Here is a 57,671-nt window from a genome sequence, read left to right on the forward strand (position 1 = left end):
CCATCACCGCAATGGCTATATCCCGGGTATCCGTATATCCCTTTACCCTGAGATGGGAAAGAAGCTCTGTCATCGGCATACGTACCTTTTTCAAGCCTTTCCGGTCTATATCCCCGTTGCGGATCAACACGGTTGGACTTTCATATAAAATCCACCGCAATTTATTATGAAGCGACAAACGGACAAAAATCATATATAAAACTACCATAATACCGGCGTAAATAATGGTTTTTCCGGTCTTTTCAACTTCCGCCGGAGCACTGATGATATTGGTCAGCAGCAGGATATATAGTAAATCGAAGGTATGCATCTGTGCCACAGCCTTCTTTCCGGTGATCCTCAAAAATAGGTATCCTACAATAAAAATGGTAATCGCCCTAAAGATAAAATCCATTCTCCTATACCTCCATTAGTTATCGTTAGTATTAGAAGTTCATGCCCAGTCTAATCTCTAAAACCAGGAAGTTTAACAGGCAATTTAGTGTAAACCTCTAAATAAAATGTTAGAATAATTTTTATATTCAAACACTTTGAAAAGGTGGTCTTACTATGTCAGCACAAGCTGTTTTGCAATCCTTATATCAATCCTATAAAAACATGGAACCACTTAAAAAAGATATTTTCCCGGCAGATATTGATTTACAAGAAGCCTATCAAATACAGCACGCCTTCACAGAAGCCAAAAAAGAAAACAACGAGTACCTCAACGGATATAAAATCAGTATGACAAGCCCCGAAACTCTAGCCCTCTTTAATGCTAAGGAACCTTTGTACGGCCAGCTCACCAACAGACAGGTCACCAATGATATCTCGTTAAGTGCCCAGATGCTGAGTCCTTTAATAGAACTTGAATTGGTCTTTGTAGCAAAAGAACGGTTAACGGCTGATGCTACTGAAGAAGAAATTGCGAAAAAAACACAAGTTGCTCCCGGATTAGAAATTCCCGATTCCCGCTTTGAGGACTGGTTCCCAAAAATGCCGAAAGAGCAGGTCTGTGCAGATGGAGCCGTCGGAGGAAAAGTTGCCTACGGCAGCGCAAAAGACTATACATACGAAGACCTGGATCGCATCCGTGGAGAATTGCTCCTTAATGGACAAATGATTGCAGAAGGAAACTCCTCAGTGGTCATGGGACACCCCATCAAAGCAGTCAAATGGCTTCTAAAAAAATTGGGAGAACATAATCTGACACTTGAGCCGGGGATGTTTGTCTCTTCCGGGACTTTTGTCTTACCCAAAAGCTTAGAGACCGGCATTTATATAGGAAGATTTGAAGGGGTTGGAGAGGTTACCTTGACGGTTTCAAATTGATATCTGGGCAGAAATAAATGAGAATCCCTTTAATTATTAAAGGGATTTTTTACTTATACACTTTAAAAAGCTTTTCCGTTTACCTTCAAACCTGAACAATTTTACCTCATCATATTAATGTGATATAGTATATCAGTACGTTAAACGTCGGATGTTTGGAGGTTTACCTAATGGATTTAAAAAAAACCAGGCGTTTATCGCTTGTAGAGCAAGTCACGCGTCAGATTGAATCGTTAATCCAAGACAGACATTGGCCGGTCGGCTACCGGCTGCCTGCAGAACCCAAGCTGGTGGAGGAGCTTGGCGTAAGCAGGAATACACTGAGGGAAGCAATCAGAGCACTTGTCCACTCCGGCCTTTTAATAACCAGACCCGGTGATGGCACCTACGTGGTTTCAGCCAGCGCTCTGGGGGCAGCACTTGACCGGCGGCTAAGGCAATCCAATTTACTGGAAACGTTGGAAGTAAGGCATGCACTCGAACGTGAAACAGCTGCGCTGGCAGCGGCAAGGCGTACAGATTCGGAGCTCGTACAGATACAAATGCATTTTGCTGAATGTCAAGAAGCCGTGCAGAGGAAAGACTACGATTTTTATCAAAAAGCCGATTTAAGGCTGCATGAATCCATTGTGGAAGCAGCACATAATCCATTGTTCATGGAACTTTATGAGCGAGTGGGACAATTTGTCCAATTATCCATCGGCGCCATGATTTTTGATCATCTGCCCGTACCTCACCAGGAGCTGGTTGAAGCAATCAGCAGGAAGGATTCTGCTGGAGCGGCTGCGGCCGTTGATGAATATATCGAACACTTTAAACAGAGAGTAAAAGCAGCATCGGAGGAATAACAGTGAAGTCAACTAAGATAAAAATACAGCAGGAACAATCTATATCGGGAGCTCTTCTTCTAATCATTGGTATCATCTTCATATCCACTAATCTAAGGTCTCCCTTAACCTCAGTAGGACCTTTAATCGGAACCCTTCGTGACAACTTAGGAATCCCTAATTCAATTATTGGTTTAATCACCACGATACCCTTACTAGCATTCGCCCTATTTTCATCGCTGGCGCCAAAGTTGTCCCGGCAGCTTGGATTGGAGCGCCTTCTTTTTATTTCATTAATTATACTTACACTTGGCATTGCGGTACGTTCTATTGCCGGAGAGTTCATGCTGTTTGCAGGAACCGTCCTAATAGGATTAGCAATTTCCGTGAGCAATGTTTTGCTTCCCAGCTTGATTAAACGGGATTTTGAGGATAAGGTCGGGCTGATGACAGGCGTTTATTCTGTGTCTATGAATTTATGCGGCGCCATTGCTTCAGGAATCAGTGTTCCACTGGCTGTCGGCATGCATTTAGGCTGGAACGGAGCGCTTGGTATATGGGGGCTTTTATCGCTGGTTTCAATCCTTTTATGGCTTCCGCAGCTGCGCAGGGCGGGTGGAGCAAAAACCATAACCTATAATCCCCATAAACCTGAGACAAATCTTTGGAAATCCAAGATTGCCTGGGGTGTCACTTTTTTTATGGGGCTTCAATCCTTGATTTTCTATGTGCTGGTTGCATGGCTTCCAGAGATTCTAATTGACAAGGGTGTTAGCAGCAGCACAGCAGGATGGATGCTGTCTCTAATGCAATTAGCTATCCTGCCCATTACGTTCGTCGTTCCTATTGCAGCCGGCCGCATGAAAAATCAAAAGAGCCTGGTCATTGTGACAGCAGTTTTATACTTTTTTGGTACCCTTGGACTCTTGTACGGCGGTTCGTACACCATTATAGCTTCCGTGATTTTGCTTGGCATAGGAGTAGGAAGCAGTTTTAGCTTAGCGATGATGTTCTTCAGCCTAAGAACACGGACTGCGCCTGAATCTGCAGAGCTGTCAGGCATGGCTCAGGCTGTCGGATATCTCCTGGCCGCTGTTGGACCTGCCATTTTCGGTATTCTGCATGGTATTACGAAAGGCTGGACAGTACCTTTATTGATTTTAATCATTACTGCACTGCTTCTTCTTTTGGCTGGATTAATTGCGGGCAGTAAAGGATTTGCAGGTTCAGAAAAAATAAAACAAGCCGCTGAGTAAGCGGCTTGTTTTATTTTGATTTGTTTAAGATTGCTGCAGGTTAAGCTGTCAGCAGCTGGACGAATTCGAAGTCAGGAAACTCCATCTCTGCAGGTATTCCTGTATTAAGGCTGCCCTCATTATTAGTGCTGATCAATTAAAGATCAAAGCTGTCCGGATTGGTCCCAACACGTTTGTTTTCATTTAATGAGCTGATTTTGTCCATTTCAGCCTGTGTTAATTCAAAATCAAAGATATCTGCATTTTCAATGATACGGGTTTCTTTGATAGACTTAGGAATCGTTACGACTTCATTTTGAATATCCCAGCGCAGAATCACCTGTGGAACGGTTTTGTTGTATGTTTTTGCGATATCCATTAAAACCGGGTTATTCAATAGCTGCCCGCGCATAAGGGGTGACCATGCCTCAAGCTGAATACTGTGCTTTCGACAATATTCATGTAATTCTTCCTGTGTTAAACTCGGGTGATATTCGACTTGATTCACCATTGGGACGATATCTGCATCATCGAGCAAATCCTCCAGATGATGGATGTGGAAATTACTGACGCCGATTGCCCGGACCCGGCCATCCTTATAAAGTTTTTCTATCGCTCTCCATGTCTCTTTATATTTGCCCTTTACCGGCCAATGAATGAGATATAAATCCAAATACTCCAATCCAAGCTTTTGCATACTTGATTCGAATGCGGCTAATGTTGATTCATAGCCTTGGTCATCATTCCACACTTTTGTGGTAATAAACAGCTCTTCCCGGGGCACACCTGATGCCTTAATGGCCTCTCCTACCCCATCTTCATTCTTGTAAAAGGATGCTGTATCGATGCTGCGATACCCATTTTTAATGGCAGCCTTAACAGAATTGAAAACCTCCTGCCCTTCTTCAACTTTGTACACACCTAACCCGAACCATGGCATTTTAACTCCATTATGTAAAACTGTATAATCCTGAAGACTTTTGATCATTTTTTATATCCTCCTCTTGCATTTTCCTATTCAAATGTATTTTCTCATAGCTATTTAAAAAAAGAAAATCAGCCGAAATATTTAGCAGTGAGATTAACATTTCAATCCTCCCTTAAGCATATTAGGTGAGAAATCTACAAGTAATGGGTAATATATGTATTATGCGTTAGAGCCTCGTAAGAAAGATAAGTACTCTCTTTTTTCGGTTCTGGCTTCAAAAACAAAAAGCTCCCATCAGCAGCAAAACAAAACATTTCAGCATTTAAACATGAAACAATAAAGTTTAGCTAAATAATAATGCTGATGGAAAAGGGGTAGGATGTTTAACCTGCAGCACTTCATTTTAGAATCTGCGAATAAACAGAAAGGTAATTAAAGGAGGTTTAAACTTTGTCGTTACAAGGAAAAAAAGTCGTGGTTTTAGGAGGTACATCCGGCATCGGCTTAGCAGCTGCTAAGGCGTTTCTCGATGAATCTGCTCATGTTATCATCGGCAGCCGTTCTGCATCAAAAATATCTGATGCTAAAGAACAGCTTGGAGGTAATTTGGAAGGTTATGAAATAGACTTCCGCAGCGAAGAGAATGTCGTTAACTTTTTCGAGAAGGTTGGGAAGTTCGATCATCTAGTAGTTACTGCTGGTGAAGGTGCCATGGGCCACTTTAGCGAGCTGCCGGTATCTGCCGTAAGAGATGCCTTTGACAGCAAATTCTGGGGGCAATACATGTCGGTTCGTGCCGCTCTTCCATACTTGAATGATGAAAGCTCTATTACATTAACTTCCGGGGTCTATGGTGTACGCCCTCCTAAAGGCGCAACAACACTCGCTTCCATTAATTCAGCAATCGATGGATTAGTGCGCGGACTTTCAGTGGACCTGGCTCCTATCAGAGTTAACGTTGTATCACCTGGTATCGTGGACACTCCTCTTTACAGCGGAATGCAGGAAAAAGATAGACAAGAATTATATAGCCAGATTGCCCAACAGCTGCCTGTTGGACGTATCGCCCAGCCTGAGGATATAGCTGAAACCTATGTTCACCTCGCAAAAAATAGGTTTACAACTGGTACATCAGTACTGATTGATGGCGGTGCTCATTTAGTCTAATCTTTTTATCAAAGTGGATTTTTTAATAGAAGTGGTGTGGAAGCGTAACTCAAGCATTTATCGCTCATCCTCACCCTTTTTTTCTTTCTTTCCGGGCCCGGTCCGCAATTAAAGAATGATCCGGCTGGTTCAGGAGATCCTACCATGATAGGAAGCGAATCAAAATCCGCCTCTACTTACACTCACTTTCATAAAAAGAAAGGGTCGAGCCTGATGAATGAAAAAAAAATAGAAGCAATTCGAAATTCATTAGCCAAGCGCATGGTAACCCTTCCAGACGGCACTTCCCTGCCTTGTTTGGGACAGGGAACCTGGTACATGGGGGAAAATCCTCAAATGAGAGACAAAGAAATCACTGCCCTGCAGCTCGGGATTGATTTGGGCATGACCCTGATTGATACCGCTGAAATGTATGGCGATGGCGGAGCTGAACGCTTGGCCGGTGAAGCCATTAAGGGGCGGAGAGACAGGGTCTTTTTAGTCTCAAAAGTGTACCCTCATCATGCCGGACAGGATATGATTTCTAAAGCATGCGAAGACAGCCTGCAACGGCTTGGAACAGACCATCTGGATTTATATCTTCTCCATTGGAGAGGCCGGATTCCCTTAGCGGAAACGATTGAAGGAATGGAAAAGCTGCGCCGGGAAGGAAAAATAGTAAGATGGGGTGTCTCCAATTTTGACACGGCAGATATGGAAGAGCTGTTAAATACACCAGACGGAGCAAATTGCGCGGTAAACCAGGTCCTCTATCACTTAGGTTCAAGAGGAATTGACTTCGATTTACTGCCATGGCAGCGTGAGCATAATATGCCGATAATGGCTTACAGTCCCCTTGCCCAAGGAGGGTCATTACGAAATCGGCTCTTAAACGACCCTGTGATTCTTGATCTTGCCGGAAAGTACAGGGTAACACCTTTACAAATCGCTCTTGCGTGGACCCTTCGCTCCGATCATGTCATCGCGATTCCAAAAGCAGTCCAAGAGGAGCATGTACTTGCCAATGCTGAGGCTGCAGCTATCCAATTCACTCAGGAAGATCTCATTAAACTGGATCAGGCATTCCCCAAACCTAATAGAAAAATGCCGCTGGATATTATATAAAACGAACAGGGAACCCCGAATTAGGAGTTCCCTGTTCTGCTTATTCCGTGACGGTATCAAATTATCAAATCAGTCCCGGCTGTTTAATTTGAACATCGACACGGAACTGTTTAGTTCTTCCGCTAAATTAGCCAATGCTTGAGACGCAGCTGAGGTTTGTTCTGTCGCGGCTGCTGACTCTTCACTGGCAGCTGCAATACTTTCCACTGACTTCATAACCTCGGCAGATTGCGCGGACTGCTGTTCACTTGCTGAGGCGATGCTTTCAATGGACTTCATTACTTCAGTTGTTTGTGCAGACTGTTCCTCACTGGCTGCTGCTATCTCGGAGACTCTTGATGAAGCCCCGCTGACCATCTCAATCATGGTCTTGAATGCATCTCCAGTCTTATGTGAGGATTGCACTCCCCCATGAACGGCGGCGGCACTGAGCTTCGTATTATTCTGAATCCCCTGGACGATAGCTGTTATTTCCTTCGTTGCCTCAACGGACTTTTCTGCGAGTTTTCGCACTTCGTTTGCAACCACTGCAAAGCCTTTTCCTTGTTCACCTGCACGTGCTGCCTCGATTGCCGCATTCAATGCTAATAAATTGGTCTGGCCGGCAATATCATTGATGACACCAATGATATTCCCAATTTTATCTGCATCCTTCACAAGGACTTCCATCTGCCTGCTTACATGATTCATCCCTTCAATAGAACCCTCCACAATTTCTCCGCTATCCTGTGCAAGCTGTAACATATTTTCTGAAAGCTCAGCGGTATGTTCAGCATTTCGGGCTACAGAATCAATAGCAACTGACAGTTCTTTGAACAGTTCCGCCATAATTTGAGAATCATTTGCCTGACTATCTGCACTTTTTACAATATCATGAAATAATTCCATAACCGTCTGGGCATCACTTGCCTGGCTTGTACCGGTGCTCGCAACCTCCTGGGTAGATGCAGATATCTGCTGGGCAGAAGATGCAACGCTTTCCGCAGACTGAACAATATGGCTGACTGTTTGGCGCAGACTTACCACCATTTGATTAATAGAAGCAGCCAGAACGCCGACTTCATCCTTGCTCTTAATGGTTATAGTTTGTGTTAAATCCCCCTGTGCCACATCAGCGACTAAATCAACGACCCTTTTAAGAGGTCTTGAAATTAATTGAGATAGAGCGTATCCATAACCGATACTCAACAGTACCGCAGCAGCAATAACCATGATAGTGATGAAGCGGGCAGAGCTATAGAGTGCGTTAGAATCCTCAGCCGATTTCCTGCTCAAGTCTATATTAAAATTGACTAAGTCCCTGATATTTTCTTGTACCTTATCCCCGGCAGCCTTAAAGTCAGGAGCCATTTCCAGATAACCATTAACATCATTGTCATACCCTAATTTTATAGCCTTTTCCAAATAGCTATAATAATCATCCAAAGCAGGTTTCAATCCATCCACACGCTTTTGCTCTTCTGGTATCATATAACTAGTTTCATATAAATGGATGGCGTCCTGAATTTCCTTTTGCCGTTGTCTGATCGTGTTTTGAAATTCATCTTTCTTATCTGGAGTTTTTGCAACCATAACTAAATCACGTATATTAACTCTGATATTCTGGTATGCTGTTTCAGCAGAACCCAGCTTACTGATTGGGATAACCCTCTCTTTATACATAAAATTCAGCTTTTCATTTGATGTTTGTAAATTCGTTAATCCATATACTCCGACAGCACAAAGTATAATAGCCATTACTACAAAGGATGAAATTAACTTCACTGAAGTTTTAAGATTGATGAACCATTTCATTTTTAATCCCCTATCCTCTTGATGTTTTTCTCAGTTGATCTCTTAGAACCATAAATATCTAAACATTAACTAATGAAATACCAGCACCTGTTTATATATCGGTAGCTTATTATGATGTTAAACAATAAAAAGAGGAAATTTTAAAAATATTCTCTTCACAAACACTTACGAGGGTCAGTTGGCTATAAACTCATACGAAGCTTGGTGAAACAATCCAAAGAAAAAGAGCATGTTTTTGGAACATGCTCTGCTAATACAAAACTTCTCCCAATCTCCTAATTCCCTCGATGATATCTTTCTCATCGGCATGGCTGAACGAAAGCCGCAAAAACTCGGACCTATCCTGTTGATCCAGGAAAAAGTACTTTCCTGGAATATATGAAACTCCCTTATCTAATGCCTCTGATAATAGCTGCGACGTGTCGGCATCCGGAATTCTTATCCAAACAAAGTATCCTCCCTTTGGGACATACCAGGAAACGGATTCCGGCAGAAATTGTTCCAGTGAACGGATTAGCACATCACATTTGGCGCGGTATACATCTTTTAGATGGCCGAGCCTGTTCTGAAAATCTATTTTTTCCAGGTACACGGTCATGGTACTTTGGGCGAATGGGTGATCCAGATCTTTTTTAAACCATTCCAAAGCCTTAATGAACCCGCTGTCTGCTGCTACCCACCCGATCCGCATGCCAGGAGCCACCACCTTGGAGAGGGAGCCTGCGTGGAGCACCTTCCCCTGTTTATCAAGAGACTTTAATGTTTGAGGACTTTCGCCAAAGGCTAATTCTCCGTATGCATCGTCCTCTAAGATTAGAAAATCGAACTTGGTGGAGAGCTCTAATAAATGCTTCCGGCGCTCGGTTGTTAAAGTGGTTCCTGTAGGATTTTGAAAGGTTGGGATGGTATAGAGAAAACGCGGCAGGGTGAGACCTGCCTGTTTTCTTTCTTCCAAAATGTCCTCAAAACGCACGGTTTGAATACCGTCCTCATCAACCGGGATGCCGATGATCTGGTTCGTATAGTTTTTGAAAATCTCCAGTGCTTCCATATAGGTGGGTTCCTCCACCGCCACGACTGCCTGCTCATCAAGAAGGATGCGGGCGATAAGATCAATCGCCTGGCAGGCACCGGATGTAATCAAAAGCTGATCCTCCCTTACATAGATTCCGCGCTCTGCCAGCCTCTTCAGGATCTGCTGCTTAAGACCTTGCACCCGCGGACTCCCCAGGTAATGGAGCGGCAAATCCTTCTCCTCATCAAGAAGTCTCGCTGCTGCGTCTTTAAGTTCCTCGACAGGCATGAGGGCGGGATCCGGATAGCCTGAGCTCAATCGGATGCAATCCTCTGGCAACTCCGGCATCCATGCACCAGGCGGATCATTTTGAAGGGCCGCTTTTATGTTTTTCGAAAAATAGGACTCCACATTCACTTCACCATCCGCCTTTCCATCAAACAGATTTTAAGCTTTCCTCTCTAATAAGGTACAGCAATTCCTCTTTATATTTAGCAAATTCCGGAGTTCCTTTTACACTGAACTCTCTCGGTCTCTCTAATGAAATAGGAACCTTTTTCTTCAAGCGTCCGGGTCTCGCGGTCATCAAATACACGGAATCTGCAAGGAAGATGGATTCATCCACATCATGCGTGATAAAAAGAATCGTCTTTTTTGACTCCTCCCAGGCTTTTAACAGAACCTCCTGCATGATATTTCTCGTTTGGGCATCCAGTGCTCCGAAAGGTTCATCCATTAAGAGAATCTTAGGATCATTGGCCAGGGCGCGGGCAATAGCCACACGCTGCTTCATGCCTCCTGATAATTGTATGGGATAATGGCCCCCGAATTGCTCCAGACCAATCAGCTGCAGATAATGCCCTGCCACATCATCCCGCTCTTTTTGGGATAATCCCTTTAATTTCAATCCGAACACAATATTTTCTTTCACAGTCAGCCATGGAAACAGGGTATAGGATTGGAATACCATTCCCCGGTCAGGGCCAGGGCCATTGATTTCCAGGCCATCCAGCAGTACCTGACCTGAAGTGGCTTCCTCGAGACCCGCGACAATCCGGAGAACCGTTGACTTTCCGCAGCCTGAAGGCCCCAGGATGGTAACAAACTCTCCGTCACTGATGGTAAAGGAAGTCTTCTCCAGGGCTGTAGTTTCACCCTTTTTCGTTTTGAAAACTTTCCCTACGTCTTTTATTTCCAGCTTTGGTGCATTTGCAGCCATACTTAAAAACCATCCTTTCTCATCCACGAAAACGAGGCGCGGTATATGCCTTTAAAGATCATATCGGTCAGGAGTCCCAAAATACCGATCGTGATAATGCCGACAATAATTTTATCAGGCTGAAGGAAGCGGGAGGCCTGCATGATCATATATCCTAAACCGCTTGACGCGCCCACAATTTCGGCTACCACCAAATACGTCCATGCCCAGCCAAAGGTAATCCGGAGCGTATCGACGATTCCCGGCAAGGATGCCGGGAGGATTACCTTCGTATAAACCTGGAACTTTTTCGCACCTAATGTATACGACACTTCAATTAACTCATTTTGAACATTCTTCGTTACATCCATGATCATGAGGGTCAGCTGAAAGAACGTCCCCAGGAAAATGACACTCATTTTCTCTGGCTCACCAAGGCCAATCCATAAAATTAATAAAGGAATAAAAGCTGAAGCCGGCATATAGCGGATAAATCCGATAATAGGCTCAAAGGCACCTTCCATGATCTTTAAAGAGCCCATCAAAATTCCGAGCGGGATCCCAATAATGGCAGCAGCCAGGAATCCGGCCAGCACCCTTGTAAAACTGATTCCGATATTGGACAGAAGATCCCCATGGATCAATAAGTCCGCAGCCGTCGCCAAGACAGCCGTCGGAGTCGGCAGGAATACCGGATTCACCAATCCGCCATAGCTGAGGATGGACCAGACGGCTAAAAATAAGATAAAGACGACAAGCCCTGCTGTAGTGTAAAGGGTTTTTGATATTTCTTTATTAGGCGTGAACCATTTTGTCCCCATATAAAAATCACCCAATTCTATCAAACTTTTAAAAGAGCCTGGCATATGGAGGCTTAAGACCATGTCATATGTCAGGCTCTGCTATTCATGATCAAGCTATTATTGGAAGCTGGAATCTATCAGATCTTCTGCTTTCGGCTCTTTTGTAATGATTTTTTGATCTTTATAGAAGCTGATTGCATTATCCGCGGATTGATAGATCGGTCCTTTGCTGCTCTTAGATCCAAATGCTTGTTTGTTGTCTTCTTTGGAATAGAACTTTAAGCCTTCCTCAGTGGCTGTGAATTCTTTTGGATCAATCTTAAGGCCTTCAGCCATAATCTTATCCGCTTCTTCTTTATGCTCTTTCCAATAATCCATCGCTTCACCCATCGCTTTTACAAATGCTTTTACATCGTCCGGGCGTTTTTTTACAACCTCTTCTTTAAAGCTGATGGTATCTACGATGATTCCAGGAAGATCCTTTGTGGTCAGCAAGACTTTGCCGTTTGCCTGCGATCCCTTTGATAGCCAAGGCTCCCATGTAACGGCTGCATCTACCTTGCCTGCTGCAAATGCCGCACCCGCATCACCGGCAGACATTTGGACAACCTTTACATCCTTTTCGCTCAATCCTCCTTGCTTTAACGCCGTCAAAGCGAGCATATGGCTGGTCGACCCCACCTCAAACGCCATGCTCTTGCCCTTCAGATCTTTAATATCCTTAATCCCTTTTTTCACGAGAATTCCGTCTCCGCCATGGGAATCGTCCAATACCCAGACCACATCCACCGGGATATCAGAAGCTGCCAATGTCACCTGGACGTCCAAAGCCGTAGCCATGCCATCAATTTTCCCGCTGGCCAAGGCTTGTTTACGTTCTGCGAGGCCTTCTACAATCGAAAGATCCACATCCACGCCATTCTTTTTGAAAAATCCTTTTTCCTTTGCTAAAAATAATGGGCCATATCCGGTCCAGGTTGGCAGGGTCACCTTCAGAGGCTCAGACGGCTTTTTGGCACTTCCAGATGACTCTTCTTTCCCGCAGGCCGCCAGTGCAAATACTACCAGCAGGGCACAAACCATAACAAAAGGCTTTTTCACATTCGTTCCTCCTAATATCTATGCATGTTTTAAAGACAGCATTTCATTTCCAATATAATCCGCCTGCTTTACCGCTTTTATTACCATATCAGGGGTTACCTTAAATGGCATATTCGCCATATCTTCAATCGTGACGGTCCCCTCTCCCAGCTGATTCCATTGAGCATGTGTCAGGCCATTGATTCCCATATGCTTCAACGTATATGGAAGACCGGCCTCCTGATAGAATTGAATGACTTCTTTGACTTCCTGGGCAGCAGCGCCCTCCATGCACAGCTGAGCCAAAATTCCAAAGGCCACAATTTCGCCATGATAAGACTAGTGAACCTCGGGGAAAATGGTCAGTCCGGAATAAATGGCATGCGCAGCTGCGGTCCGGCAATCATCCCCTCCATAGCCGCTTACACTTCCGCTTACCAAGATAATGGCATCCACCAGATCCTCAAATTGCCTGGTTGACCGGTGCGAGCCTGCCGAGGAAACCGCTTCTTTCCCTGATTCGAGCAAGGTTTGGTATAACTTCCCCGCAATAGCAATTGCTGTCTGGTTCAATACATTGGGTACCGCTTTTTTAATGGAGCATTTCGTTTCAAACCACTTTGCCAATGTATCCCCAATTCCTGCGATTAAATAACGGGCCGGTGCATGCAAGATGATCTTTGAATCTACTAAAACCAAATCCGGAGCTTTCGAATCCCGGCTGATCTCCTAAAACTCCCCTTCATCACTGTACAGGATGCTGATGGCAGTTGCCGCCGCACAGGTGGCCGCAATGGTCGGAATGGCCACGAGAGGTTTATTAAGGCGGTGTGCCAACGCTTTCACTGTATCAATCGCCTTCCCTCCGCCTGCTGCAATAAGAACATCAAAGCTTGCGGAGCTCAACTGCTGTTCAAGCCGGCTGATATTGGATGCTGAAGATTCGCCTCCGTACCATAGCGTTTTTTCAAGCCAAATCCCCTTCTCTGACAAACTCTTTCGCAGCTCACCTTCCACGGTTTCCCGGCTTATATTTCCTCCGATAAGCACGGCAGACTTACCAAACTTCTCTATGAAAACACCCGATTGGGATAATGCACCCGTTTCCCTGCAATACCTGAGCTGGGCCAATTGTTATCTTCAAAACAATCTCCCTTTCATTCTATGTATAAATATTAGTATTATTTTATAAATATAATTGTTAGAATATTTTATGTCAATATAATTCTCAAATATTTACATTGATCTATCAGCAAGCCCTATCATACATTCTTCAAACCCAAAAAAGAGCCTGACACTTGGGGGGTTAGTAAACCCTCCCTGTGTCAGGCTCATTGTTATGCAGCCATAACTTGTTTTTTTATTCTTTTTCAACCTGCTTTTTGGATTTTAAGAGTCTTTCCCTGCTTACGCCATTTCTTCATTTCTGCTGCTGCGGTGAAAAGAACGTCTGTGGAGGAATTCAGCGCCGTTTCACAGGAGTCCTGCAGAACCCCTATAATAAAGCCTGCTCCAACCACCTGCATGGCTGTATCAGCAGGAATCCCGAAGAGGCTGCATGCAAGCGGGATAAGCAGCAGGGAACCGCCCGCAACTCCCGAAGCACCGCAGGCGCATACAGCCGACAGGATGCTCAGCATGATGGCGGTAGGAAGATCCACATGTATGCCAAGTGTATGGACCGCTGCAAGTGTCAGTACAGAAATCGTAACAGCAGCACCCGCCATATTGATGGTGGCACCTAACGGAATGGATACAGAGTAGCTATCCTTATTCAAGCCAAGGTTTTCACTCAGCTTCAAATTTACGGGTATATTGGATGCGGAACTGCGTGTGAAAAACGCTGTAATTCCGCTCTCCTTTAAGCATCTAAACACAAGCGGATAAGGATTATGCCTGATTGTGACAAAAACGATGAGCGGATTGATGACGAGCGCCACAAAAATCATACAGCCCAGCAATACGGCAAGCAGTCTGCCATAGCCTAACAGAGCCGAGATGCCATTCTCTGTGATGGAATCAAATACCAGCCCCATGATTCCTAATGGAGCAAACTTAATCACCCATGCAACCATTTTCGAAACTGCTTCTGAGAAATTCGCAATCACCGTTTTGGTTGTATCAGAAGCATTTCGCATCGCCAGGCCAAGCATCACGGCCCAGGCTAATATCCCAATATAATTCGCGTTATAGAGGGCCTTTGCTGGATTATCTACCACATTCAGCAGCAGAGTTTTTAAAACCTCCACCACACCGCCTGGAGGCGTCACTCCATCCGCTCCCTTCGGAAGCTCCAGCGTGACTGGAAATACAAAACATGCAACAACCGCAGACAAGCCGGCCAAGAATGTTCCTAATAAATAGAGGAAGATAATTGATTTCATATTTGTTTGGCGGCCCTTCTTATGCTGGGCAATGGCCGACATCACCAGAAACAGCACCAAAATAGGAGCAATAGCTTTCAAAGCTCCAACAAATAATGCCCCCAGAATGGAAACAGGCCTGGCCGCATCCGGGATGGCAATGGCTAGGATCACACCAATGATCAACCCTGCAATAATTTGTTTTACAAGACTTACCTGATTCCACTTTTTCCATAGACTTTGCATGGATATTCCTCCCCTTTAGGTAAGATGGCTTTAACCATTGAATTTTCTGAAGCTGATAATATTCCGCACTAAAAAGACAAATGTCCGTGTAATAAATACTATTATAATAGATATCAAGTATATTACAATAATAGTTTTACTTATTATGAAAAGTTTAAATATTCAGTTTATAGTCGCTACAGCTATATCCTTCGGTCAGGAATATTATTTAGATAGAATTTTTAATCAACAACATGGTCTCTTATCAAACATTTTTGCTCTTCTAATTACCTTCTGATCCGCGCCGACGATCGATTGGATAAATAGAGGGAGGAATTTCCCTTATTTTGTAAAAACAGCTAAAATTATCTTAAATAGAGGGAGAGATTCCCTTTATTGACTTGATTAACAGGAAAAATGGGCATTATTTTTTATATAACGGTAAAATCTCCCCTTATATAACCCCTTATCGAGCTATCTTCAGCATATAAAGGTAAATTCTCCCCTTATTTTACGATCCAGAGAAATTTCAACAAGATGCTGATTCCCGCAACTGGGATCACAAAAAAAACAGCTCCTCTTGTTAAGAAGGGCTGCTGCCATAGATGATTGTTAAAAGGGATTCAATCGTAAGAACCCATTGTCTGGAAATCTTCAATTGTATCAGAGGATACATAAATAGTCCGGGCTGGGTAAGCCACTTCCACTCCCTCTTCCTCCATGATTCCCATGATTTCTAGATTGATAGTATGTTTGATCTTGAGATGCTCTGCCCAGACAGTTGTGTTCGTAAAAAAATACACAAGAATTTCCAGACTGCTTTCCTTGTAACGTTCAAACGCTGCCATGATCGTTTCCGGATGGACTTCCTTATGATTCCTCAAGAGCTCTTCGATCCGGTCGACTACTTTTTGTATCTTATCTTTTGGAGTTTTATAAGTCAGCGCCAGATGAAACGTGATTCGTCTTTTCCCCATCCTGCTCCAGTTGGTAATGGCCTCATTGGCAAGCGTAGCATTCGGGACGGTGACCAGCGCCTGGTCAAATGTACGGATCTTTGTGCTTCGGAAATTGATATCCTCTACCGTCCCTTCTACACTCGGAGTCAAAATCCAGTCTCCAATTGAAAAAGGCTTTTCCGTTACAATGACAATCCCTCCTATCAGATTCCCTACTGCTTCCTTCGCTGCCAACGCAAAGGCAAGACCACCGAGCCCAAGGCCCGCAACCAGGCCGTTTACATCATAATTAAACTCCTGGCCGATGATACTTAAGCTGATGGCAATCATGATCACACGAATCGCCCTTGAAATAAACGGAATCAAAATCAAATCGATCTTGTTATTAATTCTGCTATTTAAGCTGATTAAAATCCCCGCAGTAGGAGATGACAGATTAAATAATCCCCAAGTAATCAAGACAATGACCATGGACCGCAGAAATTTAATGAACAGCGCATTATGCTGCTCGATAAATGGAAAATAATCCATCGCCAAATACAAGCCGATTATGATAAAGAACCAGCCTAAGGGTCGTTCAAATCCGAGACAAATCTGGGTAATAATTTCAGTCGGCGTCTTCCTGGAGAGCTTCAAAATCAGCTGAAATACATACCTCGTAAATAAGTTCCTGAACAAAATAAACAAAAGCACAATTCCTATGGCGATTCCTGTATTTTTTAACATTTCAGAGTCTATATCCGACATCGAAAAAGCAATTGCAAATGAATCTAAAGACATTTTTTAACTACCTTCTCCCTTTTTATTCACATTCCTTGAATGCAGGAATCCGCATTATTCACGCCTGCATCCAAATATCTTAACTTCTTTCAGAGGATTTTTGAATGCTACTAAAGTCACAGTTCACGGAGAAGGGGCAGTCAGGTGAGATCCAATATAAAAAGCTGCCTGGATATCAAGCAGCTGCTTTCCACTCATTCCTCTACAACATTCCCTTCCGCAGGGATTGGATGTTCCTTCAGCATCTTGGCGAGATGAATTAAGTTATGTCCCATGATCTTGGCGTTCTGGACTGTGAATTCATTCTCATAGCCTTTTGCTTCGATATACGAAGGCCCGGGACCTGCTTCTCCCACCCAATAGGCATCGACATTCGGCGGAATAGTGAAGCCTATGTGGGATAAGGCATAAATCAAATAACTGGCTACATTCTTCGCACCATCTTCGTTGCCAGTCACAACCGCTCCCCCGACCTTGTTGTAGAAGAGATACTGCCCTTTTTCATTGGTCAGGCTGCTTCCTCCGTACAATCGTTCCACAACAAGCGTGGCCAGACTGCTCTGCTCGCCCAGCCAGATCGGAGAACCAAGTACAACAATATCTGCCGCTTTAACCTTCTCGAATATGACGGGCCATTCATCCTTGTCGCTGACAGCCTCATTTGTGATGCCAAAGCCGATGTGATAATCCGCCATGGTCAGAACTTCCGTCTCCGCCCCATATTCGTCAAATACCTTCACCACTTCATGAATAAGAGCCCCTGTATTGGACGGCTGACTGCTGTCTTTAAGTGTACAATTGAGAACTAACGCTTTTATTCCCATACTTCATCTCCTTAATAAAATGATATATGAGTCTTTTCCCCTGGAACGCATCAGGAAACCATAAAAAATAGCCTTGAATCCAATTAGGATTCAAGGCCTTGTTTACCTTACGCTTCAGTTAAAACTAGTTCTGCAACAGCTTCTACATGTCTGGTGTGTTGATTATAGACAATCCAACTGATATAGTGGTTGTTCACCTTAATTACAGACCTGCCACCCAGGTCTCAAGCGGTTTTGAAGTTTGCTAGCATCTGTTTTTTTTGAATCTTTAAGCATCCCTTTCAGTAAGAAGAATAGCCAATGAATATCCCTTCTTTTGTCCGCATTGCTCGAAATGTCAATTAACTCTAGAGCTGTTTTAAATCAATTATAGGTGTTTTGGATAACATTTCTTTAATTGATACTGGATCTAGACTGAATTCACGGTAAGCAGCCATTGCCTTTTCTCCCCAACTTTCGTTGCCTGGCCCTATATAGTCTAGTCGAAGATTTCTGACCACTTGTATAGCTCTATGCGCCCACTCAACAAATTCGTTTTGGTTGCAATACAGAACATCATTTCCAAGAGTAATAGCGGCGGCTTCAATTGTTTTAGAATGAGTTATTATTACTCGAATAAATTCCGTATCGGGGCTCAATGATGTGTAGTCAAAAGGACCAACGTGTCAACGTTGATCCCTTATGACTACCCTTTTTTTATTTTTAACATCAAATTAGCATTTGTTTGAAATTCATATGGTACTTTCACTTCTTCAACTGTACAGCCACTGTCAGCCAGATAACTTATTAATATATCTAAATGCTCATATCTTTTTCCCTCCAAATCAACTAAAGGAAAAATACGAACTTCCTCTTTCGTAACCCTCAATAATTCATTCAGCGTTTCAATGTGAAATTGATAATCTAATCTATCCGAATACATAAATAGAAAATGCGCAGAGAGAAGAATATCAAATTCTTCATTACTAAACGGCAAAGAAGGTAAAGTTACAGGGAAGCATCTTTCATTGGATTCCCTCATATCTTTAGCACATTCTTGTAAGGCACTTAAACGATGTTTTCTAAGGCCTTCTATATCATTGTAATATTCCCATTTATAATTGTCTTGGGCTTTCCCCATATGCTCCATAGCGTGTTCAATATCCTGGAGACCTTTATTTTTTAGGTCTTCACCCGAATGGTAATACGCAATATCGCAAGCTGTTACATCTAAACCTATCCTGTTACCAACAGCAGTAAGCTCCTGCTGGACAATCGAGTATTCTCTTTCCTTGCAGCTCTCCCTCTGAAAGAGAGAACATATTCAAATACTCTTCAAAGGTCCTCCCAATAAGAACAATTCGTTCTAAATCTAACTTTGTACTCTGCTCAACTTTACTCAACTAAACTCACCTCTTCTAAAAAGATTATATTTATATTAGCACGACTAATTGGAAATGTTAGCCTGTTTTTTTAATGTTCAGTAATCTACACTGTTAGCAAATAGAAAAAATGGTATGTTCTGAGTTTAGTCAAAACAAGGAATAATTAATTGAACCTTAATAGATTATTTAGTGAAAATTAAGGGTTATGTAATAGATTGGTCAAATAAATTAAAAATGCTAGTAGTGAATAAAAATGCTCAAATAAATCGAATAAATTATTTTTAAATGATGAGATTAAATTAACTTTGTATCTTAGGGAAGGCTGGCTTTAAATAATGGAGAGATTAATAAATAAAAAATCGACTATGTTTTTTATCGTTTCTATACTATGTTTGCTATCCATGGCTGCATATAATGTCTTTTATAAATTGGGAAACTTTCCGATTTATAGCTGGGATGAAGCGAGGCATGGTGTAAGTGCATTCGAAATGATTAAAAGTGGAAACTTTATTATTAATAAGTATAGGGGGCACTTTGATTATTGGAATCTAAAGCCTCCGCTTAGTTTTTGGGCAATTATCTTGGGATACAAAATTGCTGGTTTTAATGAGCTTGGATTGAGAATTTGCTCAGCCATTTTCTCAATGGGAACAATAACGATAACAGCCGTTTTTTTATACAAAAAACAGGGGAAGTTAGCTTCAATTATTTCAACATTAGTTTTGGCAACGTGTACGCAATATATAACCAATCATGCCTCAAGAACAGGAGATGCAGATTCTCTTTTTGTATTTCTCTTTACAGTTGCAATACTATCTCTAATGCTAGCAGATCGAAATCTTAATTGGCTATATGGTTCAGGTATAGCGTTTTCTCTTGCTTTTTTAACTAAAAGTTGGCATGCAGGAAACATTGTTGTCATTATGGGCCTATTTCTTTTTTTTACTAAGAAATATAAAACTCTGTCTTTCAAAAATTGGATGACTCTGTGTATGTTCATGATCTTGCCTATTGTTGTTTGGGGAGCAATTCGATACCAATATGACGGTACTGAATTTTTTAAAAACATGATATTTTATGATTTACTTCACAGATCAACCTCGACAATTGAGCATCATACAGGAGGCATGTTTTACTACATTAATAATTTGTTTCGTTTTTCTCTATTATGGGGGATCATTTTAATTTTTCTATTGCTTCTTAATAAAGGCATATCTTTTAAGAGAATCAGGGCGAAAAAAAATGATTTTTGGATTGGTAATACTCTATGGGTTCTGGTTCCATTCATTTTGTTTACTGTAGCAACAACAAAGGTCAGATGGTATATTCTCCCGATTTACCCTGCTCTCTCAATTATCATTGGTACTGTTGCAAGTCAATTGCTGCATAAGGGAAATTGGTTTATAAAGGTGCTTCTTTCCATATCCATTTTGTCCGTTGCAGCTTATTATGAAATGCAAATTGATAAATATATTAATTACCCTCCAGTAAACCCAAAACAGAGTTTGATTGAAAAAGTGAAGGATAACACTCACACGAAGGGTGACTTATTATATATATACCAACCAACAGGAAAAGTAAACTGGCTTCAAAGCGAAGTTCTGACAGCAGAGCTGACAGGTAATTTAAAAGTTGAAAATGATGGTCTTAATGATTTTCTAAGGAAACAGAAATCACTCCTTTTAATACCGAGAGAAGAGAATTGTGTCTATTTATTAAAATCTCATGGATTGAAGATTATTGCCTCCAATAAATGGGGCTGCATGGCTTATAAACAGGGATTAGGGATTTATCCAAAGTCCAAGACGAGACCATAAGTGAAATATTCTAACTGAAAAAATTAAACAAAAATAACAAAACAGCTGAGATTTTCTCAGCCATTTTACATTTTTCATCAAAAATATCAAAATCAAGCTGATGAAACTCAAAAAGAATTTGTCTAAATTCTCAAAAGTCGATGTCCTAACCCCTGAATTGTCACATCGACTAATCGATCGAATTGAAATAAAAGCAGACGGAACAGCGAGGATCTTTAATAGATTCTCTGTCCCTTCTGCTTGATTTTAACGTAAAACTAGCAACGCACAGCTCTCCACATGGACTGTATGCGGGAATAAATCAACCGGCTGCACGACCTTTAAGGAATATCCGAATTGTTCAAGCTCCTTAATATCAATAGCAAATGTATCCGGGTTGCAGGATACATAAACAATTCGTTCCGGCTTGGCACGCCCGATTCTTCTCATCACTTTTCCGCCTGCACCTGAACGCGGCGGATCAAGCAGCAATAATTCCGGAGTACCAAAGCTCTCCAGCACTTCGTCGATTCCTTTGCGCGCATCCTTTGCCAGGAAGTACGTATTGTCGAATCCATTATCCGCTGCATTCCGTTTCGCTGATGCGATGGAAGTCTCCACAATTTCAATTCCAGCCAGTTTTCCTACTCTGTCCGCAAACGGAAGAGAAAAGGTACCGACACCACAGAACAGATCAATCATTTTTTCTGTTTTCTTAGGCTGTCCCATTTCAATGGCCAGGTCCACCAATTTCTGTGCCTGCACCGGGTTGGTTTGGAAGAAGGTATCAAACCAAAGACGGAAGCGGTAGCCATCCATTTCATCATAAATAAAATCACGGCCTGCGAGGATATGGGTTTCTTCTGACTGGGTACGGTCCGCCCAATCCGTATTCTCCAGCCATAACAGGCTTTTTACCTGCGGGAATTTTTCGGTAATGCGCTGCACTAAATCATCAGCAGCCTCTTTCAATTCACCAGCCGGTGCTTCTGTTGCGAATAACGCCAGCATCATTTCACCGGTCGCGAATGACTGCCGTACCATCAAGTGCCTTAAAAGGCCTTCATGAAGATCCTTATTATATCCGGATAATTGATGGCTTTTCGCCCAATCTGCGACTTCCATGGCACCCGCCACCATTTCTTCACCGGCAATCAAGCAGGTTTCAAGAGAAATGATTTTCCGGAAGTTTCCCTGCTCATGCAGACCAAGGGAACCGTCCGGCGAAAATGTAAATTCCATTTTATTGCGGTACCGCCAAGGGTTGTCCATCCCGATCGTATCCAGTACGAGATTAGGATCGAACCCTTGCGCTTCAATGGCATCCTTCACATGATTCGTCTTCTCATTAAGCTGTCCTTCGTATTGCCAGTGCTGCCACACACAGCCGCCGCATTTCTCGAAGTGCGGACATGCTGCTGCAATTCGTTCAGGATGTGCCTCAAGAATTTCATTTGGCACCGCCAATCTTCTTCTTTTCTCAGGCATATCCACCGTAACATCCACCTTTTCACCAGGAAGAGTCCGCGGAATTGTCAGCTTCAGCTTCTTCATACTGCCCTGGTCGTTCTCACGCCACACCGCAGCCTGCCCAGAACCCTTTTTATCTAATTGACGGATCTCCGCCACTATTCTTTCTCCTACAGTCACTGTCAAAGAAATTTCCCCCTTTTATATTCACTCGCTCTATTTATTAAAAGTCTTGAAATGACTCATGAATTTTCATGCACACTAACCTAATAGTATAAAGGATACATACTCAATATGGGACTAGTAGATTTTAACACATTTATGAGGGAATCTAACAGGGGGTAATAAAGGTGCCGGATACTGCTGGATTCGGGCACCAAATTAAAGCAGGATGATTTTGTATTTTTTTACTTCTAAAAAGTGTATAAACTTTTGCACTAGAAAATCAGCAGAATGGTCGATTCCATCCTGCAGGCGAAAAAGAATCACACCAACAATCAGTCCTGACACAGCATATAGTTCTTTCTCTGCTGCCATGCTGATAGCCTGCTTTAGAAAAAACTCACTGAGCTGATTCAGCATCCCGGGAATCGGATCGGGGGGTGCAATAGTCTCTGCTCGTGATATGAACGATTGATCTATGGTCCGCCAAGTATGTGAACAAGCACACCAGCACATCTTCAGCTTCCGGGATAGACAATTTTTTGATTTAAAGCTTTTTTTCATGAGAAGGGTGTTTTCTTTCAGGCGAAATGATTGATCACTTAGATATGATAAAAAGAAAAGAAGCAGGGGCATATACTCCGTTCCCCCTGCTCTTTTCCTATTTAGTGTTCAACCCTTACAACTTCATGGCCGCACTGTTTACACTTTCCTCTTAAAACAAATCCTGCTTTGCCCTCGTCAACTGTATAACTTTCAATCGTGACGGCATCTATGCTCGAACAAAAAACATTCTTAGTAAGGCGGAGAGCCATTTTTTTATTGCGTCTATCTAAATCGCACTTTCATTAAGGTTGTAACCCCACTATATCCTCTACAGGTGTTGAGTGTATTTGGCAGCCAACATAAGAAGTGTCAGCCGGCTCATTCTTCTCCCCCAGGAAGCTCGACAGTAATTGGTTTTAACTCCTTAGATGGGACAAAGCTAGAAAAATCAAACAGCATAATGGTGTTTTCTAGTTTAAAATTCTCAATCCTTTCTTCTCCGCTCAGGTCAAAAGTAGATTGGAAGTGTGCTGCCTCCTTATCAATCATTTTTACTTTATTAAATGGTATACCATGGTTTTTAGGCGGCCAAGCATTGTCAGGGTCAATCTTATCTAAATATTCCTTATCAACCAGCCAGAATAGGTATTTCAAATTATGGTTAATTGTTTCAAGTTTACCTTCACTCAAATTCTTCGGAAGCCCTTTAAGTTGATAATCTATTACCAATTTCTCACCGTTTTGAGTAACATCATTTACCTGTAGGCCTAAATTAAACCGTGTGCTTTTTAAGGTGAAAGATTTACTATTCAAAAGCTTTTGTACTTTGGGATCTGCTGCCGACAAATACGGATAAAAAGTAAGGGAAGTAGCAGTGGAATTCAGCTTGGTCATTCCTTTCCGAACCGTACTATGGTACCCATCTTCCTGTTTCGATTCTTCAAGTGTTGATCCATTCACAAACCTATATACTTTTCCTTTGTTATCAACGGCCTCTATTTCAATATTTTCCCTTTTGTATTTCTGAATGGTCTCATAAACAATTGAAGAGGATGCTTTTGCAGTAAGAATTTCTTTTATACGAATTTTAACTCCATCTTCTGGATATCCTTTTTCCTGATTTATAGCGATTGTGCGATTTTTATCTTGCTGAATGGGAATATCAAATTTCCATTCGCCTTTTATTCCATTGATATTATGAATCGTTATAGGAAGAGTAGAATTCTCTTTAAATGATGGATATGGCCATTCCATTTTCCATTGAAAGTTATATCCATTTTCCACTTTCTTAATTCCATGTGATAATCCTCTTAACCAGGGATCATGATCCCCATTTTTGTCTTCAAAGTTCAGATCAAAACTCACTTCCCCTTTTTCGTTATGCCCCTTTTCAACACCTTTATCTACAAATCCTGTAATGGATACCACATTGCCATCAAAATAAGCACTGGTGAGTTTTACTGTCACTCCATTTTTTGTGACGGCTTGATTTAACTGGGTGACCGCATGCTGATTGGCTAACTCCACACCTGCTGCATCATGAAAATCCTGAAAAATCCCTCCTATTAAAGGGGTTTTTGCCAATACTCGATTCACTGCAGGATTAATAAATCCTGTAGTTACTGTAATCCCTAGCAGGGCAGCCGCCATCACGGCTGCAGCCAGCCCCTTTTTCCCCGTCTTTTTCCGTGGTGTGGTTTTATTTAACCCTTTATTTATGGCCTCAAAAACTTTATCTTTTGGTACGGGTATTTGATCAATGGTCATTTTCATTTCCTTATTATCCATGGCATGTGTCCTCCTCCATTTTATAGGACTTTTTTAATTCCGCCTTTCCCCTGCTTAGATACGTTTTCACGGTACTTTCTGGAATGCCTAAAACATTGCTAATCGTTTTGATCGAGTAATCGTGATAGTAAAATAGAATAATGACCGTGCGATATTTCTCCTTTAACTGCTGGATGGCATTTAGGAGCTGTAAAGATTGCTCAATGTTGGAATGGGTTTGATTCGGAAGGTTTGATAATATCTCCTCACTCAGCGGAACCACGTTACTTTTTCTTTTTAACAGCTGCCCCGAACATCGAATGACGATTCTAGTAAGCCAGGTCATAAAATATTCCGGCTGTCTTAAAGAATGAATGGATGTAAAGGCCTGATAGGCTGCCTCCTGGACCACATCCAATGCATCTTCTTCGTTATGTACATAAAGATACGCCGTTCGATAGATCCTTTCATAATGCATTTGAAGTAACTTTTCAAAGGCGCTCTTATTGCCTTTGATTGCTTTTCTAACCAGCCGATGGCTTTCATTTTTCATTTTTTTCGCCCCCCTTACTAATTAGTGGAAACTATAGTAAAAAAAGTTTCAAAAAGTTAAAATATCTTTTGATAAAAGCATGACTTGGCCATAAAACAAGCAGAAACCATTTTGGTTTCTGCTTACTATAAAGTGGGCTATATGAGGCAGAGCATGAAATGCTGATAAAACGTCTGTCACTAAGCGGCACAAATGCTATGAATATTGTGCGATCGAGATTACACCCAAGAAGCATACCAAGATCAAGGCATAAACCGTTTCCATTTCCCTTCCGATACAACTTCTACCGCTCCATCGATTACTTTGATGGCGGTTTGATCATCCATTGCATACGCCGGTCCTTTCATCCCGGCTGCCCATTTCTCTGCCGCAGCCATCGTGTTATGCGGCAGCATTTCGTGATCCAGATGCGGGAACATGGAAAAATCCACTATACCCAGCGTTTCATCACCACCGTTTGGCGGAGTCCAGCCAACAAAGAATTCCCCGATGTTAGGGGACATCACCATACTTCCAGCACTCATTCCCACATAAACTGCGTCAAGTGACGGCAAAAGATCTGCCAGCCCGGACTGCCGCATCCAGTGGCTCAGATAGAGAGCATCGCCGCCCGCCGCCAGCAGAACGTCCGTTTCCCGTACCAGCGGCACCCAGCGGTCTTCACTGATACTCGGCAGCGCTGTGAGCTCCAGAACGCCGACGGATTTCCAGCCCAGGTTGACCATAGGATTATCTTCTTTACCGCTGATGAACTCCCAAGCTTTGACGCCGGGGCCAACCCATGGGTGACCGTACATCGCGGTGGGGATGCACAGGGCGTTGGACTCAGCAATCGGTTTGTCCAGCATATCAATCAACGTGTCATGGATGCTTTTGTTATTAATCCCTGCAGATGTAAGCAAAAGTTTCATAACCTCAGCTCCTTTTCTTTGCCCGCCTAATGTTAAACTATTCCGACATTTAAAAATTGACTGCAGCCTCTATTGGGACAGATTTGCCTGATACAAGAGCCAAACCGGCCCGATTTTGTTGTCCCTGTTATCGGTAATGCAGCTGCATTGGTGTATTATCTTAATGTTTATCTGAGGATGCAGTAAGAGTCAAGAGATAAATACTCTTTGTGCTATTACTTTTGCTATTTACCGTTTATGATTAACTGAAACAACATCAGATTTTTGGTTTCCAAAAAAATAAAAAGCCACTCATATGATGTGGCTTTGATAGTTAGGTAATGAACTAATACGGTTTCTACCTGTCCGTTTTGAATTGTATAGTGCTTCATCGGCTTGATGAATGAGTTCTTGAACTGTTATGGAATCTTTTGGTTTTGCAGTGCAATAACCAATGGAAACAGTGATTTTTAATTCAGCTCCTCCATTTAGAACAAACACATGTTGTTCCACTACTTGGCGTATCCTTTCCGCAACCCTTCTGGCAGAAATAGAATCACAATCTGGCATTATGATACTAAACTCTTCTCCCCCATTTCGAGAGATTATATCAATTGAACGACTGGATTTTACAAGAATATCTCCAAGTTGTTTTAGAACTATATCCCCAACAAGATGCCCATAAGTGTCATTTATCTTTTTAAAGTGGTCAATGTCAATCATAATAAAAGATAACTTTTCGTTAAAATTTATTGCTTTTGACAAGGCACTATTTATTTTAGTATTGAAGGACCGAACATTATTTAGACCAGTTAGATAGTCTTTTTGAGCATATTCTTTTAATTGTTTTAGGTTATCTTGGCTTTGCCAAAGGTATGATTTAAGCATATAAGTTCCAAACGTAGCAAATACAATAGAAAGGGCGTATTGAACATATACAATCGTTGCTAATTTAAAATCAGGTATCAAGATATGAATCCCAATACCGATAATTACTATAAACAAGGCAGCCATAAGAATCCATTTTTGATTCCTTTTTATACTGGAATAATTTATCAAGGAAAAAGCTATTGCACTTAAAGTAAGAACAAAAACATTAATAATGGAACCCTCAGAGATTGGGTAAAATGTCAATCTGCAAATAATGATAATAGTTGTCGTTATAAAAGCGGATATCCACCCCCCAAAATAAGATGCTATCATAATAGGAATAGTTCTTAGGTCAATAAGCACACCGTTACTTCCCTCTACTGGAATACCAAATTGCATGAGAATAACACCAAACAAACCATGTAGTAATCCACCCATTATTTTTTGTTTAGTAGATGATATCTTTGTAAATCTATCACTAAAGAGGTATTTGTGTATTATAAAAGTCAATGTAAATAAGATTGTAAAATTTATAAAAAACCCTTTTAAAACCATAAAAAAACCCTTTCTGAAGTGCGAAATCGTGATTTATAATTATTCATTTAGGAAAACTGGGATTCACCTGCTAGTATATAATTTTATTGTACATAGAGTATTCAACCTACTGTTTTTACATCTTATTTTAAACTTGTGACTTTCTCAGAAAGTCTTTCGTAAATTCCTTCTCCATATTAATATCGGTTCATCCACTAAAATAGTTTATATTAAAGTTCCGAATACAATAATTACTGTTATTACTATTTTTCCTCTCTTTTTCGGGCTAATATATGGTTGTTTATACGTTGCGGAACCTTATATCTTGAACTCTTTAAGAAGACTTTTCATAAGTTTTCCTTTGCTCTTAGGGGGAATAAAAATAGACTAAAGGTCTGTAAATCACCTTTAGTCTTGTGACATTAGTAAACAAGAAATTTTTCATTTCTTCTGGTTTTAATTCTTCATTAACCTAAACGCTTTAAGTAGTATATTTGACAATCTTTTGATGTAAAAGTGCATACAAAATATTACTTTATGGGTAATATTATATCAACTGTAGTTCCTTGATTAACGATACTTTCGATATTCATTGTCCCTCCATGTTCTTGGACAATCTTTTGACTAATCATTAACCCCAATCCAGTTCCTTTTTCTTTTGTACTGTAAAAGGGTTCTCCAATCTTTTTTATTCGTTCTTTAGGTATGCCGCATCCCTGGTCAATAAATCGGATTTTGATGGAATCTGAATCTTCCCAATTAATAAGGATTTTTATAATCCCTCCATCTGTCATGGCTTCTATCGCATTTTGTAAAATATTTATAAAAACCTGTTTGATTTGATTTGCATCACAGTAGATAGGCGGTAAATTCGAATCTGAATCAACCTCTTGTATGAATTCAACATTATGCAATAACGTTTGTGAATCAAATAAGAGTACCACTTGTTCTAAAAGAACGATTACATCTATCTCTTCCATTTGTGGTGTTTGGGGCTTTGCAAGGGTTAAAAATTCTCCCACAATCCTTTCTATTCTTTTAATTTCTGATAGTATCACGTCTGTAAAGAAGGGCTTATCCAATTCCTTTTGTAATAGTTGAACAAAGCCTTTGATCGAAGTAAGCGGATTTCTTATTTCGTGTGCGACTCCTGCGGCCAATTGACCTACAACGGATAGTTTTTCTGATTTTCGTATTAATTCTTCCGCTTTCTTTCGTTCTGAAATATCTCGTCCTACAATTACAATAGATGTTATTTCATCCTGCTCATTTAGTACAGGAGTACCGAAAGATTCCACGTACACCCAACCACCATTGGAATGTTTATATCGGAATTCAACTTGACGAGGTGTTTTCGTAGAAATCACTTGAGAAAACTGCTCTTGTATTTTTGATACATCGTCAGGATGCATTAATTCATAAAATAAACTACCTTTATAAACGCTTGGTGAAAATCCTAAAACAGATTCATGTGAAGGAGAGGCATATTGAATAACACCGTTTGTATCTATCACTCTAATTAAATCTTGCATATTTTCTGCAATGAGTCGGTACTCCGATTCGCTTTTTCGGAGCGCTTCCTCTGTCTGCTTTCTTTTTGTAATATCATGGTACATCATCAGGAACGAAGGTTTATCATCATGGTCAATCGTGATTCCTGTTACTTCCACATCAATTAACGTTCCATCTCCTCGTATGATTTTTTCTTCCGTAGGAGGTACATAAATTCCAGTCCGATTCAACTCTTGTATTCTTTTTTCAATCAACTTCACAGAGGCAGGATCAAAATATTCCATAATCGATTTTCCCATTAACTCTTTTAATGAGGATACACCTAATAATTTGATACATGCAGGATTCGCATATTGTATAAATCCACGATTATACACAATAATCGGTTCAGGAGAAAATTCCACTAACCGTCTGTACTGTTCTTCAATCTCCTTTCTTCCCGTAATATTTACACAGGAACCAATGACCTCAACCACTTGTCCGCCTCTTCGGATAGCACGTAAAGAGGCAAAGTACCAAACGTCATTGACTTTACCCTCGTAATTAACGTTCTCCTCGCCTTCCCAAGCTCTTTGATAATACTGAAGTTTTGTATCAGCATCTTTCTTATCAAGAAAATCATAAACTTCCCGTCCAATTATTCTTTCAGGGGTAAACCCCATTTGATAAAGCAATTCACCATCACCTAAAGTATGAATGAATTTTTCATCCTTTTTGATAAATTTAAATATCATCCCTTGTTGTTGTCTCACAGTTTCCCTTAATTCTTGACGGGTTTTTTCTAATTCTTCTTCCAGCCATTTTTGATTGGATACTTTTTGGGGAAGTCCCTCTTGATGAACAATTTGTTCAATTTCGTGAAAATTCCGAACGAATTCGTTAGGAGGCAATGGCTTATAAAAAAGATATCCTTGTCCCTTATTACATAGATGTTGTTGAAGAAAAATCAGCTGGTCTTTTGTTTCAATTCCTTCAGCAATCACTTCCAGGCTTAATTGATGAGACATAGCAATAATGGCTTTTATTATCGTGGCATCCTTAGTATCTATCGTACAATTACGAACGAAGCTCTGGTCTACCTTGATAATATCGACAGGAAATTCCTTTAAACAATGAAGGGAACTATATCCAGTACCGAAATCATCTAAACTAATTCGGACACCAATTCGTTTCAACTCCTTTAAAATTGGAAAAGCGGATTGAACATCCATTACCATACTTTCGGTAATTTCAATTTCCAGGTATTCAGGAGAAAGTCCAGTTTCTTTTAAAATATATTGTATCCTATCCACTAAATTCGTCTGAAAAAGCTGACGTGCAGACAAATTGACCGCCATAATTAAAGGAGGTAATCCCTCTTCCTGCCATGCTTTGTTTTGCTGACAAGCGGTATGTAAAACCCATTCGCCGATTGGGATTATCAATCCTATTTCTTCTGCAAGAGGAATAAAATCATTTGGAGGAATAGTCCCCTTTTCAGGATGTTCCCAACGAATTAATGCCTCGACTCCCTCAATCTTTCCAGAAATCAAATTCAGTTTTGGCTGATAATGAAGAACAAATTCTTTTTTCTTCAGTGCCTTTCTGAGATTAGTTTCTAATTGTAATACTTCATAGGTATGTTCCACGTTATATTAGCACCTCCAAAATCGGTAACTTATCATAAATATAGCTGCGTTCTATTGCTTGAAAACAAGCCTATACATTTTAATAGAAGACAGATCAATCGCCCTTCACAACGGTTTGAAAAATTTCAGAGATTCCCTTTCATAGACCCACTCTATTTTTTATTTTCTGTTCTTTTTGCTTTTTTCTCTTGATATATATATTTATCAGCTTTAACGAAGACATTCTCCATTTACCCTATGAATGGTCATCAAAAGCAATCCTATCGACATTTTGCTTTTTATATCTTTGTTGTTTATATTATATTTTTTGAATATTTAACTTTCGTATTTTATAGGGAATTCTTTTTCACTTACCCTTGACACAATAGCATTCTTTGAAAAATACTTAGTTTAGCAGACTCATTTATTAGAACTTCGCTTTTTTATGATCGTAGCTGGCTGCCCGAATCACATAAAATGATGGCAGCGGATGTGTCTATATGTTTGTTATGCTTCTCTTATGTTTTTCTCAAAAAAGTCTCGATTAAAAAATGTTTGTTAAAAAATCGTGGGTACCTGTTCATATATTTTTTGTGAGTTAAAAATATTCTTTTCTACTTCATGTAACTTTTTGTTATTAATTCACCAGACAAAATGAACATCCTTTATATCGGGAATTCTGATTCAAATTTAACATTTTAACATTTTTTAAATCAAAGCTTTTTGTAATGAATATTTTTGAAAGTATTATAAAATAAAAAAACCTTCTTGATTTGAAGGTTTTTGCAGATGTATAAATATGTCTATAGATTTTCCTTTGTACTCATTTCTCTTACTCCTCTACCAACTATTATGTCGATAATTTCATCTAAATGAGTCATTCCATTCTTTCATTTTAGGATTCACTAATTTCAAACCAAACAGACAGGTCATCTGAACGATCTAACTCCGTAGCAACAATTTGAAAAATCATATGTGCCAAGTCAAATATCTTTGCATAGTCATTAGCTTTTATGATTCTATTTGCACCTATGTAGGCTCTTGCACATATCTCAAAGGTTGGTTCTTTAATTGCCAACTCTTCTAATGCTCTTTTAAAATACACTTCGACTTCAAATAGATTTTCATCAAATGAAGATGAAGAAAGAATATTTAAGGATGGTGATGATACATTTTTATCTAAAAGACTGTGAGACCAATTTACATAATCCTCAGTTCAAACCGTTCCCTTATGAATTTTATAAAATAAAACATTTGTTTCCACTTTATCACCCCTATTAAGGTTTATTTTCCTTGAACCAGATAAATAATCCTTCTTGCACTAACCTGCCCCGTTCGTAATGATTCCATTTTAACCGTAACTTTACAATTATTAACGATAGCTTAATAATAAGTCGTTCTTTAATTGCTACAATCAAGAAGGAGAATTTATACAACATTTAAGGAGGTTCTTATAATGGGAAGTTTTGTTTCCATTTTAAAGAGGAAGGCTGCCATTGCTTCGTGTTCTGTTGCAGTAATAACAGGTGCTTTAACTTGTGCAGCCGGAACTATACCCAAGGCTGCAGCCGATTCTTTAAAGGCTGCTAATGCAGTGCCAAGCACTCATAAAGAGGGAGAAATGGTAAAGCAATATGAACAGAATGCCTGGAATGCCCGTATGTTCCAGTTATACGACAAGATTCCCATTGGAAAATCAGTCGATGATGACATAAAATCCGTCCCTGCTATACATAAAGGCGATGAATTATATTTAGGCGGATTTTCAGGACTGGTTCATTTGCCAAAAGATCCAGAGAATGTTTTTTATACCATTACCGACCGCGGACCTAACGGGGATTCTAAATACGGCAAGTTTTTTCCGGTCCCATCCTTTTCTCCTCAGATTGTTAAAATTGAATTGGGCAACGGTGCTGTCCATGTACTGAAACAGATTCCGCTAAAACTGCCTCAGGGATATACAGATCCGATTACCAAATCCAGAAACATTTCCGGTATTTCGAATTTCCCTGGTCAAAATACTACTAAGCTTGCAGGCTTTGGAACGATGGATGAAATTTCTTACGGCGCTGACGGCCAGGTCCTTCCCGCTGATCCATATGGCCTTGATACAGAAGCCATCAGCTATAATCCCAATGATGATACCTTTTGGGTGAGTGAAGAATACAGACCGAGTCTTGTTCAGGTGAAAAGAGACGGGACAATCATTCAGCGGCTTGTTCCAAAAGGGGAGAAGGATCTATTTGCCTCTGCTCCTGCTGTTCCGGTCCACGACATTCTTCCGGCTGTTTTTGCCATGCGCAATCCAAACAAGGGATTGGAAGGAACGACTGTTACACCTAGCGGCAGATATCTGTATACAGCACTTCAGGGACCCATCATTAATCCTTACGGAGACGGATCTGCCCCGCCAAAGGGATCAACAGCGATCCGTGTCCTTCGCTATGATTTGAAACACATGGACAAAGATCCAAAGGAATTTTTATACGTATTGGACGGTAAACACTTGATCTCCGATATTACTGCTTTAGATGATGATCATGTTCTTTTTGATGAAAGAGACAGCGACTACAGCTATAAAAGTATTTTCAAAGTTGCTTTTTCAACGGCGGCCAGTCCTACCAATATTTTTGGTCTCCTGGACGGCGAGAGCTTAGACAAAACAGATGTGACGCTTGAAAACACCGTCACGACTCCCTACGCTCCAGATAAAACCTATACTGTTACGCCAACACGGGGTACTACGGTAACTGTAAAACCTTTACAAAAAGCACTTTTTGTAGATGCCAAACAGCGCGGATACAATAACTCCAAGCTCGAAGGGATCGCGATGCCAAATGACCATACCCTGGCCCTCACAAACGATAATGACTTTGGTGTTCAGGACCCGGACCCCGAACAAGTATGGCTGTATAATCTGACGGGAACCGTTCAAGAGCATAAGTTGTTTTCCAAGCCAAGCAAAGTCGGCAAGGTTTATGTTTCAAGCACTGCAAACAACCAAGATATCACCATCACTGATGTACTAGGTGAAAACAGTCTGCTTGGCACCGTGACATTCATACTTCCTGACGGAGTTAAGGCTGCACCTGGAGATGCTGTTATCTACGGAAATGGAGATCCTATTCCATTAACGGCTTCTCAACTTTCCGATCCAGCGGGCGGCGCTCAATTCATTACAGTGGATGGAGTCTGCCTTCACAAGGGAGAATCAGTCAAATTGCAGTTGAAGGATAAAAGTATTTCGTTACAGGCGTTTTCACCAACGGTTTATGTCGACTCTGACGGTCCTAAGAATGAAAAAGGACTGAGCGCAAGCTTTACAGTCCATTCTCACCAGCCTAAGGGTTCAAAGCATCAAAATAATAATAATGAGTGATTGAAGAAAGCACATCAACTTGCAAATAACCTTGAAATATTAATTATATGGTCTGGCACAAAAACTCACAGCTGTTAAATAAAATATCAAACGCCCTGACTCAGTTACCTTTTATCTGAGTTCAGGGCGTTTGATATTATGAAAATATTAACTCAACCTTTTTACATTTCAATCAGTTGAAAAGCTTCCAATCCCCAGCCATTTTCAAATGTACGATACTCAACTGTATCCCCCGTACAATTGCTTAATACAAATTCATTCTTATCCCTTTATGATGGCATTCTCCACAATTAATCCTTTTAGGTGAAATATCTTTCTTGAGCTAAACTGCCCCGTTACTTCAATAAGAAAAGCCACCGAAAATGGCAGCCAGTTCTTTCGCAAAAGCACCCGTTAGTTTAAGCGCAACCCTTCACAATCTTATTTTTTAATGGTAGAGAAAACTAAAATAGTAATAAAAGGAACAAAGATAAAAAAGAAGCGGAATTTCTCCACTTCTTTTTAGTTTCATACTTCTTCTTTTTCCATAGCCATAATTCCATTAGTTTTAATCACTTCTTTGTACCAATAAAAGCTTTTCTTTGGTATCCTATTTAATGTTCCATTCCCATCGTTGTCTTGGTCTACATAAATAAAACCATACCTTTTTTCCATTTCAGAAGATGAATAACTAATTAAATCAATGATTCCCCAGCTAGTATAGCCCATAAATTCAACTCCATCTTCGATTGCTTCGAATATTTCCGAAAAAACTCTGTATAGTTATAATCTGAATCTTAAAAATCGGGTGCTTCCGAGATTTGGACATTTAAGGCTAGATCAAATCACCACTCTGTTCTTTTTGGAGGGCTAATTAATAAGATGCCTACATGCAGAACTCATAAATGGGTTCTTTTCTTTTGATGAAATATCAACATTAACGTTTAACAGAGCCAAATAATAAGGAAACACCAAAAGACGCTAACGGATAAATTAGCGTCTTTTATTATAAATTATTAGGTATTACTATGTTTTTTTACATCAATTTTACATCAATACAGTCAAAAATGAGCTGTTCCACTTTCCCGGAGACAAACTGTATTATTCCGTAACCCTTTAATATCAACACTTATAAGGAATCTGTATCAATCCTTATTATCTTAGCCACTGCTTCTACGTGCATGGTCTGCGGAAACATATCCACCGGCTGGACTTCCACAGTCTTATATCCCCCGTCTTCCAGCACTCTCAAATCTCTTGCAAGAGTTGCCGGGTTGCAGGAAACATACACAACCTTCTTCGGCTTCATATTGATGATGGTCTGCAGAAGGGCTTCGTCACAGCCTTTACGCGGCGGATCGACCACGAGGACATCGGCAGCATTGCCTTCTTTATACCAGTTCGGGATGACAACTTCCGCTTCTCCCACTGCAAACTCTGCGTTCTCAATGCCGTTCAGCTCGGCATTTCGTTTTGCGTCTTCGATGGCCTCTGGAACGACTTCCACACCGAATACTTTTTTTGCTTTTTGAGCCAGGAACAAAGAGATGGTCCCGATGCCGCAATAGGCGTCGATGACATTTTCTTCTCCCGCCAGCTCTGCGTACTCCAGGGCTTTGTCGTAGAGAACCTTGGTCTGCTCCGGGTTAACCTGGTAAAAGGAGCGGGCCGAGATGGCAAATTTGATACCGCCGATGCTGTCGTAGATGACTTCACTTCCCCAGAGGGTCCTGGTTTCATCTCCGAATATGACGTTGGTCTTTTTTGTATTGATATTATGGATAATGGATTTTACATTCGGGACACGTGCCTGGATTTCTTCAATGATTCTTTCTTTAAATGGCAGGTCCGCTGTCCGGGTGATGATGACCACCATGACTTCGCCTGTTACCTTGCCAAAACGGGCCATAATATGGCGGAGCACGCCCTTATGGGTTTCTTCCTGATAAGCCGGAATACCAAGCTCGCTGCAGATTTCCTTCACTGTCTGGACGGTCTTGTTAATGACAGGATCCTGGATGATGCTTTCTTTGGCATCGACGATTTCATGGGTCCTTGGCTTGAAGAAGCCTGCAATCAGCGTTCCTTCCTCTTCGCCGACAGGGACCTGGGCCTTGTTTCGGTAATGGGTCGGCTTGTCCATGCCGATAATGGAGTGAACCTTGACATCCTCTAGCTTTCCGATTCTGGCTAAGACTTCTCTCACTTGTTTTTCCTTAAACTTCAGCTGGCCCTCGTAGCTCATATGCTGGATCTGGCAGCCTCCATACAGGCTTTGATCCATATCGGACAGATCGACTCGGTATGGGCTCGGCTCGATGATTTCCATCAGGCGGCCGAAGCCGTAGCCCTTATTGGTTTTTAACACCTTGATCTGGGCTTTTTCTCCTGGAAGACCGTTTTGTACGAAGATCGGGTAGCCATCTACCTTAGCAACCCCTGCCCCTTCATGAGTCAGGTCCTCAAACACCACTTCAACAAAATCATTTTTTGCGACAGGTGCTGTTCTTTTCATGCACATACTTCCTTTTCTATTTCAGGCGCGGGATTCTGCGCTCTTTTTTATTTTTCAGCTTTCATGATTTTAACATACCTGAAATAGGATTTCACATAAAGCAGGAAGCCTTACCGGAACGAAGCGGAAAGGCTTCCTATTTTTCCACCAGATATGGCTCTAGGACTTCTTCAATGGATCTTGCAAAGTTCTTGCCGGCTCCCCAATCAACATTAAAGATTCCCTCAGCACTTCCTGCCGAAATACAGCGGACCTTGGTCCTGCCGCTTAGATTCTCTATAATTAGAGTCAAAGCCGCTCTTCCGCTTGTCCGAAAATAATACCTTTCCAGCACAATCACGCACATCTGCCGTCCATCCTCAGGCTCATGATACTCCTCATGAACCACATCCTGTTCATGCCTGCTCCTGATCAGCCTTGCACTCTTAAATGGCTCCTGATTCGTATAAAACTCCACCATCTGCTTCATGGGCCCATCTCCTTTTGGGGAAATGGGGACAGTCCCCATTTCCCCGTATTTACATTTAATGGTACCATACCTATTGCGGGGCCGGGGTCTGTATCTTACGCTCCATAAAAAAATGCCCACCTGATCGTGGGCATTTCCTTTACGAATCCTGCTTCCCTGCGCCGCCGCGCACGGATTGTGGTGATTCATGCTTTTGTCCTTCGTCAGCTGGTGCAAAAACCTGGTTGTCCTTCGTGTTTTTTGCACCTTCTGGAAAGTTATCCTTGGTCTTCATACTCTTTTCCTCCTTGGATTAGCGGAGGCGGCCGGTTGTGCCGTCCTCACCCATAAGCTGCTCGCCAGCCTTTGGCTTTGCGGCCAGCTTTGAACCGTCTGTATTCCAATCGAGCCCTGCTTCAGTGGAGCCGGTGCTCATCAAGGGCTGGGCAACCCCCTTCGTTCCGGTGTTATATTCTGGCTGCTTTCCTTTATCCTTCGCCATATCGTCAGCCTCCTAACTGGATGGTCTTCTAAAAATCCCTTTCTATTATTTGTCAGCCCTGCCTATCCTATTCAATGTTTTTCCGTTCCCCCATCGGGTAAAGGGATACTACATTTTAACCATCTACACTTAGGAGGTTTTACAAATGGCTGATTTTACAGATGAACAAAAAGAATACTTTAAGGACCGCGCCGGCACAGATGATGCCAGGTTCCATGTGGTCCCGCATGAGGAGGAAGGCTGGGCAGTAAAGACCGAAGGCGAGGAAGAGCCCAATCTTACAACCGATTCCAAAGAAGAGGCAGTTAAGGAAGCAAAGCGTCTTGCGGAGGAAGCCGGAACCATGGCCATCGTCCATAATGAGCATGGCCGGATTGAAGAGCAGCATAATTTTGAGGAATAACATGCGGGAGGGAGCGGCAGTCTGAGCCGTTCTCTTTTTTATATGTATTTCAAGAGTCTCGATCCCTTGAATCAGACGAAATTAAGGCTGAAAAAAGAGCCTGCCTCATCGAAGCAAGCTCTCCATTCCACGCATTACTGCTGCTTAACCATTTTCTTTCTAATGACAACAGCTGATCCCAATAGAAGCATGGCTGTTAGGGATGCTTCCAACCAAGGAGCCTGGGAATCTGTTGTTTCACTGGCTCCGCCCATTCCGGTGTGAGGCATTTGTCCAGGCATAGTCACGGTTTCAAACTTGCCCGGCATTTGGGTGACAATTCCATTGCCCAGAGCCTGACCGACGCCAAACATGATTTTATAGCCTTCTCTCCATGATTGGTACGTGGCTGCGTAATCACCGGCTACCGCGTTATCAAAGGTTTTCATGACGCTCTGTTCGTGGGCCATTACCGCATCCTTAGCCGCTTTAGTCGGCAGCTTTTCTTCGGTTGCTGTTCCAAGGAATGCACCGAAATCATTGGCGAATGTGTCAATCCGATTTTCCACATCCTTACGCATATTGTCATCCTTTTTCTTCACAGCCTGTACAAGGTCACTCTGAGCATCAATGTGATTCGGCTGCCATACATTGACAAATTGGTTTCCGGCCTCAGCCCCGTATATGGAAGAAATAGCGGCTTTAAAGTCTGCTGTATTGGCATCCTGAGCCCAGTTCACGAAGTCAAAGTCCTTGGATCCAGCATATTCCTTCTGCATTTCCATAGTAGCCAGCGCAAAGTGCTCGGCCGCCAGACGGTTAAGGGCTGATCTCAAATCACCCGCGGCTGTATCCGGCTTACTCCCTTTAAATTTATCCGGCATCTGTGCCGTGATAGCTGATGATAAAGCCTTACTCACATCAAACATTTGCTTGAAGCCTTCGCGGTATGTTTGGTATGTTCCTTTATAATCACCTGCCACATAGTCATCAAATGCCTTCTGGACTAAATTTTCATGGGTGCGCAGAGCCTGCATGGCTCCCTGCTGCGGCAGCTTTCCGCCTGTCGCTGCTGCCAGGAATGCCGAGAAGTCCTTCACGAATTTGTCTACCCCCATCTTTGCCTGGTCCTCAGCATTCTGGTCATCGGATTTTACAGCCATGGCATAATCATCTGTCGCATTGTTATGAGCCCTGAAGATTCGTTCAAATTCAGCTGCACCCTTTTCCCCGTAGAGCGATGCAATCGCCGGCTGCATATCCAGCGCATTTTGGTCAAGCGCCTTCATCGCTTCCTCTGCATTTGGTGCTCCATCATACGCACTCGTCATTGCTGCAAACGCTAAAGCAAAGTGTTCAGATAAAAGCTGGTCAAGGGATGCCCTTAGATCCACAGCCGGTGTATTCACAGTAGGCGGTGCGGTTGCTGCGCTGGTCATAGTCGGAAATAAAAGGCTCATTCCAAGTACAGGTGCTGCCATCTTTTTAAGATTTTTATTTAGTTTCATAATCGAATCTCTCCTCTTTTGTTTTTAATTTTATTAGCAAACGATGCAATCTTTTTTTTGGATTAATATTTTTCTAAGAATTCTGTCTTTTAAACCTCCTTTGTATCCCTTCTTTCATATCTGTCTCGTAAACAAATTGGTTTATCTGCAGCAATTAAATTCTTCATTTCCCTTTTTAGTCTGTGTCTAGTAAACGATGAAGCTTTTGATTTGGATCACTTTTTTTAAAAGTTTTTTCAGCCGGTAAATGTTGGTGCTTTTCAGCTTTTGTCTAGTAAACGAAGGCACTTTTGATTTGGATCACTTTTTTAAAAAAAGTTTTTAATTTTAAAAGAGATCACCTTCCCTTTTAGCTTTTATGATCAATAAACGAAGCAGCGTTCTTTCTGGATCAACTATTTCATAAATTTTTTTAGCTTTTTTTGCTGGGATAGGATTCAGGTGAGAGGATGGAAGGATATGTAGTCTGTTTCCGGCTTCGGAAGATACGGAACCAGAGTGAAATTTTTTACGAATAATGTTATATTGGTGGAGCAGACAAAAAAACTTGAAGGTGATTAACATTATAGAAATCAAAACATCCCCTCTCAGTGATGGGGAATTCAATAGAGGCGTGTTTGCTACCGTTGATATAGCAAAGGGCGAGCTCATCCATGAAGCGCCGGTCATCCCTTACCCCAATGTCGAGCATATGCTGATTGAGCATACGGTACTTAGTGATTATGTGTTTGAATACGGCAAAAACCACTCTGCCATCGTGCTTGGATATGGAATGCTGTTCAACCATTCATACACCCCAAATGCTACGTATGACATTCACTTTGAGAGCCATACATTTAAGTTTTATGCTTACACAGATATAAAAGCTGGAGAAGAGATCTTAATCAATTATAATGGCGATGTGGATGACAAGGAGCCGCTATGGTTTGATAAAGAGAAGGAAGAAAAGGAAAATACCTAATGAGCAAGCCCTGGACAATCACATGATCCATGGGCTTTTTTGTTGGAGACTTTTCACGCTTTTGAAAAATAGTAATCTTCACCCTTCGGTCCTTCCAAGGATTAGAGTCAGACCCCAGGTAAACTTCCGTTACACAAAAGATTAAAGATTCAAAAAAAGGGTATTAAATGAAGAAGGGAAAATACTTTTTAACGGAGGGGTATTTATGAAAAAGCTAACTTCGACTATTCTCATGGGATCAATGGTTTCAGCAGGAACTGCAGCGCTGCTTCTTGCAGCCTATAAAAAACGCAACGGAAATGTCGAGGTCCTCGAGGACTTGGATATGAGAAACAGCGGCAAACTTGATGAAATGGAAAGTGTGGATGCAGATAAGGTTCCTGAAGAACAAGGTCTAACACAGCTTGACTCGACATATCGAAATGAATGGGTAGCCAATGGATTCCCGCAGACTCACCAGGAAATGAAGGAATTAGAGGAAGCAGAAAAAGAGGATACACTTAAATAACAGCAGCTAGCCCGCCTTCGAAAAGGCGGTTTTTTTCTGTTTATATGATTCGAACCTTTGGGTAAAGCGGCCAATCGAATTTTTCCGCTTATAACTGCTTCTTCAGCTTCCTCTATGTAAACGTTAGCCGGAAATCCTCCGCCTATGTTTTCTTATATCTACACATTTACACGAAAAAAAAGCCCTCAATAGGGCCTCACTGACTTTTCACCACTGCGCTCGGCTTGGATTCCTTTCCGAATAAATCAACGGCAGTTACATAGAACTCTGCAGCAGGATCATCAGAAACGGTGAAGCTCTTCCTTTCCATGGAGGAAATGCTTTTGACCCACTTTACGTCTCCGTTCTGCCCTTTTTGATAGATTCTGTATCCGATTACGGACTCTTCCCTTACTGCATGCCAGGTCAAAAAACTCCCCGTGAGCATGATACTTCCGGGTGTAATCGGAGCTTTGCCAGCGGTCATACCCTGGTCCTCCTTCAGAGTCGTATAGACGACGAGACGTTCCTGGTGGGTACCTTTACTACGGTCAAAAAGACCGGTACAGGTAATCAGATTCAGCCTCTGCTTGTCCCTTTTCCCGAAGATCTCCTCAACCGGCGCATTTTCATATGGATAACTCTTTTTCTCCTGGACCACAAAGATCATTTTTTTATCGTTCTTGTCAAAGAGAGTAATTTCATCTCCAGCCGTTAATTCCTTCAGGCGAAAAAAAACGGCCGGCCCCGTTTTATTGTCCACATGGCCGTCAATCACGGCACTACCCAGTTCTCCGGGCTTGGTGCCGGGTTCAAACCAGGCAGCATTCTTATCATTGGTTGGAACTCCCATCTGTTTATTTTTCAGAAGTCCTGTCTTTTCAATTTTCGCATCCATTTTGAGCTTTGGTATCAAAAGTCTGTATGGCACAATTCCCTCATTATTCATCATTTGGATACGCTCCAATTCCAAGCGTTTTTTCAATAGCGGCTCTGCGTCCTTTTCTAGAAGGCCGAATTCTTTAAAGACAGAATCCTGGGAGAGCTGCGCCGTCTCTTTTAGCTGTGTCTTCGTGTTCCGTCCAGCTTCAGCATGTACAGATTTTACGGCCGGATCTCTCTCCTGCTGGCAGGCACTGAGCAGCATGCCGGACAGGCACACTGCCCCGAGCCAGATTCTTCTTTGTTTCATCTTGACACCTCCGAGAATACGTTCGTTTTATAAAGCTAACGTTAGACAGCGAAGATTGGATCACTTTTCAAAATAAAAAGGTATAATTAGGTAAAAAGTTCAGGGGGCATACAATGGATCAAAAAACGTGGACCGATGTTGATGTGTATTTCGAATCAAAGCTGATCAAGGAAGACAAAGTATTGGAGGAAGTCAGCAGGGCCAATTTGACTGCCGGGCTGCCCCCCATTGATGTAGCGCCCAATCAGGGTAAGCTGCTCCATCTTCTGGCCAGGATGAAGAAGTCAAAGAATATACTTGAAATCGGCACCCTGGGCGGATATAGCACCATCTGGCTTGCCCGCGCTCTTGCTGAAGGAGGCCGGCTAGTCACCCTGGAATATGAAGAAAAGCATGCGGAAATAGCAAGAAAGAATATCATAAGGGCAGGACTGGCCGACTCTGTAGAAATTATTGTAGGCGCGGCGCTGAATACGCTTCCACATCTCCTTGCACAAGGCAGGACCTTCGACTTTATTTTCATCGATGCGGATAAGCCCAATAATCCACATTATCTTGAATGGGCCCTGAAGCTTAGCCAGCCAGGCGCTGTCATTGTAGGGGACAATGTGGTACGGCAGGGCTGTGTTACGGATGGAGGCTCGGATGATCCCAAAATCCAGGGAGTCAGGGAATTCATAGATCTGCTGGCAAGGGACCCCCGCATTGATTCGACTGCCATCCAGACAGTCGGCAGCAAGGGTTATGATGGTTTTGCGATGGGAATTGTAAAGGAATAAATGAAGTGCCCGCATGTTTGCGGGCTTTTTGATGTACCCCCAAACTTACAAATGTTTGAAATCCTTCTCCCCGTGGAAAACCTTCTGTAAATACCTGCCTTTTCCGGTATACACTCAAAGAAATGAGGTAATAAAATGATTCCTATTCAAACCAAGCTAGACAGCAGGCGCTATACGCTTGGGACTTTAAAGGATGCCCTGCGGCCTATAGGCTTTGTCGTCGGAGACAACTGGGAATACGATCATGCACACCTGGACTATAAAGTCGATGATCAGCAAGGCGACCAGCCGTATATCCGGATTCCCTTTGCCGCCCTGGATGATTCTCTCGAGGACGACCGCACTACCATCAAGCTCGGAACCCCATTCCTGCTAGAGCATGAGTTTAAAACAGATGTGGATGAAGATGGAAACATCGGGGCCGCAGCAACGGGACTCAATCAATTTAAGGAACCGGATGATGAGGATGCACCATTCCCTGATGAGTACAAGGACTTCAGTTTGCGGATCATGGAGCAGGTGGAATCAGCTCTTGAAGGGAAACAAGTGATGGAGTAAGGACAGCTGCTGGTGGCGGCTGTTTTTTCTAATTGGTCAGATATAGATATATACTTCATACTCTTAATGAACCACCAATCACGGCCAGGAACCTAAAGATGTGTTTCTCATGCCCGGGACAACAGCAAAGAGACGGGCACCTTTGCCCGTCTCTTTAACGTGTTCTATTCCACTATATCCTCAACCGGCAGCATCACTTTCGGTACAAAAAAGTCGAAGTGGCGGTACAGATTCACAAATTCGGCTGGTGCGTCTCCGCCGTATTCTCCGTCAAGGTTCAGCTGCATGCGCTCTTTGGTATGCACTTTGATCCGGTTTGCTTTCACGTAGATAATGTGAGAATCAGTTAAATGTTCTCCCCTGATGGCAAGGCTGGCAATCCGGATGAAGTCGGCCAGATTGGCTTTCTTCAGGATCAATAAGGTGAACATCCCATCATTCAATGATGCATCCGGGGCAAGGCGCTCAAATCCGCCTACCGAGTTTGTATTGGCTGCTAAAAATAGCATGATTTCGCCTTCGAAGATTTTCCCATCATACTCAATGGAAACCTCGGTCGCTTTAATGGAAGGCAGCATTTCCATGCCTTTTAGGTAATACGCCAGCTGGCCGAGTACGGTTTTCAGCTTGCTGGGAACTTCGTAGGTAAGTTCGGTCAGCCTTCCTCCGCCAGCTATATTTATGAAATAACGGTCATTCATTTTTCCGATATCAATGGCCATTGTCTGTCCTTCGGCAATGATGTCCGCTGCCGCTTCCACGTTTCTTGGAATTTTCAAGGCACGTGCAAAGTCATTGGTGGTGCCGACCGGAATGATCCCAACCTTTGGACGCACAGGTGCATCCGCCAGGCCGTTGATTACTTCATTGATTGTTCCGTCCCCTCCGGCAGCAATGACGACATCATATCCCCGTTCGATGGCAAGCCTGGCAGCTTCCGTAGCATCTCCTTCGCCAGTTGTAGCGTGGCAGGACGTTTCATAGCCGGCTCTCTCTAATTTAACCAGCACCTCTGGCAGATGCTTTTTAAAAAGCTCTCTGCCTGATGTTGGATTATAAATGATTCTTGCTCTTTTCATTTTCCATCATCCTATTTCTTTAATTCAAAGGGCCATTTACATTACGCGGCGGTGTTTTCCATTTAATATATTAAACCTCGGATATGAGTAAAGCAACTTTCTGACAACTCAGGAAAAAGAACAAGCGGTAACCATGGTAATTCTACTGCTATCCTTTTATGTATGCACCTTCAGTGATATCTAAATCCTCCGCTGGTGTTTCCTGCGGCTTGGAGAAATAGTAGCCCTGGAATAAGTCATATCCCAATTCAATCAGGAATTGATAGTCTTCCTCTGTTTCTACTCCTTCTGCAAGAGCAAGTGCATGCATATTGTGGGACATCTCGAGTACTTTCCTTGCGGCTTCCTGCTTGGATGGATCTTTGCTTACTCCATTTGTATATTCGATGGCAAGCTTCACAATATCCGGCTGCATCCGGGAAAGCTTCTCCAGATTATTGTACCCTGTCCCGACATCATCAAGCGCATATTTGAAGCCCTGGCTGCGGTAATAATTAAGGATTTTCTTTAAGTGTTCCAAATCCTCCACTTCATCGGTCTCCACTACTTCAAATACCACCTGCTCCGGCTTAATGCCAAGCTCTTGAATCAGTTTAAACGTAGTGGAAAGACAATGCTCCGGAACATAAATGGCAGTAGGAATAAAATTGATAAAAATCAATTTATCCTTTACCGCTCCTGCATTTCTTACACATTGCATCCTGCAGGCGCGGTCCAGCGAAAAGGTCCGGTTCCGGATCCTTGCAGCTTCAAACATTTTATAAGGCGGGATGATCTTTCCTTCCTCGTCCACTCCCCTTGATAAAAGCTCATGGCCGATGATACTTGTTTTGCCGTCAGAATAACTGACAATGGGCTGATAAAAAGTCTTCAACGAGTTCTTGTCAATAAGGTCATCAATCCAGCTCGCTTCCCTTTCCGCCCTGAATGTTCGGACCGGCCTCATCTCATTCAACTTTTTTATTGGATCGGACTTAGGAGACTCAACCGCAAACAGATGATTGACATCCATATGTACGGCTGCATAGTCCATCAAATCAAAAAATGCCACTTCCTCCAGCCAAATTATTCTTTCATTCACCCATTTATATGCAGAATCAGGAAACTCCTGAAAATAGCTTTCCAGCAGTTCTGTACTCTCATTTTCAGAAAAATAAACCGTATAGCCCCGTGCCCTTGGCAGGCAGACTTCACATCCCATACCTATATCTCCTTTTCCATGACTCTCTTACTATACTTTTACCACTATTTAGCAGGGTAAGCGAATGATATGGTGGAATTTGTCGATTTTTTATTTATTACTCAGAAACTAAGTCTATAAAATAAAACCGGTCCTTCTTTGTCATGATATCCGGTGCGATATGTGCATCTCCCAGACGGAACTCAACAGGAAACGAAAAATTGGGACCATCAAATACAAATGTATGAAATTCCCCATTTTCCCCGCATACATCGCGATCCTGCGGATAGTCCCCGATGAATTCCTTGTCGATAATCCTCCCGGCAAAGGAGGATGGCAGCTGTTCCATATCCACGCAGGTAAGGATGGTTTTGAAGCCTTCTTGCAGGAACGAATCTACGATGCTGGTTGAATTTTTCTGCCAGATAGGAAATATCGGTTTGACCCCTGTTCCCTCCAGCATCTTTTCCCGATATGCCTTCACATCCTCAAGAAAAATATCACCAAACATAATATATTCAACTCCGTCACGGACCATTTCTGCCACAGCCCTGCCCATTCTGTCCGAATAGATCTCATTGCTGCTATTCTCGGGAATCCAGACCTCCCTCAAAGGAATGCCGAGCGCCTCCGCCTGGCGTTTAAGAAGCTCATACCTCACTCCATGGATGCTCGTCCGGTTAAAGCCTTCTGTGATGGTTGTCAAAAGGGAATCAATTTCCCACACACCCGACAGCTGCAGCTGGTGCAGCGCCCAGGTTGAATCCTTCCCGCCGCTGAATGAAATCACTATTTTCTTCATATGTTCTTCTCCTCTTTTTAGTTTGCTAGTCTTATTCCTCCCTGCGCTTGCATATACATCAACAAAGGAGGGGGTTAAATGGGTTACCAATGGACGGTCCTGATAGGTGCTGCCATTTTATTCGGAATGATGGGCGGGGTATTCTTTTATCTTTTAAAGTCTGCTTTACATACATCAGACTCCACCCGGATCGATTCCCCCGCAGCCTCTGATAAAAAACATATACCTTAAGGCTTCCTTGGAAGTCTATTTTTTTTCGATTTTTTTGCAGCAAAGAAAAAAGGAAGACACCGCTCCGTGTGCCTTCCGCATCTTCATCTTACATATTTATCATGCTGATCAATCATATCTGGATTCAGCCCTGTTATGGATTGTGCATCATTTTGCATACTCTGGCCGCAGATACGGCAGATGTAGAGCGAGTCGGGCTTAAGAAGGAACTTTTTATATTGGGGATCTTTTGGTGTGAGTGTGTATTCTTTTCTGCATGTCATACATCTCTTCAGCATCAAATCACCGCCTTTTTCTTTCATTATAACAGGAAATGAATCAAGCTTTCGTTCCTAATTGTTGATTAACCGTCACAATTTTCTTACGGCTTGAAAAGCTGTGCAGAACCATGCCCAGCATGACGGTTAAAACACCGGTCCAGGCCAGAAGAGATGGAATGTCGGAGGATAAGAAAAGAACCTCCCCCAAAAGGGCAAACAGGACGGAGACAGACTGGGTCGCTTCAACCGAAGCCATTTTGTCCATATCATCCCTCACCATATCTGTGGCCTTAAAGAAAAGAACAGTAGCAATGACTCCCGAAAATATTGCGACTAAAAAGGATTGCATTATTTGTCCCTTGCCGGGCATCCCGTGTTTAGCATACGCAATTGCTGAAAGTATAAGCCAGAATGGAAGGCTGGCAAGCGTCATTCCCAGCACCCTTTGAAATGTATTGAGCTTGTCACCGGATATTTGCATCATTTTCCGGTTGCCGAGCGGATAGGCAAACGATGCAATGAGGACTGGTATCAATCCTGCAAGAAGCTCGCTGCTGGTAATTCCTCCCGCATGATCCGCCTGCATCAGGATAATCCCGGCCAGGATAATCATGGACATTCCCAGACCCTTAAGAGGAATTCTGCCACGGACATGGACAGGGCCGCTCCCTGTCTGGACTTTTTGTGTGAAAATCGGTGCCAGGAGCGAGCCAGAAATAATGGTGATCTGCCAGGTGCCGGCAGTCAGCCACCCGGGCGAATAGGCAGCCGCATAGCAGATAGGAGCGTAAAACAGGACAAATCCGACAAAGCTCCATAACAGCCATAATCCTGGATGCTCCTTCATTACACGGAGCAATCCGCGAAGCTTTTTCTGGCCGATCACAATTCCCAAGAGAAATGGGACCATAAAAATATACCGCAGTGAAGCGCTCCACAGCCAGCTGCCCCCTGATAGCTCCATGGAACGGTTGAGCACAAAAGTGGAGGCAAAAAAGAAGGCTGCGCAGACGCCGAGAAGAATGGGCCGCATATGATACAACTCCTTTTTGAAATTCCGGCGGGCTTTTATACGTATTCGGTTCAACAATGAATTTTCCTGCATGCTTGCAGGATATGCGGCAAAGTTTACATATGTCAACCGTCTATATATATAAAAAAGCCGCCTAAAAGGCCGCTTTTCATAATAAACAATTTTGATGAATTAATGAACCAAAAACATCGCAACTGCTGTAAGCAAGCTGAAAATTGCAGTCCATTTCCTGCTCATCCTGTTGTCCCCCCGAATTCTCCGATCTAGCTTCTCTTTTTATATCCCTCTATCTTATTCCCTAAATAAAGGAAAACAAACCTGAGATCCTGAAAATGGGGGCGAACCCCTCAAAAAAGACGGTATGACTAGGTTTAGGGCTTCAGGAAATGGACCAGACCCCAAAAATCAGTTGTTGATGTATTTGTCGAATACGTAGCCAAAGTCTTTGATTTTGAATTTGCGGCGGTTATTAACGAGCCAGCTGAAGGCTGTTTCGTTAATTTGTTTGAAGCTGTCGACCAATGTTTCTTCTTTGGTCGTGACGCGGCTCAGTGTGTTGGATGCCAGGTTCAGGCTGTCATGGGCGTATTTCAAGTATTCTTCATTCTCGTGGCAGATTTCCGCAATTTTGATCAGGGATTTGTATAAGTCCTTTAGTTCTTCGATGTGCTTCTTATGTACATCAATGGAAAAGGCCTCAGATCCGATCGTGAATTTGATTTCAACGTCCAAATCAACCGTTCCCGCTGTTTCAAGCCTGACATGGGAGATGGTGTCGGTATAATAGCTGTACCGTTTCAACATGCGCTTTTTGCTGATGGCGCTTGTGCCGTCAAGATGGATCAGCGCTTTATTGGTAAAGCAGTATTCATCTGATTTTGACTTAATTAAAAAGTAAATTTTCTCATTATCCTCATGCATCACATAATCGTCTGCATCGACCTTGTCATAATCTGCAGGACTGATTACACTTCCTATATCACTCAATCCTAAAACATCAGAAGCAACTTTTTTGAACATAACACTCTCTCCTCGCAGAAAATTTTCTATCATTTTCTATTTTATACGAATCTGCTGCTCTCTGGTTTCAAAATATCATTAATAATATTTCCAGAAAATTGAAGATGGGAAATGGAAGCTCTGGTACAATTTCCTTATGGGAAGTTTAAGCCCATTTATTTTTTGCAGGCACACTGAAGAACCTCATTCATTCCATACAGGAGGATTCACATGAAACTTTTCACATTCAGAAGCGATACAGGAAAAAAGATCGAACAATACGATTCGCACAATGTCATTTTCTCTAAAATTATGAAAACTGACCAACCGGCCTTTTTTGGATGTATGTATATTGAACCGCATGGAATAGTCGGCCGGCACGAAGCTACTTTACCACAGCTGTTTCTGGTCTTGGACGGCGAAGGGTGGGCGTCCGGCCCTGATGGACGGCGTGCAGTGATAAAAAAAGGAGATGCCGTTTTCTGGGATGCCGGTGAGATGCACGAATCCGGCAGTGAGACTGGGATGACGGCCATCATTTTGGAATCTCCTAATCTAAATCCGGAATCTTTTCTAAAAGAAAATCATACCCCCGTATAATTCTGCAGCTCTCATTCGTTATACATATAAATCTAATAACTGGGGGGCTTATTAAATGAAAACTGTTCAGGATATAGGCGAGAAAGCAAGGGAATTAAAAAGCGGATTTGAAGTCCTGATTGAAGAGCATCGCCAAGGGCTGTGGAGCTACTGCCGCTATCTGACTGGTTCTCCCTGGGATGGAGAGGATTTGTTTCAGGAAACCTTTTTGAAGGCAATGGGAGCCTATTATCAGCGCTGGCATGCAACGGATGTGAGAGCTTATTTGTACAGAATTGCAACCAACACCTGGATTGATCTTTGCCGCCGCCGGAAAATGGCACTGGGGGTGCTTCAGGAGCACCTTGAGCCCGACGCGGAATTTGAGGATAACCTGGAACTGGAGTATGCGCTTGAGTGCTTGACCGCAAGCTTTCCTCCCCGTCAGGCCGCCGTCTTCCTTCTGATGGAGGTTTTCCGTTTTTCTGCTAAGGAAATTGCCGGGATGGTGCGGACCACGCCTGGGGCAGTCTATGCCTCGGTGCGGAGGATGAAGGAAAAACTAAAGAATGGGAATGAAGGTAATGACCTTCTCAACCCAGAAATCTCGCTATCCGCTGAGCATAAAGCAGTCATCCAAGCCTATCTAAAGGCATTCAACGAGGGAAATCTTGCGGAAATGCTCAGCCTGTTCAGTGACGAGCCTCATTATGAGGCAAGCCTTGGGTTTTTGGAATATACAAGGGAAGAGATGGAGAGCGGTTCGCTTCAGCACGGCCTTCCGGGCCATATGGCTTCCGAATACCTCTTATGGGGGAGGCCGGTTACGGTTACGCTTGCGGAAGGTCCAGCCGGTCCGATGATTCATGATATCCAATATCATGAAGTGGAAAATGAAAAGATCACTGCTTCCATAAGCTATTATTTCCGAAAAGAATTTATCCTTGCCGCGTCTGAGGAACTGGGCATCCCGGCTCAGACTGAAAAGTTTGGCTGGTAATGGAAAGGCTGGCAGCGTCCATCTGCCAGCCTCCTTTTTATGCTTCAAATTCCTTCATCACATATGGAAGTGTTTCATTTAAGTCGCTGGCCAGCAAAGTCGTTTCCGCCCGTGTCTCTTTCCAATAATCAGCACATGCTGCGTGGAAATAAACGGCATTGGAAACCGCAGCTTTAACATCCTTATAGGAGGCCAGGCATGCCAGCATGATTCCAGTAAGGGAATCCCCTGATCCGCCCTTGGCAAGACCTGCATTTCCCGCCGTGTTAATCCTTGCCTCTCCATCTGGAAAGGCAATCACTGTATGACGTCCTTTTAAGACCAGAATCACTTGATTTTCCCTGGAGAAATCCCTTGCTGCTTGAATCCGGTTCTTCTGAAATTCCTTGATAGGCAAACCGGTCATCTTCTGGAATTCTCCTGGATGAGGGGTGAGGATGATTGGAGCTTCCCTACTTGGATACTCTCTCTTTTTTAGTGCACCTGCATCAATAAGTAAGGGCAGGTCTGTTTCCAGCAAGGTTTGAACGGCTTTTTCAATCAGTTCTTCGTCATTTAGACCGGGACCGATCGCAGCTGCTGTCATCTTGGGAGGAATCTCCCCCTTCGCTATCTTTTCAAGGCCATTATGGAGGAAAACACATTCCGGAACCCGCCCTGCAAGGATTCCCGCTGCAAACTGGGTGGTGGCCACGGTAAGCTTGCCGATTCCGCTCCGTTTAGCAGCCAGACTGGACAGGATGGCGGCCCCCGGCATCTCGTCTGTTCCCGCAATCAGCAGACCATTGCCGAAGGTGCCTTTGTGCGCGCCAGGGCTTCGCTTCGGAAAGCTCTGTCTCACGTCTCCCTTTGTCCAGATTTTCACCCGGGAAGTCTGTTTCAGCCCAATATCAAGCACCTCTGCTTTCCCATACTTCTCTGCACTGCTCTCCATAAACAGGGAAGGCTTGAAGCCATGGAGGCAGAAGGTATAATCAGCCTGGAATGCTCCTTCATCCGCTGTTCCTTCATCCGCAAGCACTCCTGTTGGAACATCGACCGCAATCCGTAAAGCATCCTGCCCGTTTGCCCATGCAATGACCTCGGAAACTTCTTTTCGTAACGGAAGCCGTCCCCCAACTCCAAGCAGAGCATCCACAATCACTTCATAATTGCCCTTGATCTCGGAGGCTTCAAAGTCATTTGCTTCATAAAATGTAAACTGTTCATCGGCAGTGCCGGTTTTTGGTTCACCTGCAGGGAACACCAGATCGCAGGTATAGCCATGATTTTTTAAATAACGGGCCAGTACAATACCGTCTCCGCCATTATTGCCTGCTCCTGCGAGGATAAGGATCCTCTGTTTTTTATCGATCATCTGGATTAAACGCCCAAAAAGCTCCCTGCCTGCACTTTCCATTAAAGTAAAAGTATTCAGTCCCTTTTCGGCTGCCTGTTGATCCATTTCTTTGATCTCCCTGGAGCTGTATACAAACATGTGCCCACCGCCTGTCTATATATTTTGCATTACCTGTGAAATCAAGGAATAAGATCTTGATTTCGCCTCAGTGTCATGAATATTGGTTATGATCATAAACTCATCTGTGCGGTAAATCTCCGAAAGCAGCTTAAGCTCTTCCCTTACCTTTTCAGGTGTACCAATAACCGCCCTCTTCCTGTTTTCCTGAACCCTTGCACGCTGAGCACTGGATAGAGACCTGCTCTTCGCTTCTGCCACGGAATGAATCCGCGTATCGCGTGCCTGTTCCACGTCCAGGAGCCACATATCCTGGCTGAGGGCCAGCTCCTCCGCTTCCTCCTGGGTTGGAGCACACACCACAAAGATGCAGATGTTTGCCTTTGGATGCCTCTGGAGGGATGAAGGCTGGAAATACTCATAATAATAATCAAGTGCCCTCTTTCCGTTCACAGGCGTAATAAAATGGCCATACGTAAATGCCGTACCGTTTTCTGCTGCCAGCCTTGCCCCTCTTTGTGTGATGCCAAGCATCCATATCTCCGGAAGACTGTCCACAGAAGGATAGGCAGTTACTCCTTTAAACATATGGTCTTCTGGGAGACTTTCTGTCAAAAATCCCTGCAGGTCTCTTACCTGTCTCGGAAACTCATTTAAGCTTCTTCTTATGCCATCTGTCAAGGCCAGCCTTGTGTCTGCCCCTCCGCCTGGCGAACGACCTATACCGAGATCCATCCTCCCGGGGAATAGGGCTTCCAGCACCTTGAAATCCTCGGCAATCTTATAAGGGCTGTATTGGGGCAGCAGAACTCCTCCAGACCCGACCCGGATCTTTTCGGTCAAGGAAGCAATATGCGCAATCAAAATTTCAGGAGCCGTCCCTGCTATGCCGTTGGTATTATGATGCTCCGCCACCCAGAATCGCTCATATCCCAGCTCCTCTGCCCATTTGGCAAGCCTGACTGTTTCCCTGAACGCATCACGGGCATCCCCTCCCGCCCGGATTACTGATTGATCCAGCACACTTAATTTCACGTCTTGTCCTTCTTTCTTTTTTTATCTGCACATTTTTATATAACCGGAATCCGGCCACATTACTCCTCTGCGTTTCTGGATGTTATTTTTGCTTTCTCTTCTAAGATGACAGCTCTAGCGGTGCTGAGTTCTGATAGTTATTCTCTGGGCAGTGGATTTGGATCGGGCTTTCTTTAAACAATTCCAGCCATTCGCTAGGATCAATCCAATGAATAAGTAATTCAATCCTCCAAATAGTCCATAGACGGCTGTTCCAACAACAGCCGTCAAAAGCCCGTATATTATCTGGTCTTTATCCTTCGCTGGAGAAGTCGGCGGGTCTGTGAGCATAATGAACCCAAAGAAAAGGATTGCATTAATAAATGGAGGACGAAGAGCCTCCATCTCAGCTTCCGGATTATAGAATCCGATTAAAAGCATGAGAACGAACGAAACACCCAGGAATGTAAAGACCATAGGGAATTTATTTACACGGCCGGTAATCAGATATCCCCCTAAAATAAGCAGCAGCAGGGTCCAACCCGGCAGATCGCCAAATGCCCCCCACCAGCTTTGTCCGGAATGATAGAGCAATTGGGATAAAAGCAGACCCATGACAGCAGGGTTGAAGATATGTTTCTTCTTATAAATCAGTATGTACTTAGACAAAACTGCCATTAATGAAGTCACGCAAACGACTCCAAGAGGTGAAGACGAGCTTAGGATGGAAGAAATAATTAATCCAGTGATAATGGCGCTATAAGGAAAGGCCCATTTTTCTTTTTTTATTGCCCTTACCAGGGTCTCCGCAAATACGGAGACCAGCACCGCCATAATCGCATGAAGAATCCCCGTTATTTCTTTATATCCAATTGAAGCGATCACCAGGTACATGATTAGTACAAGGGTCACATAACCCTTAGGTGTCTTGAGCCATTTTCTCACGGTCATTTAGAACCCTCCCAATCTATCTATTTGTAAATCATTCTTAATCAATAGTCCTTTAAGATTCATAGACTCCAGTAATTCCCTTCCCTTTTCCCTTCCAAGTAAAAATGTTATCGTGGAAAAGGCATCAGCCATCATCGCAAAGGGAGCAATGACACTTGAACTGATTAAATCATTCGGTGATTCCTTAGTTCTCGGACTAATCATATGATGCATGCCTGGAATTTCTTTATTCATGCGCTCATAGCTTCCTGATGTACAAATTGCTTCATCCGAAAGATTAACAGTCTCAATCACGCGGCCCTTCTTTTTGGGATGCTGAATCCCTATTTCCCAGGGCTGCCCATTCTCATCCGATCCCCCGGCATATACATCTCCCCCAGCATTTATGATAAAGCCGGCGAATTTCCTTAGTTCATTTGCCGCCAGGTCGATAGCGAATCCCTTCGCCACAGCCCCAAGATCAATGATAAGAGGCTTTTTCAGATAGAGAGTTTGAAGGTGTTCATCTAAAACAATATCCCGAAAATCACCATGCTCTGCTAATGGTGTATATATCGTTTCCTGGGTGAGATAATGACGGTTGTATCCATGCTCCTCCAACAGCTTACCGATGGCTGGATCAAATTCTCCGCTTGTCAGCTCTGCAGCGTTAAGAGCGAATTTTAGGGGTTCAAATAAGAAAGGACTTATCTTGACGGGCTTCCCTACTGTTTGGCAGGCCTTCATCACTTCACTTTCAGGAGTAAACCGGCTGCAGGCCTGTTCCACCCTATGGAAAACCTGAAAGGCCCTGTCCACCCTGACCCCGGCTGCTGATCGTTCTTCTGGATTTTTTGTAACGACTTGTATTTTCACCACAGTATCCATATATAATTTTGCTTTTATCATAGAGTCACCTTACGCATTTCGAGCGAGAGAGAGTGCTTCCTGCACGGCATCCTGAAACGCCTCAGTGCTGTAAGTTGCACCTGATACATTGGTTGTTTGGGCACTCTGACTCTTCAATACCTCGTCAGGCAGACCCTCTATATCCGTTTCAGAATAGTGCATGGCAAAGTTTCTGATCTCAACATCGATAATTTTGTCTTTTTTTATAGTTACGGCGACCTCAATAGACCCCCGCCTGTTTTCCCCGATTCCGGTGAATATCCCTTCTTTATACATGCTTTTTGCCTTCACTTGGGGTGAAGCAGACATATTGCTGTCTTTCTTGCTGCCTTTTCCTATGTGGACATGTGCGTGCTTCTCTTCAGCCAGCCGATCCGCCTCATGTTCGGTAGTAAAATAACCGGTTCCATAGACTGCGGCAATCGCGGCAGAACAAAGCATCACCCACTTATTTTGCATTTTAGCCATTTTGTTTCCTCACTTCCTGTCTTCTGATGTCTGACTACTAGTCTAAAAGGACCGTCTTAGAATTTTCTTAAAAACCTAAGGGAGCTTTTTCTAATAAATTTTAAAGAAAACCCTGATATTATATGTATAAACTTCAAGGGAAGGATCTGTAGAAAATGCATATGCTTATCATCGAGGATGATACTGCCCTGCTTAGGATTTTAACAACAATATTAGAAGAAGAGGGCTACCAGACGGACCAATCCGCCGACGGAAGAGATGGTTTATTCATGGCCCGGTCAGAGTCGTATGATTTATTAATCGTTGATTGGATGCTTCCAGGATTGGACGGTATTTCCTTGATTAGAGAGGTACGCAATGAAGGAATCAATACTCCTGTTTTGATCCTGACTGCTAAAGATAGTACAGAAGACAAAGTTCTGGGGCTGGATGCAGGGGCAGATGATTATTTGGTTAAGCCTTTTGCGACAGAGGAATTTTTAGCCAGAGTCAGATCGATTCTAAGGCGGAGCGGAAAATCAGGTCTTGAAGGAAAGATAACTTATGGAAGAATTGTTTTAGATACGAATATAAAACAATGTTTCATAGAAAAGCACTCATTAAAGCTGACCAAAAAGGAATATGAACTCCTTCATTATTTACTGCAGAATCGGGAACAAATCCTGATGCGTGACCAGATTTACGATCGGATCTGGGGGATTGAATCCAGTGCAGGCGAATCCGTAGTTGATGTGTATATCCACTATTTGCGAAAAAAACTGGCCCCGTACAGCTATGGTGATCTTATACGCACCATACGCGGAGTAGGCTATATGCTGGCGGAGGAATGAAATGTTCAAAAGAACCCAGCAGCAACTAGTGCTTCTGAATTCCATGGTACTCTTTATCATTTTAGCAAGCTTTGGAACATTTCTTTATTTCTATATGCAGCACCGCTTGGATAGGCAGGTGGATGAAACACTTAATCACATCCAAACACACATAGCCAGGGAGCATACCCGTGAATATTCCAAACTGGTTCATCCTGATGAAGACAATGACGACAATCGGATTGTTTATTTGATCTGGGGGCATGGCGGCACACTTCAAGGAGAATTTCCACAGGATTATATATCCGGGGAAACAAAAAAGTACCTTTCAAAAGAAAGAGCTGCTTCACCAAAGAATGTCCGAATCAATGGGATGGACTACAGGATCATTGATGTTGCCATACATCGATTTTTGCTGATAGGCGGCAGCCGGGAATATGTAAAAAGAATCCAATTGGTCTATAACCTTAAACGTGAAAGAGAAATGCTTGAGCACCTCCGTGTTTTCATAGAGCTGGGGAGTCTTATTTCCATCGCGGTCTCCCTCCTGGCGGGGTATTTCTTAGCAAATAAAGCATTGGTTCCGATTAATAGAGCCTGGAATAAACAGACCCAATTCGTGACGGATGCCTCCCATGAACTGCGTACCCCTCTTGCTGTGATGAAGCTCAACCTGGAGCGCTTGTTCCGCCATCCTAAAAGCAGCATTGAGGAAGAAAGTCAGAATATTTCACAGGCGATCAGTGAAATTAATTATATGGCGAAAATGGTTTCCGATTTACTCGCATTGGCCCGGTCAGATTCCAATCAACTCGAAATGGCCTTTAGTAATGTGAACTTAAGTGATTTATTACACAAAGCTGCCAGCGATTTTTCCGAATTCGCTTTTCTAAAGGATATTCATTTTACTTCCACCATTGAAGAATATGTTAATGTTCAGGGGAATGAAGAAAGGCTTTATCAATTAATCATGATTATTTTGGATAATTCACTGAAGTATACATCTGCAGGAGGGGAGATCGCTCTTTTTTCCAATGTGAAAGGCGGGGCTGTATATATTTCCATAATAGACAGTGGCGCCGGGATTCCAAAAGAGGATTTGCCTTTCATATTTGACCGTTTTTTTAGGGGCGATAAGACAAGGACCAGAAAATTTGAGGGGACAGGCCTGGGGCTTTCTATTGCAAAGTGGATCGTTGAACTGCACAGGGGAAGAATCCGGGCTGAAAGTGAGGCAGGAGCAGGTACCAGGATTTTTATCCAGCTCCCCTCCATGAAGCGGCATCCGTAAAAAAAAGGCACTGCAACCGCAGCGCCTTTTCTCTTACATAATAACAAAAATCGTAAACAATACAGCCAGAACAATGCGATAATACGCAAAAATAGACAAACCGATTTTTCCAATCAGCTTCAGGAAGATGACTGCCACAAGCATCGCTACGACAAATGCGGTGATAAAACCAATCGCAAACATGGGAATATCGTTTGTATGCAGGAAATCCAGACTTTTAATGAGGTCAAGTCCTGTTGCTCCTACCATGATCGGCA

At 42.7% G+C, this 57,671-nt stretch carries 57 protein-coding genes and 2 pseudogenes (2 of these 59 only partly in view); 18 read left to right on the forward strand and 41 right to left on the reverse strand.

Annotated features, from left to right (window positions below; translation table 11 throughout):
• Nucleotides 1-394 carry the 5' portion of a DUF421 domain-containing protein gene (locus tag H539_RS0121245; protein ID WP_026695192.1) on the reverse strand. 314 nt of this gene lie to the left of the window's left edge, so only the first 394 of its 708 coding nucleotides appear in the window; the start codon lies at nt 392-394; the stop codon falls past the left edge of the window.
• 155 nt (nt 395-549) lie between these two features.
• On the opposite strand from H539_RS0121245, the gene H539_RS0121250 reads away from it, so the two are divergent.
• The 3 genes from H539_RS0121250 (at nt 550) to H539_RS29305 (ending at nt 3,394) form a co-directional block, all read left to right on the forward strand.
• Nucleotides 550-1,311 carry a 2-keto-4-pentenoate hydratase gene (locus H539_RS0121250; protein WP_026695193.1) on the forward strand — a complete coding sequence of 254 codons (762 nt, stop codon included), beginning with the start codon at nt 550-552 and terminating at the stop codon, nt 1,309-1,311.
• A 170-nt stretch (nt 1,312-1,481) separates the two neighbouring features.
• The gene (locus H539_RS0121255; RefSeq protein ID WP_026695194.1) at nt 1,482-2,159 is read left to right on the forward strand and encodes a FadR/GntR family transcriptional regulator; all 678 of its coding nucleotides are present in this window, start codon (nt 1,482-1,484) and stop codon (nt 2,157-2,159) included.
• Complete coding sequence (locus H539_RS29305; protein ID WP_051348724.1) at nt 2,156-3,394, forward strand: CynX/NimT family MFS transporter; 1,239 nt, start codon at nt 2,156-2,158, stop codon at nt 3,392-3,394. The genes H539_RS0121255 and H539_RS29305 overlap by 4 nt, the downstream gene beginning before the upstream one ends.
• Nucleotides 3,395-3,530: 136 nt before the next feature.
• Here H539_RS29305 and H539_RS0121265 read toward each other — a convergent pair whose 3' ends face one another.
• The gene (locus H539_RS0121265) at nt 3,531-4,361 is read right to left on the reverse strand and encodes an aldo/keto reductase (protein ID WP_026695195.1); all 831 of its coding nucleotides are present in this window, start codon (nt 4,359-4,361) and stop codon (nt 3,531-3,533) included.
• 390 nt (nt 4,362-4,751) lie between these two features.
• Between H539_RS0121265 and H539_RS0121270 the strand changes: the two genes are divergently transcribed.
• Entirely contained in the window at nt 4,752-5,468 is a 717-nt protein-coding gene (locus H539_RS0121270) for an SDR family oxidoreductase (protein WP_026695196.1), read from the forward strand.
• A gap of 213 nt (nt 5,469-5,681) precedes the next feature.
• A complete protein-coding gene (locus H539_RS0121275; RefSeq protein WP_026695197.1) occupies nt 5,682-6,572 on the forward strand; it encodes an aldo/keto reductase in 891 nt (296 codons plus the stop codon).
• A 69-nt stretch (nt 6,573-6,641) separates the two neighbouring features.
• Here the strand turns inward: H539_RS0121275 and H539_RS0121280 are convergent, their stop codons facing one another.
• The 12 genes and pseudogenes from H539_RS0121280 to H539_RS29315 all read right to left on the reverse strand — a co-directional run bounded on the left by H539_RS0121280 (nt 6,642) and on the right by H539_RS29315 (nt 18,995).
• Entirely contained in the window at nt 6,642-8,366 is a 1,725-nt protein-coding gene (locus tag H539_RS0121280) for a methyl-accepting chemotaxis protein (protein WP_026695198.1), read from the reverse strand.
• Between the two features lie 250 nt (nt 8,367-8,616).
• On the reverse strand, nt 8,617-9,798 hold the full coding sequence (locus tag H539_RS0121285; protein WP_026695199.1) for an aminotransferase-like domain-containing protein: 1,182 nt from the start codon (nt 9,796-9,798) through the stop codon (nt 8,617-8,619).
• 19 nt (nt 9,799-9,817) lie between these two features.
• Entirely contained in the window at nt 9,818-10,600 is a 783-nt protein-coding gene (locus H539_RS0121290) for an ABC transporter ATP-binding protein (RefSeq protein ID WP_026695200.1), read from the reverse strand.
• Nucleotides 10,601-10,602: 2 nt separating this feature from the next.
• On the reverse strand, nt 10,603-11,400 hold the full coding sequence (locus tag H539_RS0121295) for an ABC transporter permease (protein ID WP_026695201.1): 798 nt from the start codon (nt 11,398-11,400) through the stop codon (nt 10,603-10,605).
• A gap of 99 nt (nt 11,401-11,499) precedes the next feature.
• The gene (locus tag H539_RS0121300) at nt 11,500-12,483 is read right to left on the reverse strand and encodes an ABC transporter substrate-binding protein (protein WP_026695202.1); all 984 of its coding nucleotides are present in this window, start codon (nt 12,481-12,483) and stop codon (nt 11,500-11,502) included.
• A gap of 18 nt (nt 12,484-12,501) precedes the next feature.
• On the reverse strand, nt 12,502-12,783 hold the full coding sequence (locus H539_RS32905) for a dehydroquinate synthase/iron-containing alcohol dehydrogenase family protein (protein WP_245602233.1): 282 nt from the start codon (nt 12,781-12,783) through the stop codon (nt 12,502-12,504).
• A gap of 18 nt (nt 12,784-12,801) precedes the next feature.
• Entirely contained in the window at nt 12,802-13,161 is a 360-nt protein-coding gene (locus tag H539_RS33460; protein WP_425414749.1) for a dehydroquinate synthase/iron-containing alcohol dehydrogenase family protein, read from the reverse strand.
• A gap of 30 nt (nt 13,162-13,191) precedes the next feature.
• A complete protein-coding gene (locus H539_RS33465) occupies nt 13,192-13,593 on the reverse strand; it encodes an iron-containing alcohol dehydrogenase (RefSeq protein ID WP_425414750.1) in 402 nt (133 codons plus the stop codon).
• Nucleotides 13,594-13,832: 239 nt separating this feature from the next.
• Entirely contained in the window at nt 13,833-15,071 is a 1,239-nt protein-coding gene (gene sstT, locus H539_RS0121310) for a serine/threonine transporter SstT (protein WP_026695203.1), read from the reverse strand.
• 602 nt (nt 15,072-15,673) lie between these two features.
• On the reverse strand, nt 15,674-16,789 hold the full coding sequence (locus H539_RS0121320; RefSeq protein ID WP_425414751.1) for a mechanosensitive ion channel family protein: 1,116 nt from the start codon (nt 16,787-16,789) through the stop codon (nt 15,674-15,676).
• A gap of 194 nt (nt 16,790-16,983) precedes the next feature.
• Entirely contained in the window at nt 16,984-17,613 is a 630-nt protein-coding gene (locus tag H539_RS0121325; protein WP_026695206.1) for a flavodoxin family protein, read from the reverse strand.
• A 685-nt stretch (nt 17,614-18,298) separates the two neighbouring features.
• Nucleotides 18,299-18,995, reverse strand: a pseudogene (locus H539_RS29315) (SAM-dependent methyltransferase).
• A gap of 317 nt (nt 18,996-19,312) precedes the next feature.
• On the opposite strand from H539_RS29315, the gene H539_RS0121340 reads away from it, so the two are divergent.
• Nucleotides 19,313-20,794: an ArnT family glycosyltransferase gene (locus H539_RS0121340; RefSeq protein ID WP_026695207.1), complete on the forward strand. Its 1,482-nt coding sequence runs from the start codon at nt 19,313-19,315 to the stop codon at nt 20,792-20,794.
• Between the two features lie 246 nt (nt 20,795-21,040).
• Here H539_RS0121340 and rlmD (H539_RS0121345) read toward each other — a convergent pair whose 3' ends face one another.
• The 8 genes from rlmD (H539_RS0121345) to H539_RS0121380 all read right to left on the reverse strand — a co-directional run bounded on the left by rlmD (H539_RS0121345) (nt 21,041) and on the right by H539_RS0121380 (nt 31,762).
• On the reverse strand, nt 21,041-22,429 hold the full coding sequence (gene rlmD, locus H539_RS0121345; protein WP_026695208.1) for a 23S rRNA (uracil(1939)-C(5))-methyltransferase RlmD: 1,389 nt from the start codon (nt 22,427-22,429) through the stop codon (nt 21,041-21,043).
• 195 nt (nt 22,430-22,624) lie between these two features.
• Nucleotides 22,625-22,780 (reverse strand): hypothetical protein, encoded by a 156-nt coding sequence (locus H539_RS31755; protein ID WP_155890186.1) that lies wholly within the window; start codon nt 22,778-22,780, stop codon nt 22,625-22,627.
• Between the two features lie 549 nt (nt 22,781-23,329).
• Nucleotides 23,330-24,739, reverse strand: coding sequence for a DUF4179 domain-containing protein (locus H539_RS0121355; RefSeq protein WP_026695210.1), 1,410 nt, complete (start codon nt 24,737-24,739; stop codon nt 23,330-23,332).
• On the reverse strand, nt 24,732-25,271 hold the full coding sequence (locus H539_RS29320) for a sigma-70 family RNA polymerase sigma factor (protein ID WP_051348725.1): 540 nt from the start codon (nt 25,269-25,271) through the stop codon (nt 24,732-24,734). The genes H539_RS0121355 and H539_RS29320 overlap by 8 nt, the downstream gene beginning before the upstream one ends.
• A 242-nt stretch (nt 25,272-25,513) precedes the next feature.
• A complete protein-coding gene (locus H539_RS0121365) occupies nt 25,514-26,182 on the reverse strand; it encodes a Type 1 glutamine amidotransferase-like domain-containing protein (RefSeq protein WP_026695211.1) in 669 nt (222 codons plus the stop codon).
• A gap of 291 nt (nt 26,183-26,473) precedes the next feature.
• Nucleotides 26,474-27,586: a GGDEF domain-containing protein gene (locus tag H539_RS29325; RefSeq protein WP_051348726.1), complete on the reverse strand. Its 1,113-nt coding sequence runs from the start codon at nt 27,584-27,586 to the stop codon at nt 26,474-26,476.
• Between the two features lie 509 nt (nt 27,587-28,095).
• Nucleotides 28,096-30,705, reverse strand: coding sequence for an EAL domain-containing protein (locus H539_RS0121375; RefSeq protein ID WP_026695212.1), 2,610 nt, complete (start codon nt 30,703-30,705; stop codon nt 28,096-28,098).
• An 874-nt stretch (nt 30,706-31,579) separates the two neighbouring features.
• Nucleotides 31,580-31,762: a hypothetical protein gene (locus H539_RS0121380; protein ID WP_026695213.1), complete on the reverse strand. Its 183-nt coding sequence runs from the start codon at nt 31,760-31,762 to the stop codon at nt 31,580-31,582.
• 378 nt (nt 31,763-32,140) lie between these two features.
• Here H539_RS0121380 and H539_RS30300 point away from each other — a divergent pair, with 378 nt between their 5' ends.
• On the forward strand, nt 32,141-34,063 hold the full coding sequence (locus tag H539_RS30300) for an esterase-like activity of phytase family protein (protein WP_051348727.1): 1,923 nt from the start codon (nt 32,141-32,143) through the stop codon (nt 34,061-34,063).
• A 507-nt stretch (nt 34,064-34,570) separates the two neighbouring features.
• Here the strand turns inward: H539_RS30300 and H539_RS0121390 are convergent.
• Nucleotides 34,571-34,807: pseudogene (locus H539_RS0121390) on the reverse strand (family 1 glycosylhydrolase); the annotation flags it as partial.
• Between the two features lie 25 nt (nt 34,808-34,832).
• Between H539_RS0121390 and H539_RS33470 the strand changes: the two are divergent.
• Nucleotides 34,833-34,916: a hypothetical protein gene (locus H539_RS33470; protein ID WP_425414755.1), complete on the forward strand. Its 84-nt coding sequence runs from the start codon at nt 34,833-34,835 to the stop codon at nt 34,914-34,916.
• Between the two features lie 255 nt (nt 34,917-35,171).
• Here the strand turns inward: H539_RS33470 and rlmD (H539_RS0121395) are convergent, their stop codons facing one another.
• The 4 genes from rlmD (H539_RS0121395) to H539_RS0121410 form a co-directional block, all read right to left on the reverse strand.
• Nucleotides 35,172-36,557 carry a 23S rRNA (uracil(1939)-C(5))-methyltransferase RlmD gene (gene rlmD / locus H539_RS0121395; protein WP_026695215.1) on the reverse strand — a complete coding sequence of 462 codons (1,386 nt, stop codon included), beginning with the start codon at nt 36,555-36,557 and terminating at the stop codon, nt 35,172-35,174.
• A 136-nt stretch (nt 36,558-36,693) separates the two neighbouring features.
• Nucleotides 36,694-37,026 carry a DUF6054 family protein gene (locus H539_RS0121400; protein ID WP_026695216.1) on the reverse strand — a complete coding sequence of 111 codons (333 nt, stop codon included), beginning with the start codon at nt 37,024-37,026 and terminating at the stop codon, nt 36,694-36,696.
• A 139-nt stretch (nt 37,027-37,165) separates the two neighbouring features.
• On the reverse strand, nt 37,166-37,300 hold the full coding sequence (locus tag H539_RS33170) for a hypothetical protein (protein ID WP_281171456.1): 135 nt from the start codon (nt 37,298-37,300) through the stop codon (nt 37,166-37,168).
• An 18-nt stretch (nt 37,301-37,318) separates the two neighbouring features.
• Nucleotides 37,319-37,507: a hypothetical protein gene (locus H539_RS0121410; protein WP_026695217.1), complete on the reverse strand. Its 189-nt coding sequence runs from the start codon at nt 37,505-37,507 to the stop codon at nt 37,319-37,321.
• A 145-nt stretch (nt 37,508-37,652) separates the two neighbouring features.
• Between H539_RS0121410 and H539_RS0121415 the strand changes: the two genes are divergently transcribed.
• Nucleotides 37,653-37,910: a DUF2188 domain-containing protein gene (locus H539_RS0121415; protein WP_026695218.1), complete on the forward strand. Its 258-nt coding sequence runs from the start codon at nt 37,653-37,655 to the stop codon at nt 37,908-37,910.
• A 134-nt stretch (nt 37,911-38,044) separates the two neighbouring features.
• On the opposite strand, the gene H539_RS0121420 is transcribed toward H539_RS0121415, so the two are convergent.
• Complete coding sequence (locus H539_RS0121420) at nt 38,045-39,397, reverse strand: hypothetical protein (RefSeq protein ID WP_026695219.1); 1,353 nt, start codon at nt 39,395-39,397, stop codon at nt 38,045-38,047.
• Between the two features lie 562 nt (nt 39,398-39,959).
• Here H539_RS0121420 and H539_RS0121430 point away from each other — a divergent pair.
• Together H539_RS0121430 and H539_RS0121435 are read left to right on the forward strand one after the other, a co-directional pair.
• Nucleotides 39,960-40,358, forward strand: coding sequence for an SET domain-containing protein (locus H539_RS0121430; protein WP_026695221.1), 399 nt, complete (start codon nt 39,960-39,962; stop codon nt 40,356-40,358).
• A gap of 205 nt (nt 40,359-40,563) precedes the next feature.
• Nucleotides 40,564-40,866 (forward strand): hypothetical protein, encoded by a 303-nt coding sequence (locus tag H539_RS0121435; protein ID WP_026695222.1) that lies wholly within the window; start codon nt 40,564-40,566, stop codon nt 40,864-40,866.
• 196 nt (nt 40,867-41,062) lie between these two features.
• On the opposite strand, the gene H539_RS29335 is transcribed toward H539_RS0121435, so the two are convergent.
• Nucleotides 41,063-42,037: a class F sortase gene (locus tag H539_RS29335; protein ID WP_051348729.1), complete on the reverse strand. Its 975-nt coding sequence runs from the start codon at nt 42,035-42,037 to the stop codon at nt 41,063-41,065.
• A gap of 113 nt (nt 42,038-42,150) precedes the next feature.
• Between H539_RS29335 and H539_RS0121445 the strand changes: the two genes are divergently transcribed.
• Nucleotides 42,151-42,816, forward strand: a complete 666-nt coding sequence (locus H539_RS0121445; protein ID WP_026695223.1) for an O-methyltransferase — start codon at nt 42,151-42,153, stop codon at nt 42,814-42,816.
• Between the two features lie 135 nt (nt 42,817-42,951).
• The gene (locus H539_RS0121450) at nt 42,952-43,374 is read left to right on the forward strand and encodes a YugN family protein (RefSeq protein WP_026695224.1); all 423 of its coding nucleotides are present in this window, start codon (nt 42,952-42,954) and stop codon (nt 43,372-43,374) included.
• Nucleotides 43,375-43,538: 164 nt separating this feature from the next.
• Here H539_RS0121450 and H539_RS0121455 read toward each other — a convergent pair whose 3' ends face one another.
• From H539_RS0121455 to H539_RS0121465, 3 genes are all read right to left on the reverse strand, one after another.
• Nucleotides 43,539-44,453 (reverse strand): diacylglycerol kinase, encoded by a 915-nt coding sequence (locus H539_RS0121455; protein WP_026695225.1) that lies wholly within the window; start codon nt 44,451-44,453, stop codon nt 43,539-43,541.
• 148 nt (nt 44,454-44,601) lie between these two features.
• A complete protein-coding gene (locus H539_RS0121460) occupies nt 44,602-45,654 on the reverse strand; it encodes an EAL domain-containing protein (protein WP_026695226.1) in 1,053 nt (350 codons plus the stop codon).
• Nucleotides 45,655-45,751: 97 nt separating this feature from the next.
• Nucleotides 45,752-46,435 (reverse strand): Dph6-related ATP pyrophosphatase, encoded by a 684-nt coding sequence (locus H539_RS0121465; protein WP_026695227.1) that lies wholly within the window; start codon nt 46,433-46,435, stop codon nt 45,752-45,754.
• Between the two features lie 78 nt (nt 46,436-46,513).
• Between H539_RS0121465 and H539_RS32470 the strand changes: the two genes are divergently transcribed.
• Nucleotides 46,514-46,666: a hypothetical protein gene (locus H539_RS32470; protein WP_169816043.1), complete on the forward strand. Its 153-nt coding sequence runs from the start codon at nt 46,514-46,516 to the stop codon at nt 46,664-46,666.
• 83 nt (nt 46,667-46,749) lie between these two features.
• On the opposite strand, the gene H539_RS0121475 is transcribed toward H539_RS32470, so the two are convergent.
• From H539_RS0121475 to H539_RS0121485, 3 genes are all read right to left on the reverse strand, one after another.
• Entirely contained in the window at nt 46,750-46,944 is a 195-nt protein-coding gene (locus H539_RS0121475) for a hypothetical protein (RefSeq protein WP_026695228.1), read from the reverse strand.
• Between the two features lie 40 nt (nt 46,945-46,984).
• Entirely contained in the window at nt 46,985-47,959 is a 975-nt protein-coding gene (locus H539_RS0121480; RefSeq protein WP_026695229.1) for a DMT family transporter, read from the reverse strand.
• 405 nt (nt 47,960-48,364) lie between these two features.
• Nucleotides 48,365-48,979, reverse strand: a complete 615-nt coding sequence (locus H539_RS0121485; RefSeq protein WP_026695230.1) for a PH domain-containing protein — start codon at nt 48,977-48,979, stop codon at nt 48,365-48,367.
• A 210-nt stretch (nt 48,980-49,189) separates the two neighbouring features.
• Between H539_RS0121485 and H539_RS0121490 the strand changes: the two genes are divergently transcribed.
• Both H539_RS0121490 and H539_RS0121495 read left to right on the forward strand, forming a co-directional pair.
• Nucleotides 49,190-49,558 carry a cupin domain-containing protein gene (locus H539_RS0121490; protein ID WP_026695231.1) on the forward strand — a complete coding sequence of 123 codons (369 nt, stop codon included), beginning with the start codon at nt 49,190-49,192 and terminating at the stop codon, nt 49,556-49,558.
• Nucleotides 49,559-49,613: 55 nt separating this feature from the next.
• Nucleotides 49,614-50,537, forward strand: coding sequence for a sigma-70 family RNA polymerase sigma factor (locus tag H539_RS0121495; RefSeq protein WP_026695232.1), 924 nt, complete (start codon nt 49,614-49,616; stop codon nt 50,535-50,537).
• Nucleotides 50,538-50,574: 37 nt separating this feature from the next.
• Here the strand turns inward: H539_RS0121495 and H539_RS0121500 are convergent, their stop codons facing one another.
• From H539_RS0121500 to H539_RS0121520, 5 genes are all read right to left on the reverse strand, one after another.
• The gene (locus H539_RS0121500) at nt 50,575-52,014 is read right to left on the reverse strand and encodes an NAD(P)H-hydrate dehydratase (protein ID WP_026695233.1); all 1,440 of its coding nucleotides are present in this window, start codon (nt 52,012-52,014) and stop codon (nt 50,575-50,577) included.
• A 15-nt stretch (nt 52,015-52,029) separates the two neighbouring features.
• The gene (locus H539_RS0121505) at nt 52,030-53,028 is read right to left on the reverse strand and encodes an LLM class flavin-dependent oxidoreductase (protein ID WP_026695234.1); all 999 of its coding nucleotides are present in this window, start codon (nt 53,026-53,028) and stop codon (nt 52,030-52,032) included.
• Nucleotides 53,029-53,142: 114 nt separating this feature from the next.
• Complete coding sequence (locus tag H539_RS29340; protein WP_051348730.1) at nt 53,143-53,958, reverse strand: RnfABCDGE type electron transport complex subunit D; 816 nt, start codon at nt 53,956-53,958, stop codon at nt 53,143-53,145.
• The gene (locus H539_RS0121515) at nt 53,959-54,846 is read right to left on the reverse strand and encodes an FAD:protein FMN transferase (protein ID WP_026695235.1); all 888 of its coding nucleotides are present in this window, start codon (nt 54,844-54,846) and stop codon (nt 53,959-53,961) included.
• 9 nt (nt 54,847-54,855) lie between these two features.
• Entirely contained in the window at nt 54,856-55,314 is a 459-nt protein-coding gene (locus H539_RS0121520; RefSeq protein ID WP_026695236.1) for an FMN-binding protein, read from the reverse strand.
• A 155-nt stretch (nt 55,315-55,469) separates the two neighbouring features.
• Between H539_RS0121520 and H539_RS0121525 the strand changes: the two genes are divergently transcribed.
• Nucleotides 55,470-56,144 carry a response regulator transcription factor gene (locus H539_RS0121525; protein WP_026695237.1) on the forward strand — a complete coding sequence of 225 codons (675 nt, stop codon included), beginning with the start codon at nt 55,470-55,472 and terminating at the stop codon, nt 56,142-56,144.
• A 1-nt stretch (nt 56,145) separates the two neighbouring features.
• Entirely contained in the window at nt 56,146-57,414 is a 1,269-nt protein-coding gene (locus tag H539_RS0121530) for a sensor histidine kinase (protein WP_026695238.1), read from the forward strand.
• Between the two features lie 33 nt (nt 57,415-57,447).
• Here the strand turns inward: H539_RS0121530 and bacA are convergent, their stop codons facing one another.
• A protein-coding gene (gene bacA, locus H539_RS0121535) for an undecaprenyl-diphosphate phosphatase (RefSeq protein WP_026695239.1) crosses the window boundary here: on the reverse strand, nt 57,448-57,671 show its end. Its footprint extends 574 nt past the window's final position; only the last 224 of its 798 coding nucleotides appear in the window; the start codon falls outside the window, past its right edge; its stop codon occupies nt 57,448-57,450.

The sequence above is a fragment of the Peribacillus kribbensis DSM 17871 genome, from assembly GCF_000430765.1.
Lineage (GTDB): Bacteria > Bacillota > Bacilli > Bacillales > DSM-1321 > Paraperibacillus > Paraperibacillus kribbensis.

Excerpts from the sequence above, each read along its gene's own strand:
- H539_RS0121340 (WP_026695207.1), top strand. The coding sequence starts at position 19,313 with ATGGAGAGATTAATAAATAAAAAATCGACTATGTTTTTTATCGTTTCT.
- H539_RS0121410 (WP_026695217.1), bottom strand. The coding sequence starts at position 37,507 with ATGGCGAAGGATAAAGGAAAGCAGCCAGAATATAACACCGGAACGAAG.
- H539_RS0121520 (WP_026695236.1), bottom strand. The coding sequence starts at position 55,314 with ATGGCTAAAATGCAAAATAAGTGGGTGATGCTTTGTTCTGCCGCGATT.
- H539_RS0121295 (WP_026695201.1), bottom strand. The coding sequence starts at position 11,400 with ATGGGGACAAAATGGTTCACGCCTAATAAAGAAATATCAAAAACCCTT.
- H539_RS0121320 (WP_425414751.1), bottom strand. The coding sequence starts at position 16,789 with ATGTCTTTAGATTCATTTGCAATTGCTTTTTCGATGTCGGATATAGAC.
- H539_RS0121415 (WP_026695218.1), top strand. The coding sequence starts at position 37,653 with ATGGCTGATTTTACAGATGAACAAAAAGAATACTTTAAGGACCGCGCC.
- H539_RS29320 (WP_051348725.1), bottom strand. The coding sequence starts at position 25,271 with ATGAAAAATGAAAGCCATCGGCTGGTTAGAAAAGCAATCAAAGGCAAT.
- H539_RS29325 (WP_051348726.1), bottom strand. The coding sequence starts at position 27,586 with ATGGTTTTAAAAGGGTTTTTTATAAATTTTACAATCTTATTTACATTG.
- H539_RS0121485 (WP_026695230.1), bottom strand. The coding sequence starts at position 48,979 with ATGTTCAAAAAAGTTGCTTCTGATGTTTTAGGATTGAGTGATATAGGA.
- H539_RS0121325 (WP_026695206.1), bottom strand. The coding sequence starts at position 17,613 with ATGGGAATAAAAGCGTTAGTTCTCAATTGTACACTTAAAGACAGCAGT.
- H539_RS0121355 (WP_026695210.1), bottom strand. The coding sequence starts at position 24,739 with ATGGATAATAAGGAAATGAAAATGACCATTGATCAAATACCCGTACCA.
- H539_RS0121250 (WP_026695193.1), top strand. The coding sequence starts at position 550 with ATGTCAGCACAAGCTGTTTTGCAATCCTTATATCAATCCTATAAAAAC.
- H539_RS0121455 (WP_026695225.1), bottom strand. The coding sequence starts at position 44,453 with ATGAAAAGAGCAAGAATCATTTATAATCCAACATCAGGCAGAGAGCTT.
- H539_RS0121460 (WP_026695226.1), bottom strand. The coding sequence starts at position 45,654 with ATGGGATGTGAAGTCTGCCTGCCAAGGGCACGGGGCTATACGGTTTAT.
- H539_RS0121435 (WP_026695222.1), top strand. The coding sequence starts at position 40,564 with ATGAAAAAGCTAACTTCGACTATTCTCATGGGATCAATGGTTTCAGCA.
- H539_RS0121525 (WP_026695237.1), top strand. The coding sequence starts at position 55,470 with ATGCATATGCTTATCATCGAGGATGATACTGCCCTGCTTAGGATTTTA.
- H539_RS31755 (WP_155890186.1), bottom strand. The coding sequence starts at position 22,780 with ATGGCAGCAGAGAAAGAACTATATGCTGTGTCAGGACTGATTGTTGGT.
- sstT (WP_026695203.1), bottom strand. The coding sequence starts at position 15,071 with ATGCAAAGTCTATGGAAAAAGTGGAATCAGGTAAGTCTTGTAAAACAA.
- H539_RS0121255 (WP_026695194.1), top strand. The coding sequence starts at position 1,482 with ATGGATTTAAAAAAAACCAGGCGTTTATCGCTTGTAGAGCAAGTCACG.
- H539_RS0121480 (WP_026695229.1), bottom strand. The coding sequence starts at position 47,959 with ATGCGGCCCATTCTTCTCGGCGTCTGCGCAGCCTTCTTTTTTGCCTCC.
- H539_RS0121280 (WP_026695198.1), bottom strand. The coding sequence starts at position 8,366 with ATGAAATGGTTCATCAATCTTAAAACTTCAGTGAAGTTAATTTCATCC.
- H539_RS0121500 (WP_026695233.1), bottom strand. The coding sequence starts at position 52,014 with ATGTTTGTATACAGCTCCAGGGAGATCAAAGAAATGGATCAACAGGCA.
- H539_RS33170 (WP_281171456.1), bottom strand. The coding sequence starts at position 37,300 with ATGAAGACCAAGGATAACTTTCCAGAAGGTGCAAAAAACACGAAGGAC.
- H539_RS0121490 (WP_026695231.1), top strand. The coding sequence starts at position 49,190 with ATGAAACTTTTCACATTCAGAAGCGATACAGGAAAAAAGATCGAACAA.
- H539_RS0121465 (WP_026695227.1), bottom strand. The coding sequence starts at position 46,435 with ATGAAGAAAATAGTGATTTCATTCAGCGGCGGGAAGGATTCAACCTGG.
- H539_RS32470 (WP_169816043.1), top strand. The coding sequence starts at position 46,514 with ATGGGTTACCAATGGACGGTCCTGATAGGTGCTGCCATTTTATTCGGA.
- H539_RS29335 (WP_051348729.1), bottom strand. The coding sequence starts at position 42,037 with ATGAAACAAAGAAGAATCTGGCTCGGGGCAGTGTGCCTGTCCGGCATG.
- H539_RS0121420 (WP_026695219.1), bottom strand. The coding sequence starts at position 39,397 with ATGAAACTAAATAAAAATCTTAAAAAGATGGCAGCACCTGTACTTGGA.
- H539_RS0121515 (WP_026695235.1), bottom strand. The coding sequence starts at position 54,846 with ATGATAAAAGCAAAATTATATATGGATACTGTGGTGAAAATACAAGTC.
- H539_RS29340 (WP_051348730.1), bottom strand. The coding sequence starts at position 53,958 with ATGACCGTGAGAAAATGGCTCAAGACACCTAAGGGTTATGTGACCCTT.
- H539_RS0121365 (WP_026695211.1), bottom strand. The coding sequence starts at position 26,182 with ATGAAACTTTTGCTTACATCTGCAGGGATTAATAACAAAAGCATCCAT.
- H539_RS0121495 (WP_026695232.1), top strand. The coding sequence starts at position 49,614 with ATGAAAACTGTTCAGGATATAGGCGAGAAAGCAAGGGAATTAAAAAGC.
- H539_RS0121450 (WP_026695224.1), top strand. The coding sequence starts at position 42,952 with ATGATTCCTATTCAAACCAAGCTAGACAGCAGGCGCTATACGCTTGGG.
- H539_RS0121530 (WP_026695238.1), top strand. The coding sequence starts at position 56,146 with ATGTTCAAAAGAACCCAGCAGCAACTAGTGCTTCTGAATTCCATGGTA.
- H539_RS0121445 (WP_026695223.1), top strand. The coding sequence starts at position 42,151 with ATGGATCAAAAAACGTGGACCGATGTTGATGTGTATTTCGAATCAAAG.
- H539_RS0121290 (WP_026695200.1), bottom strand. The coding sequence starts at position 10,600 with ATGGCTGCAAATGCACCAAAGCTGGAAATAAAAGACGTAGGGAAAGTT.
- H539_RS30300 (WP_051348727.1), top strand. The coding sequence starts at position 32,141 with ATGGGAAGTTTTGTTTCCATTTTAAAGAGGAAGGCTGCCATTGCTTCG.
- H539_RS0121400 (WP_026695216.1), bottom strand. The coding sequence starts at position 37,026 with ATGAAGCAGATGGTGGAGTTTTATACGAATCAGGAGCCATTTAAGAGT.
- H539_RS0121475 (WP_026695228.1), bottom strand. The coding sequence starts at position 46,944 with ATGCTGAAGAGATGTATGACATGCAGAAAAGAATACACACTCACACCA.
- H539_RS0121265 (WP_026695195.1), bottom strand. The coding sequence starts at position 4,361 with ATGATCAAAAGTCTTCAGGATTATACAGTTTTACATAATGGAGTTAAA.
- H539_RS0121275 (WP_026695197.1), top strand. The coding sequence starts at position 5,682 with ATGAATGAAAAAAAAATAGAAGCAATTCGAAATTCATTAGCCAAGCGC.
- rlmD (WP_026695215.1), bottom strand. The coding sequence starts at position 36,557 with ATGAAAAGAACAGCACCTGTCGCAAAAAATGATTTTGTTGAAGTGGTG.